Source organism: Variovorax sp. P1_H2 (assembly GCF_056405295.1).
In genome coordinates this window covers 1-54960 of the sequence record NZ_JBFUCJ010000028.1, presented here as the reverse complement: position 1 = coordinate 54960, position 54960 = coordinate 1, and the positions used below count along the sequence as shown (strand labels likewise).

General features: G+C 68.4%; 59 protein-coding genes (1 of these 59 only partly in view). 41 read left to right on the top strand and 18 right to left on the bottom strand.

Annotation, left to right across the window (positions count from 1 at the left end):
* From AC1D2E_RS12595 to AC1D2E_RS12545, 11 genes are all read left to right on the top strand, one after another.
* Window positions 1-604 carry the 3' portion of a Tim44 domain-containing protein gene (locus AC1D2E_RS12595; protein WP_478197711.1) on the top strand. The gene continues 443 nt to the left of window position 1, outside the view, so 604 of the gene's 1047 nt are visible here — the last part of the coding sequence; its start codon lies beyond the left edge, outside the window; it ends in the stop codon at window positions 602-604.
* Between the two features lie 289 nt (window positions 605-893).
* Window positions 894-1445, top strand: coding sequence for a ubiquinone biosynthesis accessory factor UbiJ (locus AC1D2E_RS12590; protein WP_478197710.1), 552 nt, complete (start codon window positions 894-896; stop codon window positions 1443-1445).
* Complete coding sequence (ubiB, locus tag AC1D2E_RS12585) at window positions 1442-3007, top strand: ubiquinone biosynthesis regulatory protein kinase UbiB (protein WP_478197709.1); 1566 nt, start codon at window positions 1442-1444, stop codon at window positions 3005-3007. The genes AC1D2E_RS12590 and ubiB overlap by 4 nt, the downstream gene beginning before the upstream one ends.
* Window positions 3008-3096: 89 nt before the next feature.
* Window positions 3097-3432, top strand: a complete 336-nt coding sequence (locus AC1D2E_RS12580) for an FmdB family zinc ribbon protein (protein WP_478197708.1) — start codon at window positions 3097-3099, stop codon at window positions 3430-3432.
* Window positions 3433-3441: 9 nt separating this feature from the next.
* Entirely contained in the window at window positions 3442-4062 is a 621-nt protein-coding gene (locus tag AC1D2E_RS12575; protein ID WP_478197707.1) for a DUF502 domain-containing protein, read from the top strand.
* Window positions 4063-4099: 37 nt separating this feature from the next.
* A complete protein-coding gene (aspS, locus tag AC1D2E_RS12570) occupies window positions 4100-5905 on the top strand; it encodes an aspartate--tRNA ligase (RefSeq protein WP_478197706.1) in 1806 nt (601 codons plus the stop codon).
* Between the two features lie 23 nt (window positions 5906-5928).
* Window positions 5929-6396, top strand: coding sequence for a dihydroneopterin triphosphate diphosphatase (gene nudB, locus AC1D2E_RS12565; RefSeq protein WP_478197705.1), 468 nt, complete (start codon window positions 5929-5931; stop codon window positions 6394-6396).
* Window positions 6393-7151, top strand: a complete 759-nt coding sequence (locus AC1D2E_RS12560; RefSeq protein WP_478197704.1) for an endonuclease/exonuclease/phosphatase family protein — start codon at window positions 6393-6395, stop codon at window positions 7149-7151. Before nudB ends, AC1D2E_RS12560 begins: the two co-directional genes overlap by 4 nt.
* 69 nt (window positions 7152-7220) lie before the next feature.
* On the top strand, window positions 7221-7952 hold the full coding sequence (folE, locus tag AC1D2E_RS12555; protein ID WP_478197703.1) for a GTP cyclohydrolase I: 732 nt from the start codon (window positions 7221-7223) through the stop codon (window positions 7950-7952).
* A 12-nt stretch (window positions 7953-7964) separates the two neighbouring features.
* Entirely contained in the window at window positions 7965-8387 is a 423-nt protein-coding gene (locus AC1D2E_RS12550; RefSeq protein WP_478172036.1) for a BLUF domain-containing protein, read from the top strand.
* Window positions 8388-8398: 11 nt separating this feature from the next.
* Window positions 8399-9229, top strand: a complete 831-nt coding sequence (locus tag AC1D2E_RS12545) for a DUF429 domain-containing protein (protein ID WP_478197702.1) — start codon at window positions 8399-8401, stop codon at window positions 9227-9229.
* A gap of 118 nt (window positions 9230-9347) precedes the next feature.
* Here AC1D2E_RS12545 and AC1D2E_RS12540 read toward each other — a convergent pair whose 3' ends face one another.
* The 5 genes from AC1D2E_RS12540 to AC1D2E_RS12520 all read right to left on the bottom strand — a co-directional run bounded on the left by AC1D2E_RS12540 (window position 9348) and on the right by AC1D2E_RS12520 (window position 12293).
* On the bottom strand, window positions 9348-9797 hold the full coding sequence (locus AC1D2E_RS12540; protein ID WP_478197701.1) for a hypothetical protein: 450 nt from the start codon (window positions 9795-9797) through the stop codon (window positions 9348-9350).
* Window positions 9787-10167: a hypothetical protein gene (locus tag AC1D2E_RS12535; RefSeq protein WP_478197700.1), complete on the bottom strand. Its 381-nt coding sequence runs from the start codon at window positions 10165-10167 to the stop codon at window positions 9787-9789. The genes AC1D2E_RS12540 and AC1D2E_RS12535 overlap by 11 nt, the downstream gene beginning before the upstream one ends.
* Window positions 10168-10192: 25 nt before the next feature.
* Complete coding sequence (locus AC1D2E_RS12530) at window positions 10193-10567, bottom strand: hypothetical protein (RefSeq protein ID WP_478172040.1); 375 nt, start codon at window positions 10565-10567, stop codon at window positions 10193-10195.
* 48 nt (window positions 10568-10615) lie between these two features.
* A complete protein-coding gene (locus tag AC1D2E_RS12525) occupies window positions 10616-10780 on the bottom strand; it encodes a DUF1328 domain-containing protein (protein WP_478172041.1) in 165 nt (54 codons plus the stop codon).
* 172 nt (window positions 10781-10952) lie between these two features.
* The gene (locus AC1D2E_RS12520; RefSeq protein ID WP_478197699.1) at window positions 10953-12293 is read right to left on the bottom strand and encodes a CHASE3 domain-containing protein; all 1341 of its coding nucleotides are present in this window, start codon (window positions 12291-12293) and stop codon (window positions 10953-10955) included.
* Window positions 12294-12400: 107 nt separating this feature from the next.
* On the opposite strand from AC1D2E_RS12520, the gene AC1D2E_RS12515 reads away from it, so the two are divergent.
* Window positions 12401-13033 carry a response regulator gene (locus AC1D2E_RS12515; protein WP_478172043.1) on the top strand — a complete coding sequence of 211 codons (633 nt, stop codon included), beginning with the start codon at window positions 12401-12403 and terminating at the stop codon, window positions 13031-13033.
* 17 nt (window positions 13034-13050) lie between these two features.
* Here the strand turns inward: AC1D2E_RS12515 and AC1D2E_RS12510 are convergent, their stop codons facing one another.
* Window positions 13051-13449, bottom strand: coding sequence for a response regulator (locus AC1D2E_RS12510; RefSeq protein WP_478197698.1), 399 nt, complete (start codon window positions 13447-13449; stop codon window positions 13051-13053).
* Between the two features lie 263 nt (window positions 13450-13712).
* Between AC1D2E_RS12510 and AC1D2E_RS12505 the strand changes: the two genes are divergently transcribed.
* Both AC1D2E_RS12505 and AC1D2E_RS12500 read left to right on the top strand, forming a co-directional pair.
* On the top strand, window positions 13713-13913 hold the full coding sequence (locus tag AC1D2E_RS12505) for a hypothetical protein (protein ID WP_478172045.1): 201 nt from the start codon (window positions 13713-13715) through the stop codon (window positions 13911-13913).
* A gap of 6 nt (window positions 13914-13919) precedes the next feature.
* Window positions 13920-15902: an AsmA family protein gene (locus tag AC1D2E_RS12500; protein WP_478197697.1), complete on the top strand. Its 1983-nt coding sequence runs from the start codon at window positions 13920-13922 to the stop codon at window positions 15900-15902.
* Here the strand turns inward: AC1D2E_RS12500 and AC1D2E_RS12495 are convergent.
* The 3 genes from AC1D2E_RS12495 to gpmA all read right to left on the bottom strand — a co-directional run bounded on the left by AC1D2E_RS12495 (window position 15899) and on the right by gpmA (window position 18991).
* Window positions 15899-16657: a HesA/MoeB/ThiF family protein gene (locus AC1D2E_RS12495; protein WP_478197696.1), complete on the bottom strand. Its 759-nt coding sequence runs from the start codon at window positions 16655-16657 to the stop codon at window positions 15899-15901. The genes AC1D2E_RS12500 and AC1D2E_RS12495 overlap by 4 nt on opposite strands.
* A gap of 48 nt (window positions 16658-16705) precedes the next feature.
* Window positions 16706-18148 (bottom strand): S41 family peptidase, encoded by a 1443-nt coding sequence (locus AC1D2E_RS12490; protein WP_478197695.1) that lies wholly within the window; start codon window positions 18146-18148, stop codon window positions 16706-16708.
* Window positions 18149-18247: 99 nt separating this feature from the next.
* Window positions 18248-18991 (bottom strand): 2,3-diphosphoglycerate-dependent phosphoglycerate mutase, encoded by a 744-nt coding sequence (gpmA, locus tag AC1D2E_RS12485; protein ID WP_478172049.1) that lies wholly within the window; start codon window positions 18989-18991, stop codon window positions 18248-18250.
* 72 nt (window positions 18992-19063) lie between these two features.
* On the opposite strand from gpmA, the gene AC1D2E_RS12480 reads away from it, so the two are divergent.
* From AC1D2E_RS12480 to AC1D2E_RS12465, 4 genes are all read left to right on the top strand, one after another.
* Window positions 19064-19471 (top strand): rhodanese-like domain-containing protein, encoded by a 408-nt coding sequence (locus tag AC1D2E_RS12480; protein WP_478172050.1) that lies wholly within the window; start codon window positions 19064-19066, stop codon window positions 19469-19471.
* Between the two features lie 20 nt (window positions 19472-19491).
* On the top strand, window positions 19492-19752 hold the full coding sequence (gene grxC / locus AC1D2E_RS12475) for a glutaredoxin 3 (protein ID WP_478197694.1): 261 nt from the start codon (window positions 19492-19494) through the stop codon (window positions 19750-19752).
* Window positions 19753-19924: 172 nt separating this feature from the next.
* The gene (gene secB, locus AC1D2E_RS12470; RefSeq protein ID WP_478090814.1) at window positions 19925-20389 is read left to right on the top strand and encodes a protein-export chaperone SecB; all 465 of its coding nucleotides are present in this window, start codon (window positions 19925-19927) and stop codon (window positions 20387-20389) included.
* Between the two features lie 26 nt (window positions 20390-20415).
* On the top strand, window positions 20416-21417 hold the full coding sequence (locus AC1D2E_RS12465) for an NAD(P)H-dependent glycerol-3-phosphate dehydrogenase (protein WP_478197693.1): 1002 nt from the start codon (window positions 20416-20418) through the stop codon (window positions 21415-21417).
* 37 nt (window positions 21418-21454) lie between these two features.
* Here AC1D2E_RS12465 and AC1D2E_RS12460 read toward each other — a convergent pair whose 3' ends face one another.
* The 4 genes from AC1D2E_RS12460 to AC1D2E_RS12445 all read right to left on the bottom strand — a co-directional run bounded on the left by AC1D2E_RS12460 (window position 21455) and on the right by AC1D2E_RS12445 (window position 23734).
* Window positions 21455-21853: a 6-pyruvoyl trahydropterin synthase family protein gene (locus AC1D2E_RS12460; RefSeq protein ID WP_478197692.1), complete on the bottom strand. Its 399-nt coding sequence runs from the start codon at window positions 21851-21853 to the stop codon at window positions 21455-21457.
* A gap of 9 nt (window positions 21854-21862) precedes the next feature.
* Window positions 21863-22501, bottom strand: coding sequence for a 7-carboxy-7-deazaguanine synthase (gene queE, locus AC1D2E_RS12455; RefSeq protein WP_478197691.1), 639 nt, complete (start codon window positions 22499-22501; stop codon window positions 21863-21865).
* Between the two features lie 102 nt (window positions 22502-22603).
* Window positions 22604-23401 (bottom strand): segregation and condensation protein A, encoded by a 798-nt coding sequence (locus AC1D2E_RS12450; RefSeq protein ID WP_478172242.1) that lies wholly within the window; start codon window positions 23399-23401, stop codon window positions 22604-22606.
* A gap of 126 nt (window positions 23402-23527) precedes the next feature.
* The gene (locus AC1D2E_RS12445) at window positions 23528-23734 is read right to left on the bottom strand and encodes a DUF3460 family protein (RefSeq protein ID WP_478197690.1); all 207 of its coding nucleotides are present in this window, start codon (window positions 23732-23734) and stop codon (window positions 23528-23530) included.
* A gap of 107 nt (window positions 23735-23841) precedes the next feature.
* On the opposite strand from AC1D2E_RS12445, the gene AC1D2E_RS12440 reads away from it, so the two are divergent.
* Window positions 23842-24510, top strand: a complete 669-nt coding sequence (locus AC1D2E_RS12440) for a hypothetical protein (protein WP_478197689.1) — start codon at window positions 23842-23844, stop codon at window positions 24508-24510.
* A gap of 20 nt (window positions 24511-24530) precedes the next feature.
* Here AC1D2E_RS12440 and AC1D2E_RS12435 read toward each other — a convergent pair whose 3' ends face one another.
* From AC1D2E_RS12435 to metG, 3 genes are read right to left on the bottom strand one after another with little or no spacing between them, the layout of a single operon-like run.
* Window positions 24531-26213: a SulP family inorganic anion transporter gene (locus tag AC1D2E_RS12435; protein ID WP_478197688.1), complete on the bottom strand. Its 1683-nt coding sequence runs from the start codon at window positions 26211-26213 to the stop codon at window positions 24531-24533.
* Between the two features lie 29 nt (window positions 26214-26242).
* Window positions 26243-26449: a hypothetical protein gene (locus tag AC1D2E_RS12430; protein WP_478197687.1), complete on the bottom strand. Its 207-nt coding sequence runs from the start codon at window positions 26447-26449 to the stop codon at window positions 26243-26245.
* Between the two features lie 11 nt (window positions 26450-26460).
* On the bottom strand, window positions 26461-28545 hold the full coding sequence (metG, locus tag AC1D2E_RS12425; RefSeq protein ID WP_478197686.1) for a methionine--tRNA ligase: 2085 nt from the start codon (window positions 28543-28545) through the stop codon (window positions 26461-26463).
* Between the two features lie 111 nt (window positions 28546-28656).
* Between metG and AC1D2E_RS12420 the strand changes: the two genes are divergently transcribed.
* Window positions 28657-29124 (top strand): GNAT family N-acetyltransferase, encoded by a 468-nt coding sequence (locus AC1D2E_RS12420; protein ID WP_478172060.1) that lies wholly within the window; start codon window positions 28657-28659, stop codon window positions 29122-29124.
* Between the two features lie 23 nt (window positions 29125-29147).
* On the opposite strand, the gene AC1D2E_RS12415 is transcribed toward AC1D2E_RS12420, so the two are convergent.
* Window positions 29148-30374: a patatin-like phospholipase family protein gene (locus tag AC1D2E_RS12415; RefSeq protein WP_478197685.1), complete on the bottom strand. Its 1227-nt coding sequence runs from the start codon at window positions 30372-30374 to the stop codon at window positions 29148-29150.
* A gap of 126 nt (window positions 30375-30500) precedes the next feature.
* Between AC1D2E_RS12415 and apbC the strand changes: the two genes are divergently transcribed.
* From apbC to AC1D2E_RS12385, 6 genes are all read left to right on the top strand, one after another.
* A complete protein-coding gene (gene apbC, locus AC1D2E_RS12410) occupies window positions 30501-31592 on the top strand; it encodes an iron-sulfur cluster carrier protein ApbC (protein WP_478197684.1) in 1092 nt (363 codons plus the stop codon).
* Window positions 31593-31774: 182 nt separating this feature from the next.
* Window positions 31775-32719, top strand: a complete 945-nt coding sequence (locus tag AC1D2E_RS12405; protein WP_478197683.1) for a LysR family transcriptional regulator — start codon at window positions 31775-31777, stop codon at window positions 32717-32719.
* Window positions 32720-32869: 150 nt separating this feature from the next.
* Window positions 32870-34684, top strand: a complete 1815-nt coding sequence (locus tag AC1D2E_RS12400) for an NADH-ubiquinone oxidoreductase-F iron-sulfur binding region domain-containing protein (RefSeq protein WP_478197682.1) — start codon at window positions 32870-32872, stop codon at window positions 34682-34684.
* 86 nt (window positions 34685-34770) lie between these two features.
* Complete coding sequence (locus tag AC1D2E_RS12395) at window positions 34771-37713, top strand: molybdopterin-dependent oxidoreductase (protein ID WP_478197716.1); 2943 nt, start codon at window positions 34771-34773, stop codon at window positions 37711-37713.
* The gene (locus AC1D2E_RS12390) at window positions 37695-38597 is read left to right on the top strand and encodes a LysR family transcriptional regulator (protein WP_478197681.1); all 903 of its coding nucleotides are present in this window, start codon (window positions 37695-37697) and stop codon (window positions 38595-38597) included. The genes AC1D2E_RS12395 and AC1D2E_RS12390 overlap by 19 nt, the downstream gene beginning before the upstream one ends.
* Window positions 38598-38748: 151 nt before the next feature.
* Complete coding sequence (locus AC1D2E_RS12385; RefSeq protein ID WP_478197680.1) at window positions 38749-39159, top strand: FHA domain-containing protein; 411 nt, start codon at window positions 38749-38751, stop codon at window positions 39157-39159.
* A 15-nt stretch (window positions 39160-39174) separates the two neighbouring features.
* Here AC1D2E_RS12385 and AC1D2E_RS12380 read toward each other — a convergent pair whose 3' ends face one another.
* Window positions 39175-39693: a hypothetical protein gene (locus AC1D2E_RS12380; protein WP_478197679.1), complete on the bottom strand. Its 519-nt coding sequence runs from the start codon at window positions 39691-39693 to the stop codon at window positions 39175-39177.
* A 185-nt stretch (window positions 39694-39878) separates the two neighbouring features.
* Between AC1D2E_RS12380 and AC1D2E_RS12375 the strand changes: the two genes are divergently transcribed.
* The 15 genes from AC1D2E_RS12375 to AC1D2E_RS12305 all read left to right on the top strand — a co-directional run.
* A complete protein-coding gene (locus tag AC1D2E_RS12375; protein ID WP_478197678.1) occupies window positions 39879-40463 on the top strand; it encodes a DUF3305 domain-containing protein in 585 nt (194 codons plus the stop codon).
* 202 nt (window positions 40464-40665) lie between these two features.
* The gene (locus tag AC1D2E_RS12370; protein ID WP_478197715.1) at window positions 40666-41301 is read left to right on the top strand and encodes a DUF3306 domain-containing protein; all 636 of its coding nucleotides are present in this window, start codon (window positions 40666-40668) and stop codon (window positions 41299-41301) included.
* Window positions 41225-43339, top strand: a complete 2115-nt coding sequence (locus AC1D2E_RS12365) for a 4Fe-4S dicluster domain-containing protein (protein ID WP_478197677.1) — start codon at window positions 41225-41227, stop codon at window positions 43337-43339. The genes AC1D2E_RS12370 and AC1D2E_RS12365 overlap by 77 nt, the downstream gene beginning before the upstream one ends.
* A 52-nt stretch (window positions 43340-43391) precedes the next feature.
* Window positions 43392-44009, top strand: coding sequence for a TorD/DmsD family molecular chaperone (locus AC1D2E_RS12360; protein ID WP_478197676.1), 618 nt, complete (start codon window positions 43392-43394; stop codon window positions 44007-44009).
* Between the two features lie 115 nt (window positions 44010-44124).
* Window positions 44125-44352 carry a formate dehydrogenase gene (locus tag AC1D2E_RS12355; protein ID WP_478172072.1) on the top strand — a complete coding sequence of 76 codons (228 nt, stop codon included), beginning with the start codon at window positions 44125-44127 and terminating at the stop codon, window positions 44350-44352.
* 15 nt (window positions 44353-44367) lie between these two features.
* The gene (locus tag AC1D2E_RS12350; protein WP_478197675.1) at window positions 44368-47346 is read left to right on the top strand and encodes a formate dehydrogenase subunit alpha; all 2979 of its coding nucleotides are present in this window, start codon (window positions 44368-44370) and stop codon (window positions 47344-47346) included.
* 74 nt (window positions 47347-47420) lie between these two features.
* Window positions 47421-48044 carry a formate dehydrogenase FDH3 subunit beta gene (gene fdh3B, locus AC1D2E_RS12345; RefSeq protein WP_478197674.1) on the top strand — a complete coding sequence of 208 codons (624 nt, stop codon included), beginning with the start codon at window positions 47421-47423 and terminating at the stop codon, window positions 48042-48044.
* Window positions 48041-48292 carry a hypothetical protein gene (locus AC1D2E_RS12340; protein WP_478197673.1) on the top strand — a complete coding sequence of 84 codons (252 nt, stop codon included), beginning with the start codon at window positions 48041-48043 and terminating at the stop codon, window positions 48290-48292. Before fdh3B ends, AC1D2E_RS12340 begins: the two co-directional genes overlap by 4 nt.
* 13 nt (window positions 48293-48305) lie before the next feature.
* Window positions 48306-49538, top strand: a complete 1233-nt coding sequence (locus AC1D2E_RS12335) for a formate dehydrogenase subunit gamma (protein ID WP_478197672.1) — start codon at window positions 48306-48308, stop codon at window positions 49536-49538.
* A complete protein-coding gene (locus AC1D2E_RS12330; protein WP_478197671.1) occupies window positions 49535-49954 on the top strand; it encodes a hypothetical protein in 420 nt (139 codons plus the stop codon). The genes AC1D2E_RS12335 and AC1D2E_RS12330 overlap by 4 nt, the downstream gene beginning before the upstream one ends.
* Window positions 49951-50817, top strand: a complete 867-nt coding sequence (locus tag AC1D2E_RS12325) for a formate dehydrogenase accessory sulfurtransferase FdhD (RefSeq protein WP_478197670.1) — start codon at window positions 49951-49953, stop codon at window positions 50815-50817. Before AC1D2E_RS12330 ends, AC1D2E_RS12325 begins: the two co-directional genes overlap by 4 nt.
* A 46-nt stretch (window positions 50818-50863) precedes the next feature.
* The gene (locus tag AC1D2E_RS12320; protein ID WP_478197669.1) at window positions 50864-53380 is read left to right on the top strand and encodes an ABC transporter permease; all 2517 of its coding nucleotides are present in this window, start codon (window positions 50864-50866) and stop codon (window positions 53378-53380) included.
* 13 nt (window positions 53381-53393) lie between these two features.
* The gene (locus tag AC1D2E_RS12315; protein ID WP_478197668.1) at window positions 53394-53957 is read left to right on the top strand and encodes a GNAT family N-acetyltransferase; all 564 of its coding nucleotides are present in this window, start codon (window positions 53394-53396) and stop codon (window positions 53955-53957) included.
* A gap of 93 nt (window positions 53958-54050) precedes the next feature.
* On the top strand, window positions 54051-54356 hold the full coding sequence (locus AC1D2E_RS12310; protein WP_478197667.1) for a hypothetical protein: 306 nt from the start codon (window positions 54051-54053) through the stop codon (window positions 54354-54356).
* Window positions 54357-54490: 134 nt separating this feature from the next.
* Window positions 54491-54960 (top strand): POTRA domain-containing protein (locus tag AC1D2E_RS12305; protein WP_478197666.1); only part of this gene is annotated, 470 nt, incomplete at its 3' end.

The window sequence follows — 54960 nt, the reverse complement described above, 5'->3', positions numbered from 1 at the left end:
CCCGGCGGATGCCACGGCGCCGCCGCAGTACAGCCCCCGCAACGTCGGCAACGATGCCTCGGCGCGGCCATGGGAGAGCAATGCCATCGCCTTCGAGCCCAGCGCGTCCCAGCCCGAGCATCCGGCCGACCGCACGGGCGGCTCGTCGATGGCCGGTGCCGCCGCTGCGGGCGGCAGCATGATCGGCTCGGCGCTGGCCGGATCGCAATCGTGGGGCATTCCCGCCGGCTTCGACACCGACGGCTTCCTGACGGCGGCCAAGCGCAACTTCGTGACCTTGCAGGATGCCTGGGACCGCGCCGACATCGGCACGCTGCGCTCGATGATGACCGACGGCATGGTCGGCGAGATCCGCCAGCAACTCGCCGAGCGCGAGACCCACACCGGTGGCCAGCCGAACAAGACCGAGGTCGTCATGCTCGATGCCAAGCTGCTCGGCATCGAAGAACTGCCCGATGCCTACCTGGCGAGCGTCGAGTTCTCCGGGATGATCCGCGAGGACGTGTCGGCCGGCCCGAGCCCGTTCCGCGAGGTCTGGAACATGACCAAGGACACCAAGGGCAGCAGCGGCTGGCTCGTGGCGGGCGTCCAGGCATTGCAATAAGCTCGCCCCCAGGTTGCCCGGCACTTCGTGTCCGGGCGCCCACCCCCTACCGGGGGCGCAGCCAGCGGCCCGGCGAAGCCGGTTCCGCGGCTGCCCACGAACAGGCGTGCGCTGCGCGCCGCCGGAGAACCAACAAACACGGCGCCTCTCTTCTATCGGCCGGCGCAGCCAGGCCCGTTGGTGGAACACCGCGGAACCGGCTTCGCCGGGCCGCTGGTGTTGCCCCCGGTAGGGGGTGGGCGCCCGACACGAAGTGCGGGCAACCTGGGGGCGAGTTGATAATACGGAGATGGTTACACCATCGTCCCCATTTGCCTTTCTGGAAGACCTCGCCAACCGCGTCGGCAGTCGCCTGCAGCCGCCCCCTTGGGCGGTCCACGAGATCCAGCACCGTGCGGTGCTTTTCCTCAATCACGTGCTCCAGCAGGAACCCGAAGCCCAGCAGCGCTTGTTGCGGCTGCAGGGCCGCGTGGTGAAGTTCGAGTGGCGCTTTGTGACGATGCAGTTCGTCCCGACGCCAGCCGGCCTGCTCGACCTCGCGCCTGAAGGCGCCGCTTCCGAACTCACGCTGGCTGTCACCGAGGCGTCGCCTTTCGGCCTCGCCCGTGCCGCCTTCAAGGGCGAGAAGCCCGCGGTTCGCATCGAGGGCGACGTGCAGCTGGCCGCCGAGGTCAACTGGCTGGTCGACCATGTGCGCTGGGATGTCGAGGACGATCTGGCGCGGGCCATCGGCGACGTGCCGGCGCACACCATCGCCAGCGGCGCCCGCCGCGTGGTGGAGGCGCTGAGGCAGTTCGTCGGCCAGCGTCCGGGCAAGTCCGGCGGGCCTGCAGCCGAATGAGGCGGATCTACCGCGGCGTCTTCATCGTCTGGGTCGCACTGCGCTACGGCCTCGACGAACTCGTCCTCACGAGCTTCCAGAAGCCCTGGCTGCGGGTGGTGGCCCGCATCGTCTCGGTCGGTCGCAATCTCGATGCGCCGCGCGGCCAGCGGTTGCGCGAGGCGCTCGAGCGGCTGGGCCCGATCTTCGTCAAGTTCGGCCAGGTGCTGTCGACCCGGCGCGACCTGCTGCCGCCCGACATCGCCGACGAACTGGCCTGGCTGCAGGACCGGGTGCCGCCGTTTCCTTCCAAGGTCGCGATCGCGACCATCGAGCGTGCGTTCCGGCGCCCGGTGAGCGACATCTTCGTGCAGTTCGACGAGACGCCGGTGGCCAGCGCGTCGATCGCGCAGGTGCATTTCGCCACGGTGCGCCTGGCCGACGGCTCGGTGCGCGAGGCGGCGGTCAAGGTGCTGCGCCCGGGCATGCGCGACGTGATCGAGAAGGACCTCGCGTTGATGGCGATGATGGCCGGCTGGGTCGAGGGCCTGTCGGCCGATGGCAAGCGCCTGAAGCCGCGCGAGGTCGTGGCCGAGTTCGACAAGTACCTGCACGACGAGCTCGACCTGGTGCGCGAGGCGGCCAATTCGGCCCAGCTCCGGCGCAACATGGAGAAGCTCAAGCTGGTGCTGATTCCCGAGATGTACTGGGACTTCTGCCATCCCGAGGTGATGGTGATGGAGCGCATGAAGGGCGTGCCGATCGCGCAGCTCGACCGTCTTCGCGCGGCCGGCGTCGACATCCCGAAGCTGGCGCGCGACGGCGTCACGATCTTCTTCACCCAGGTCTTCCGCGATGGCTTCTTCCACGCCGACATGCATCCCGGCAACATCCAGGTCAGCCTGGAGCCAGAAAGCTTCGGGCGCTATGTCTCGCTCGACTTCGGCATCATCGGCACGTTGACCGAGTCGGACAAGGAATACCTGGCGCAGAACTTCGTGGCTTTCTTCCGCCGCGACTACAAGCGCGTGGCCGAGTTGCACCTCGAGAGCGGCTGGGTGCCTCACGGCACCCGCATCGACGAACTCGAGGCGGCGATCCGCACCGTCTGCGAGCCCTACTTCGACCGCCCGCTGAAGGAGATCTCGCTCGGCATGGTGCTGATGCGCCTGTTCCAGACCTCGCGCCGCTTCCATGTCGAGATCCAGCCGCAGCTGGTGCTGCTGCAGAAGACCTTGCTCAACATCGAGGGGCTGGGCCGCCAGCTCGATCCCGAGCTGGACCTCTGGCACACGGCCAAGCCCTTCCTCGAGAAGTGGATGACCGACCAGATCGGCCCGCGCAAGCTGCTCGAGCAGCTGCGCGCCGAGGCGCCGCGCTACGCGAAGCTGTTGCCGCAGCTGCCTCGACTGATGCACGATTTCCTGGAAAATCGCCCGGCGGACCATCGCCGCGAGCTGCTGGAGCTGCTGGCCGCCCAGAAGCGCACCAACCGGTTGTTGCAGGCGATCATCTACGGGGGGCTGGGCTTCGTGCTGGGGCTGATCGCGATGCAGGTGCTGGTGCGCGTGCGTCTGTTCTGAGATCCGCGGCCGGCGCGCGGAGCAGGGGGCAGCCTTATAATCGAGGGCTTTGCGAGCGGCCGCCGGCCGCTCCTCTCGCTTCCAATCCCATGCCTATCTACGCCTACAAGTGCAGCGCCTGCGGCTTTGCCAAGGACGTGCTGCAGAAAATGTCCGATGCGCCGCTCTCGGAGTGCCCGGCTTGCGGCGCGAGTGCGTTCAGCAAGCAGCTCACGGCCGCCGGCTTCCAGCTCAAGGGCTCGGGCTGGTACGTGACCGATTTCCGCGATGGCGGCAAGAAGGCCGCCGACGGCGGCGACAAGACGGTCGCCAGCCCGGCGCCCGCGCCCGCGGACGGCGCCGCTGCCAAGCCCGCCGCAGCGCCCGCCAGTGCCCCGGCACCCGCGGCGGCGCCGGCACCGGCGCCTTCTGCAGGCAGCGACTGAGGGTCCGGGATGCTCGCGCTGCGCAAATGGCTGCTCTCCGGCTTGCTGGTCATCGTGCCGCTGGTCATCACGCTCGGCGTGCTGAACTGGATCATCGGCACGCTCGACCAGACGCTGTGGCTGCTGCCGGAGTCGTGGCAGCAGTACCTGAACGAGCACAAGGTGCGCGGCCTCGGCGTGCTGCTGACGCTGACCATCCTGCTGTCGGTCGGCGCCATCGCGAGCAACTTCGTCGGCAAGCGGCTGCTGGGCTGGGGCGATGCCGTGGTGCGCCGCATTCCCGTGGTGCGCTCCATCTATTCCAGCGTCAAGCAGGTCTCCGACACGCTGTTCTCCGAGAACGGCAATGCCTTCCGAACCGCGGTGCTGATCGAGTGGCCGCGACCCGGGGCCTGGACCATCGCCTTCGTGACCGGCACGCCGGGCCATGAGGTGGTCGGCCACCTGGGCGGCGGCGACTACCTGGGTGTCTACGTGCCGACCACGCCCAACCCGACGGGCGGCTATTTCGTGATGCTCAAGCGCAGCGACTGCATCGAACTCAAGATGAGCGTGGATGACGCGCTCAAGTACATCGTGTCGATGGGGGTGGTCGTTCCTGGCGGCCCCGCGACGATCGCGATCAAATAACGACAAAGACGCGCCTTCGCGGCGCCGGAATCCATCTATGGCCATGCGTTCAAACTACTGCGGTCTCGTGACCGAAGCTCTCCTCGGACAAACCGTCACCCTGTGCGGCTGGGTCAACCGCCGGCGCGACCATGGGGGCGTGATCTTCATCGACCTGCGCGACCGCGAAGGCTACGTGCAGGTGGTGTGCGATCCGGATCGCGCCTCCACCTTCGCCGCTGCCGAAGGCCTGCGCAACGAGTTCTGCGTGCAGGTCACGGGCCTGGTGCGCGCGCGCCCCGAAGGCACGATCAACGAGGCCCTCAAGAGCGGCAAGATCGAGGTGCTGTGCCACGAGATGAAGGTGCTGAACCCGTCGGTCACGCCGCCGTTCCTGCTCGACGACGACAACCTCTCGGAAACCACCCGCCTCACGCACCGCGTGCTCGACCTGCGCCGTCCGGCCATGCAGCGCAACATGATGCTGCGCTACAAGGTCACGATGGAGGCGCGCAAGTTCCTCGACGCCAACGGCTTCATCGACATCGAGACGCCGATGCTCGGCAAGTCGACGCCCGAGGGCGCGCGCGACTACTTGGTGCCGAGCCGCGTGCACGACGGCAGCTTCTTCGCGCTGCCGCAGTCGCCGCAGCTCTTCAAGCAGCTGCTGATGGTGGCCGGCTACGACCGCTACTACCAGATCGTCAAGTGCTTCCGCGACGAAGACCTGCGCGCCGACCGCCAGCCCGAGTTCACGCAGATCGACATCGAGACCTCCTTCATGGCCGAGGAGGAGATCCGCGAGATGTTCGAGGGCATGATCCGCAAGGTGTTCCGCGCCGCGGCCGAGGTCGAGCTGCCGCCGTTCCCGGTCATGAGCTACGGCGACGCGATGTTCAAGTACGGCTCCGACAAACCCGACCTGCGCGTCAAGCTCGAGTTCACCGAACTGACCGACGTGATGCGCAATGTCGAGTTCAAGGTGTTCGCCCAGGCCGCGAGCACGCCGGGCGGCCGCGTGGTCGCGCTGCGTGTACCGGGCGGCGGCGGCGAGGGCGGTCTCTCGCGCGGCGAGATCGACGGCTATACCGAGTTCGTCAAGATCTACGGTGCCAAGGGCCTGGCCTATATCAAGGTCAACGATGCGGCGCTGGGCCGCGAAGGCCTGCAGAGTCCGATCGTCAAGAACCTCAACGACGCTTCGCTGGCCGAGATCATCGCCCGCACGGGTGCCCGCAACGGCGACATCCTGTTCTTCGGCGCCGACAAGGAAAAGGTCGTCAACGACGCCATTGGCGCACTGCGCGTGAAGATCGGCCACAGCGCCTTCGGCAAGAAGAACGGCCTGTTCGACGACCGCTGGGCGCCGCTGTGGGTGGTGGACTTCCCGATGTTCGAGTTCGACGAGGAAGGCCAGCGCTGGTCCGCCGTGCACCACCCGTTCACCGCGCCCAAGGACGGCCATGAGGACCTGATGGACACGGCGCCCGAGAAGTGCATCGCCAAGGCCTACGACATGGTGCTCAACGGCATCGAGATGGGCGGCGGCTCGGTCCGTATCCATCGCGAGGAAGTGCAGAGCAAGGTGTTCCGCGCCCTCAAGATCAGCGCCGAGGACGCGCAGAACAAGTTCGGCTTCCTGCTGGACGCCTTGCAATACGGTGCACCCCCGCACGGCGGTATTGCGATCGGCCTCGACCGGCTGGTGATGCTGTTGACCGGGGCCGAGTCGATCCGCGACGTGATCGCCTTCCCGAAGACCCAGCGCGCCCAGGACCTGCTGACGCAGGCGCCGAGCCCGGTCGACGAGAAGCAGCTGCGCGAACTGCACATCAAGCTGCGCAACGCGCCACAGGCCGCCTGAGGGCGGGCGGAGGGGTCGCGAGCATGAGCGAGCGGCCCTGGAAGATCCCCGAGTCGGTGCTGGTCGTGATCTACACGCCGGCGCTCGATGTGCTGCTGATCCGCCGGGTCGGCGCGGACGGTCTCTGGCAATCGGTGACCGGCAGCAAGGACTTCGAGGACGAGCCGCTGGCGCGCACGGCGGCGCGCGAGGTCGAGGAAGAGACCGGCATTCTCTGCGGCCCGGGCAGTGCGCTGGCGTCCCGGCTGGTCGACTGGCAGCGCTGCAACGACTTCGAGATCCTGCCCCGCTGGCGGGCGCGCTACGCGCCTGGCGTCACCCGCAATACCGAGCACGTGTTCGGCCTCCGGGTGCCGGAGCGGTTCGCGCCACGGCTCGATCCTTGCGAGCACACCGACTGGCAGTGGCTGCCGTACCGGGATGCTGCCGCGCTGACTTTTTCGTCCACCAACGCCGCAGCCATCCTGCTCCTGCCACAATTTGCGCAATGAATTCTCCGGCGACCAGCTTCCGCGTAGCCACCTACAACATCCACAAGGGTGTGCAGGGCATCGGCCCCGCCAGGCGGCTGGAGATCCACAACCTCGGCCACGCGATCGAGCAGCTCGATGCCGACATCATCTGCCTGCAGGAAGTCCGCAAGATGAACCGGCAGGCCGCCGCGCGCTTCAACCGCTGGCCCGAAATGCCGCAAGCGGATTTCCTGGCGCCCGAGGGCTATACGGCGATCTACGAGACCAACGCCATCACCCGGCACGGCGAGCACGGCAACGCGCTGCTGACGCGCTGGCCGGTGCTGCGCAAGACCCACCAGGACATCTCGGACCACCGTTTCGAGCAACGCGGGCTGCTGCACGTGGCGATCGATCTCGACGGGCAGACGGTGCACACCATCGTGGTGCACCTGGGCCTGATCAAGGGCAGCCGGATTCGCCAGGTCGCGCAGTTGCGCGAGTTCATCGAGCGCGAGATTCCGCCCGACGACGTGCTGGTGGTGGCCGGCGACTTCAACGACTGGGGCGCCCGGATGCGCTACGCGATGAACGCGATGGCCATGCGCGATTCGAGCGACCTGCGCGGGCCCCGCACGCTGACCTACCCCTCGCGGTTGCCGGTCGCGCAGCTGGATTTCATTTATGGCCGCCAGGTCGTGCCGGTCGCCTCCGCGGTGCCGCGCGGGCCCGTCTGGGCCCGGATGTCCGACCACCTGCCGCTGGTGACCGATTTTTCGCTATCAAAACAATAGCTGCCCCGGTATGCGGGTAGGGCGCTGTAGGGTCATCGCCAGAAATCCATTCGCTGATAGGATGCGTGGATGCTAAGGACCATCGACGCCGTACCGCGCCCCGCCGCCAGGGATGAAGACGAGGGCACGCCCGTGTCCGTGAAGATACGCGAGCGTCTCGTCGCCGCCCGCAAGCGCTTCAACGCCAACGACAACATCGCCGAGTTCATCCAGCCCGGCGAACTCGAGCATCTGCTCGACGAGGTCGAGGGCAAGATGAAGCACGTGCTCGAGAGCCTGGTGATCGACCTCGACAACGACCACAACACCGGCAACACGGCCCGCCGCGTGGCGAAGATGTACCTCAACGAGGTGTTCAAGGGCCGCTATGTGCCGGCGCCCTCGCTGACCGAGTTCCCCAATGCGGAGCATCTCAACGAGCTGATGATCGTCGGCCCGATCACGGTGCGCAGCGCCTGCTCGCACCATTTCTGCCCGATCATCGGCAAGCTCTGGATCGGGGTCATGCCGAACGAGCAGACCAACGTGATCGGCCTCTCGAAGTACGCGCGCCTGGCCGAATGGGTCATGGGCCGGCCGCAGATCCAGGAAGAGGCGGTGGTGCAACTGGCCGACCTGATCCAGGAGAAGACCCAGCCCGACGGACTGGCGCTGGTGGTCGAGGCCGAGCACTTCTGCATGCAGTGGCGGGGCGTCAAGGAGATGGACAGCAAGATGATCAACTCGGTCATGCGCGGCGTCTTCCTCAAGGACCCCAATCTGCGACGCGAATTCCTATCCCTTCTTCCGCGCCAGCGCTAAGCAGGACACACCATGCTCGTACGCCTTCTCTACGCCAGCCGCGCCGTGGACACCAGCCAGGGCGCCATCGACGACATCCTCGCGCAAGCGCGTTCGCACAACACCTCCTGCGGCATCACCGGCATCCTCTGCTATGGCGCGGGCGTGTTCCTGCAGGCCATCGAGGGCGGCCGGATGCCGATCAGCGAGCTCTACGGCCACATCCAGCGGGATCCGCGCCACAAGGACGTGGTGCTGCTCCACTACGAGGAAATCTCCGAGCGCCGATTCGGCGGCTGGACCATGGGGCAGGTCAACCTGTCGAAGCTCAATGCTTCGACCCTGCTCAAGTACTCGGAGCGGCCCGAGCTCGATCCTTACTCGGTCTCGGGCAAGGTGTCGCTTGCGCTGCTGGAAGAACTGATGGCCACCGCGGCCATCGTCGGACGCCACTGAAGCGCCCTCCGTTGCTGTTGCTCGGCTGCGACTTCTCGAGCGCGCCGAGCGCGCGCAAGCCGATCATGGTCGCGCTCGGATCGGAACGCGACGGGCGCGTGGGGCTGTCGGGGTTCCAGGCCTTCGCCACCCTCGACCATTGGGCGCACTGGCTGCGTGCGACACCGGCCTGGGTGGGCGCCTTCGATCTGCCGTTCGGCCTGCCGCGCGAGCTGGTCGTCGAACTCGGTTGGCCCCGCGAATGGGAGCCCTTGATCGCGCACTATGCCGGTCTCGGGCGCGAGGAGATCCGGCGCACCTTCGCCGCCTTTTGTGCGGCGCGGCCCAGCGGCGGGAAGTTCGCGCATCGACAGACCGATGGCCCCGCCGGCTCCAGCCCGTCGATGAAATGGGTGAATCCGCCGGTCGCGTTCATGCTGCATGCCGGCGTGCCACGTCTGCTGGCGGCCGGAGCCGTCGTGCCGGGCCTGCACCCGCCGCACCGGACCGCAGGCGCCTCGCGCATCGCCCTGGAGGCCTACCCCGGCCTGCTGGCCTGCGAACTGATCGGCAGGCGCAGCTACAAGAGCGACGCGGCGGCTGGCCAGAATGCCGAACGCCGGGCGGCGCGGGCGGATCTCGTGGCCGCGCTGGAAACAGGCGCGGGGCGGCTCGGGCTGCGGCTCGCGCTCGACGACACGGTCCGCGGGCTGCTGCTGGATGACGCCAAGGGCGATTGCCTCGATGCGGCGCTGTGCCTGGTCCAGGCGGCCTGGGCCGCGGCGCGCAGCGACAGTCACGGTCACGGCTACGGGTTTCCCGCGGCGATCGATCCGATCGAGGGTTGGATCGTGACGGCCTGAGCTCCCGATGTCCTGCGGCGGCCGGCGTCGTGCGCCGCGCTGCAGTGCCCGAGCCCGTCCTTGGGTTCGATGGCGTGCTCTTCCTCGTCGGTCAAGATCTCCTCCGGCACAGCGGCCTTCATGGGAGCTTCTTGCGTGGGTCGGCTTTCTTCTGCATCAGCGTGGTGACCACGTCGGCGACGTCGGACGTCTTCATGACGGCGGTGAGCACGGCGGTGAGGGAGAGCAATCGCCACGGCTTGACCAGCACCAGCAAGGCGCCGGCCGCCGCCGCGGCGCCGACCAGCTTGGCCGGTTCCTCGCGCGCATAGCGCGCCAGCAGGGGCCGGGCGACCTGGCCGACCGCGTTCGCTGGATGCCGGCGCCACCATCGGCGCACCACGCCGCGGGCCACGGAACTCCATGCGAATGGCTCGAAGGCGCCGCCTGGTCGGACCGTGGGCGGCGGCACGGCGTACAGCGCGCCGTCCGGCGGCTCGCGGCGATCGCTCTGCAACTGGGCAATCAACGCCCTGCGCGACAGCGCCAGCCGCTGCTGGGGAGTGGGCTCCCGGCGCTCAGCGGCCATGACCTTCTCCGGCGGCGCGCAGCGCCTGCAAGTCGGCGTCGAGCTGTGTACGCAGGTCGGCGAATGCTGGGAAGGGCGGGGACCGCGCCGCAACCAGCGCCGCCAGCAGCGCGATAGCGATCGCGGCGGCGGGCACCGCGGCGAGCACCCAATGAAAGCTGCCGTGCAGCACGCCGAGCATCACGGCGACACCGATCAGCCCCAGGGCCATCAGGGCGCTGGCCGCCGCCAGAACACCGGCGATCGCCCGAGCCACGAACCCTTCGCCTGCTTCCCGGGCCTCCTGCCCGACCAGCGCGCCGTAGTTGGCGAGATGCTCGGCAACAAGCTCCGGATGACCGAGCACCGTGGAGTAGATGGGATGGATCATGGTGCTGCGGCGGCCGGTTCCCGGATCAGTCGTCGTTGCGGCGTCGGCTGGCCAGGACGATCAGCGCGGTGATGGCGGCGCCGGCTGCGGCCGCCACCAGCACCGAGCGAACGGGCTGGTCGGCAATGTACTTTCCGGTCACGTCGGCGGCGGCTTCGAGGCGCCGCTGGGCCCGGGCGCTGGTGGTCGAGGCGGCATCAATGCCGCGCTGAACGGCCTGCTGTACGCGGGCTGCCAATTGCTCGACCGCCGGTTCGGCATCGCGGCGCAGGTCGCGCACCTTTTCCCCGGCCGCGTTGACCGCGTTCTGCGCGTAGGCGCGCGTCGTGTCGATGGCATCGTTGGCGGTCTGGCGGGCATCCTCGGCGAGTTGCGAGGGAGTCTTGACGGTTGTGTTCATGAGATAGGTCCTTCTGGAAAATTGCGTTGCCTGTCCATCGTAACGACGCTAGCCGCGTCGTATCAAGCCCGCGATGAAGCTGGCGACCGCCAGAACAATGAAGATCACGAACAGAATCTTCGCAATGCCCACGGCACTGGCCGCGATACCGCCGAATCCGAACAGGGCGGCGATCAATGCAATAACGAGGAAGACGACTGCGTAGTGCAACATGCTGACTCCTTTTCGAGGGGGCCTCGATGATTTGAAAACCAGCGCACCCGGTACCCGGACGGCTTGGCATCCACGTTAAGTGCAGCGTTGCGAAGGCCCTGTCAGCAGCAGCTGCCTGGGGGCGTAGGAGAGAACCCGAAAGGGGCGGCCGACGGTGCGGCAGGACGCTGCGTCAGGCCGGCTTGGCAGGCAGGATCGCGCTCAGGTGCGTTCCCTTGCCCGGTGTCGACGAAATGCTCAGCTTGCCCTTGGCGGCTTCCACGCGATGCCGCATGCCGGCGAGACCGTGGGTCGACGGACGGGTGCGCAGGGTGTCGAAGCCCTTGCCGTTGTCGCTCACCTCGACGACCACATGGTTGCCGTAGTTCTTCATGACGATGCTGGCTTCGGTGGCCTGCGCATACTTGCCGATATTGGTCAGGCTTTCCTGCACCATCCGATAGACCGTGAGCTGGTTGTCCTCGTCGAGCTCGACCGGCTCGAGCACCATCTCGATCTCCATGCCCGATTGCTCGGCGAATTCGCGACCGAGGATCTCGAGCGAAGCGACCAGGCCCAGGTTGGACAGCGACGAAGGCCGGAGATCCTCGATGATGCGGCGCTTGAGCGCGATGCCGCTGTTGAGCAGCTCGTTCAGGTGCTGCAGCCGCTGCGTGGCGTCCGGCGCATCGTTGAGTCTGGACTTCAGGCGCGCGACATCGAGCTTGGCGGCCGTCAGCAGGGAGCCCAGCTCGTCGTGCAGCTCGCGCGCCAGGTAGCCGCGCTCGGCCTCCCGTACCTGCTGCAGGTGGGTGGCCAGTTCGGCCAGCGTCGCGGTGCGTTCGCGCACCTCGCCTTCGAGCGCGTTGCGCTCGCGCTGCAGCGCCTGCTGCTGGCGCTCGCCCGCCGAGCGCAGCGCGTGGGTCTCGCGCAGGTAAAGATAGAAGGCCAGCAGCCCGGCGAGCGTGACGAGGGCAATGCCGATACGGCTCAGGCGCAGCGACTTCGCGATCTGGAGCTGGCTGCGCGCCAGCTCGTCGTTGCTGATCGCGATCAGCGATCGGACCTGCTCGCGGATGGCCTCCATCTCCTCTCGGCCGACATCGGTCGTAATGACGAACTTCCAGGCCTCCTCGTTGCCGTCCCGGCGCAGGCGAACGCTCATTTCCATCTCGGCGAGCTTGCGCGCCACGTGCTTGGACAATTCGCCGAGCCGGGCGAGTTCGGCGGGCCGCCCGGCATAGAGCGCCTGCAGTGTCGCCAGATGGCCGTCGACCTGCTTCACTGCCTGATCGTACGGTTCGCGGTAGCGCGCCTCCCCTGTCAGCAGAAAGCCCCGCTGGCCCGTTTCGGCATCGAGGACGTTCTGCAGCATCAGGTTGAGCGCGCCGCGGGCCTTCTGCGCATCTCCGACGTCCTGCAGGGCGCGGTTCGATTGCTGGAAGCCGGCCTCGTTGATGCCGATCAAGGCCAGCGCCGCCAGGGCGGCGAGCGTGAGGCCGAGGGCCATGTTGGGAAAGGCGAACCAGCGCATGAGGTTTCCGAACAATGCCTGCAGATCAATTTCGGGAATAATCGGAGCCGATCAGGGGCCGGCATGTTGCGACGCACAAGGCCGCGATAGAAGGACGAAGGTAACAGATGATCAAGATCGGAATTGTGGACGACCACGCCATCGTGCGTTCCGGCTTGCGCCAGTTCTTTTCGGAGCATGTCGACCTTCGCGTGGTGGGTGAGGCGGCCAGCGGCCGCGAGGCGATCGAGCTTGTCCGGACCACGGAACTCGATGTACTGGTGATGGACCTCTCCATGCCCGGCCAGAGTGGCATCGACGCCCTGGCCATGATCCGCGCCAAGGCGCCGGACGTGGGCATCCTGATCCTGAGCGGCTATCCCGAAGAGCACTACGCGATGAACCTGATCCGCCAGGGGGCCAGCGGCTACCTCAACAAGGAGTGCGAGCCGATCGAGATCGTGAACGCGATCCGCACCATCTCGCTGGGCCGGCGCTATATTACGCCGGCAGTGGCCGAATTGCTGGCGCGCCAGCTCGATCGCAAGGACGACGCTGCGCCGCACGAACACCTGTCGGAGCGCGAGTTCCAGGTCTTCCTCAAACTGGCCAAGGGCGAGACCGCAGGGGACATCGCCAAGACGCTGTCGTTGTCGGTGAAGACGGTGAGCACCTACCGTACGCGCCTGATGGAGAAGATGAATCTCTCGTCCAACAGCGACCTGACCTACTACGCGCTGAAGAACAAGCTGATCGACTGAGCCCGCGTCGCGTGGGGTCAGTTCCGGGTGGCCTTGAGCAAGGCCGCCTGCGCAATGCAGAAATCGATCAGGCCGTCGATCTCGTTGGATTTGTCGAACACCGCGTCGACGCCGAACTGGGCGCAGCGCTTGCGGATGTCGGGCGTGGCGTAGTTGCTGAGCACCACCACCTTCTGGCTCGGACGCCGGTCCTTGCAGGTTTGCAGAACGCCCAGGCCGCTGCCCTGTTTGAGGAACAGGTCGACGATGGCCAGTTCCCAATCGTCGGTATGGTCGACCAGCCATTGACTCGCTTCAGCCTCGGTCTCCGCGTAACCGATCGCCGAGATGCACGTGAGTTCCTCCAAGGTGCCGACGAGATTCTCTCGGATCGTGATGTTGTCTTCGACGATGTAGGTTTTCAATCTTGCGTCCATGAGAACCGCTGCCCCCAGGCAAGCCTCGCCGGCCTGGCTTGCCCCAAAGGAAAGCTGGCAGTGTTACGGATTATCTGCCGGGAGGGTGAAGGCATGAAGGGCTTCAAGCTGTAGTCTTGTTCTTACGGCGGCCGGGGAAGGCGGCCGTAGGTTGCGCCCCACAACCAGTCCGGCCGGCCGCCGACCCAGGCCACGGCCCCGGCCGCGCATGCTCGAGTCCATCGCATGGCCGTCTTCACGAAACGAATCCTTGAGGTGCCGCAATGAACGTTGTCTGGAGTTTCATCGCCATGGGCCTCATCGCTCTCGCGGCAGGCGCTGCGGTCGCGGGCGGCGAGCCCGCCATGGCCGAGTTGCGCTTGGCCGAGGCGGCCACGAGCGCTGCTGTCTCGGGAATCGCTGTCGTCTGCCTCCTCGCGCCCGAAGCTGTCTCCTCCGAGCGGATGGCCGCGCCGATCGATTGACGCTCCATGCCCGACGCGCCTGCTGCTGTTGCGCACCGCCGCCTCTGGTTGGGGCTCCTTGGGTTCGTGCTCGGGCTGTTCGCGGCATGCCTGCTGGGGTTCGCCTTCTTTCCCTGGGACATGCTGCGCGAGCCGCTGAATCGCCATGTCAGCGAAAAGACCGGTCGCCGGTTCGAGGTCACGCGCCACCTGGATGTCGATCTGGGCTGGCGGCTGGCGACGGTCAAGTTCGACGGCATCGCGTTCGCGAACCCCTCCTGGGCCCGCGACCCCTACCTGCTGCGCGCCGAGCGGGCCGAGTTCGATATCAGCTTCTGGCAATTGCTGGCGCAGCGCGTCGTGCTGCCGCGTCTGCGCTTGAGCCAGCCTTCGGTCGGGCTGCAGATGGAGGCAGATGGCCGCAAGACCTGGGCCTTCGGCAAGGGTGAGGGCGAAGCGGGCACGGTACCGACCATCGGGCTGATCGAGGTCGACGGTGGCAGTGTGGATTTCCTGGCTCCGGCGCTGGAGTTGGACCTGCATGCCGATTTCAGCTTCGACAGCAGCCGTGGCGACATGCCGCTCAGCTACCAGGTCAAGGGCCGCTACCGCGCCCAGCCGTTGACCGCGGTCGGCCGCACGGGCAACGTGCTGCAGCTGACTTCCGCAGGTCGGCCGCCGTTTCCGATCGAGATCGATCTGAAGGCCGGTCAGACCCGCCTGAAGGCTGATGGCACGGTGGTCGAACTGGCCGACCTCGACGGACTCGACGCCCGCTTCGAGATGCGGGGCCCGGACCTGGGCCGGCTCTACCCGGCGCTGGGCATCGCCCTGCCGCAGACGCCGCCCTATGCGCTGAGCGGCAACCTGAGAAAGAACGCCGCGCTGTGGGAAGTGCGGGGGCTGAAGGGCCGGCTGGGCCTGTCCGACATCGCCGGCGACATGCAGTTCGACAAGGCGCAGAAGATCCCTCACCTGGCGGGCACCCTGCGCTCGCGGGTCATGGACATGGACGATCTCGGCCCGCTGATCGGCCTGCCGCCGACCGCGCGCTCGGCCAGCGCGGTCGAGGGTGTGGCGCCGCCGCCGACGATCACCCAGGTCAACAGGCGAAAGCAGAACGACCCCGCACGCAAGGTGCTGCCGGACGCCCCGCTGGACTTCGAGCGCCTGCGCGCGATGAACGCCGATGTCAGCTACACCGCGGAGCGGATCCAGAACGTGCGCGAGCTGCCACTCGACAATGGCAGCGTGCAGGTGAAGCTGAAGGACGGCGTGCTGGTCCTGGACCCGCTCCACCTCGGGGTGGCCAGCGGCAAGATCGGCGGCGCGATTCGGATCGACGCGACCCAGGATCCGGCCGACATCCGGGCCGCGCTCGACATCCGGGCCATGCAGCTCAGCAGGCTGATTCCGAAGATCGAGACGCTGAAGACCAGTTTCGGCCGGCTCGACGGAAGGATCAACCTGTCCGGCCGGGGCAATTCGATGGCGAGCTGGCTGGGCGCTGCCTCCGGCGATGTCGCGGCCATCACCGGAAAGGGCCAGTTCAGCAATCTGCTGCTCGAGTACCTGGGCCTCGACGGCGGCGAGATCATCAAGTTCCTGCTCGAGGGCGACCGCAACGTGGAACTGCGCTGCGCCGCGGTGGCCTTCGATGTCGACAAGGGGGTGATGAACGGCCGCAGCCTGGTCTTCGACACTAGCGACACCGTGTTCAATGCCACCGGCAACATCAACCTGGCCACCGAGCGGATGGACATCGTGGTCAGGCCGCAGCCCAAGGACATGAGCATCCTGGCGCTGCGCAGCCCGTTGCGGGTGCGCGGCAGCTTTGCGTCACCGAAGGCGGGCGTGGAGGCCGCGCCGCTGGCGACGCGCGGCGCGGCGGCGCTGGCGCTGGCCGCGATCAACCCCCTGCTGGCGCTGGCCGAGGCAAAGAAGCCGTCCTCGCGCGGCGCCGCCGCCGGTGCCGCGAAGGCGAGGCAGCATTCGGCGCCGGGCGGTTAGGGCAGCGGGCGGTGCCCGCACACCGTGCAGCTCGGGTCGCGCGCCACCCCCAGCGTGTCGAAGGCCGTGCGGCGGCCGTCGAACATCAGCAGGCGCCCGGCCAGCGAGGGGCCGATGCCGGCGAGCAGTTTAAGCGCCTCGTTGGCCTGCAGCGTGCCGATGGCACCGACCACCGGCGCAAAGACGCCCAGCACGGCGCAGCGCGTCTCCTCGAAGGCAGCATCCGGCGGGAACAGGCAGGCGTAGCAGGGCGAGGCAGCATCGCGCGTGTCGTAGACGCTGAGCTGGCCGTCGAAGCGGATCGCGGCCCCGGCCACCAGCGGCTTGGCTTGGGCGACGCAGGCGCGGTTCACGGCATGCCGGGTAGCGAAGTTGTCGCTGCAGTCGAGCACCACGTCGGCGCTCGCCACGAGCTCGGCCAGCAACGCGTCATCGGCGCGCAGGCAGTGGGTCTCGATCCGGATGTCGGGGTTGATCGCACGCATCGCCTCGGCCGCGGACTCGACCTTGGGCATGCCCACGCGGGCCGTGGTGTGCGCGATCTGGCGCTGGAGATTGGTGAGGTCGAGCGCGTCGTCGTCGACCAGCGAGATGCGCCCGACGCCGGCCGCGGCGAGATAGAGAAGGGCGGGCGAACCGAGCCCACCGGCGCCGATCACCAGGGCATGTCCGGCGCTCACGCGCGCCTGGCCCTCGATGCCGAATTCCTCCAGCAGGATGTGGCGCGAGTAGCGCAGCAGGTCGTGGTCTTCCATGCGCCGCGCGATCGCCGGGGCGACGGCTCCCGCTGGAGCCGCCCGGGATCAGTTGTCCTTCTTCTCTTCCTTGTTGTCGACGATGATCTGCGTCTTGCTGACCAGCACCGGCTGGCCTTTGAGGCTCTTGAGGGCCTGCGTCAGCGCGAAGTCGTCGGAGGCGCCGAATTCGGGCACCTTCCGGTCCTGCGGCGGCTTCTTGGCCTCTTCCTCGAGGCGCTTGCGGGCCTCGTCGCGGGCTTTCTCGCGCTCGGGGTCCTTGCTCTCGGGGCCCTGGCCGCTGGCCAGKTGCTTCTCGAGGTCGGCCTCGCGCATGCGCAGCGCCGCGAAGGGGCTGCCCTCGGCGCTCTCGTCGACCAGCACGTTGGGCACGATGCCCTTGGCCTGGATCGAGGTGCCGCTGGGCGTGTAGTAGCGTGCCGTGGTGATCTTCAGGCCGGTGTCGGGGCCGAGCGGACGCACCGTCTGCACCGAGCCCTTGCCGAAGGTCTGGCTGCCCATGACGGTGGCGCGCTTGTGGTCCTGCAGGGCGCCGGCGACGATCTCGCTGGCCGAGGCCGAGCCTTCGTTCACGAGCACCACCAGCGGCACGGTCTTCAGGGCCGCGGGCAGGTTGCGCAGCGGGTCGCTGCCGGCACGGCGCTGGTAGAACTCGGGCGCCGCCTTGTAGATCGACTTGCTCTCGGCCAGCTGGCCGTCGGTCGACACCACCGTGACGTTCTCGGGCAGGAACGCGGCCGAGATCGCGACCGCGGCGTCGAGCAGGCCTCCGGGGTCGTTGCGCAGGTCGAGCACAAGGCCCTTGAGGTTCGGGTCCTGCTTGTAGATCTCTTCGACCTTCTTGACGAAATCGTCGACCGTGCGTTCCTGGAACTGCGACAGGCGGATCCAGGCGTAGCCCGGCTCCATCACCTTGCCGCGAACCGATTGGGTGCGGATTTCCTCGCGCGTGATCGTGACCGGGAAGGTGCGGTTCTCGTCCTTGCGGAAGATGGTCAGCAGCACCTTGGTGTTGGCCTCGCCGCGCATGCGCTTGACGGCCTCGTTGAGCGACAGTCCGCGCACCGCGGTGTCGTCGATCTTGGTGATCAGGTCGTTGGGCTTGAGGCCGGCGCGGAAGGCCGGCGAGCCCTCGATCGGCGACACCACCTTGATCAGGCCGTCTTCCTGCGAGATCTCGATGCCGACGCCGACGAAGCGGCCGGTGGTGCCTTCGCGGAATTCCTTGAAGGACTTCTTGTCGAAGTACTGCGAATGCGGGTCGAGCCCGGCAACCATGCCCGAGATCGCATCCGAAATCAGCTTCTTCTCGTCGACCGGCTCGACATAGTCGCTCTTGACCATGCCGAAAACAGCAGCCAGCTGCTGCAGTTCCTCGAGGGGCAAGGGAGCCAGCGACCCGCGCGCAACGGTTTGTAACGAGACGGTGGTCAGCACGCCGGCAAAGGCGCCCGCGGCGACCCAGCCGGTGATCTTCATTTTCTGGCCCATGTGAAAGTGTCCTTGTCGCCTGTCAGCCCAATATACACAGCTTGGAAGCAAGTTGCCGGCCGCGGTTCCTCACCCAGCCGAACAAATTGAGAATTTCTGTTACGCCTTGCCCTGGGAAGCCACCGCGGCCACCGCCTTCTCGGCGGCGTCGGCGTCGCCGAGATAGTAGTGGCGCAGCGGCTTGAGCTCGTCGTCGAGCTCGTACACCAGTGGGATCCCGTTCGGAATGTTCAGGCCCACGATGGCGTCGTCGGAAATGCCGTCGAGGTACTTCACCAGCGCGCGGATGGAATTGCCGTGCGCGGCCACCAGCAGCCGGCGGCCGGCGCGGACCGCCGGCGCCATCGATTCGTTCCAGAACGGCAGCACCCGGGCGACCGTGTCCTTCAGGCATTCGGTCAGGGGCACCTGCTCGGGCGCCAGCTTGGCGTAGCGGACGTCGCCGCGCTCGCTGCGCGGATCGTTCGGCTCGAGCGGCGGCGGCGGCGTGCCGTAGCTGCGGCGCCAGACCAGCACCTGCTCGTCACCGTACTTCTTGGCCGTCTCGGCCTTGTTGAGACCCTGCAGGCCGCCGTAGTGCCGCTCGTTGAGGCGCCAGGAATGGACCACCGGCAGCCAGGTGCGGTCGAGTTCGTCGAGCGTGTGCCAGAGCGTGCGGGTGGCGCGCTTGAGCACGCTGGTGTAGGCGACGTCGAAGTCGTAGCCCTCGGCCCTCAGCAGCCGGCCGGCCTGCTTGGCCTGCTCGACGCCGGTCGGCGTCAGGTCGACATCGGTCCAGCCGGTGAAGCGGTTTTCGAGATTCCAGGTCGATTCGCCGTGGCGGATCAGTACCAGTTTGTGCATGGGAGAGGCCTTTGGGAACGCGTGCGGAAAGCCGACATTCTAAAATCCGGGGTTTGCCACTCAAGGAATACCGTGAAATTCATCATCGACAACTGGATGCTGATCCTGATTGCGCTCAGTTCGGGCGGCATGCTGGCATGGCCGATGGTGCGCGGCGCGAACGCCGGCTCGCTCTCGGCGCAGGGGGCGGTGCAACTGATCAACCGTGAGCGCGCGGTGGTGGTCGACGTCCGCGAGCCCGAGGAATTCGCCGCCGGTCACGTGACGGGCGCCAAGAACGTGCCGCTGGCCCAACTCGAGCAGAAGCTGCCGACCGCCGTGAAGAACAAGTCGTTGCCGTTGTTGCTTATCTGCGCCAGTGGGGCACGGGCACAGCGCGCGGTCGCCACGGCCAGGAAGCTCGGCTACGAGCAGGCCCAAGCAGTGGCCGGCGGACTCAAATCCTGGAAAGACGCTAATCTGCCGCTTGAAAAGGCCTGAAACCCCACGAAATAGTCGCGATGCAAGCCGTCAAGATGTACACCACCGCCGTTTGCCCCTACTGCATTCGCGCGAAGCAAATCCTCAAGTCCAAGGGCGTCGAACAGATCGAAGAGATCCGCATCGACAGCGACCCGCAGGCACGGGCCGCGATGATGGACCTCACGCGCCGTCGCACGGTGCCGCAGATCTTCATCGGCGAGACCCACGTCGGCGGCTGCGACGACCTGATCGCGCTCGACGGACGGGGTGGACTGACGTCGTTGCTGCACGGCGCCTGAGCCCGACGCCGGGCCGCCCCAAGGCCGACTGCGCCGCCCTCGGGGCGCAGCGACGACGCGAAGTGCACCGCGTGGGGGGTCTTCCGCCGGGCCATAATGGCCGGCTACCTCCAGCAGCCCGCTCCGGGAGCTCCCGGGCGGGCATTGTTTTGATTTCCCGAAAGTTAGAGCCATGGCCGACCAGCAAGCACAAGACCCCGTTTTCCAGATCCAGCGCGTCTACCTGAAGGATCTGTCGCTCGAGCAACCCAATTCGCCGGCCATCCTGCTCGAACAGGAACAGCCGACCGTCGACATCCAGCTCGGCGTCGACGCCCAGCCGGTGACCGACGGCATCTTCGAGATCACCGTGTCGGCCACCGTGCAGACCAAGATCAACGACAAGACCGTGTTCCTGGTCGAGGCCAAGCAGGCCGGCATCTTCGAGATCCGCAACCTGCCGGAAGACCAGATGGGCCCGATCCTCGGCATCGCCTGCCCGCAGATCGTCTACCCCTACCTGCGCGGCAACGTGGCCGACGTGATCCAGCGCGGCGGCTTCCCGCCGGTGCACCTGGCCGAGATCAACTTCCAGGCGATGTTCGAGCAGCAGCAAGCCCAGGCCGCCGGCCAGGCTTCGCCGATCGTCACGCAGTAAATCTGCCGAGAGCGGCCCTTTCGCCGATGAAGATCTGCGTGCTCGGCGCCGGTGCCTGGGGCACGGCGCTGGCGATCAATGCCGCCGGCCGCCATGCGGTGACGCTGTGGGCGCGCGATGCCGCCCAGGTCCAGGCCATGTCGTCGGCGCGCGAAAACGCGCGCTATCTCCCCGGCATCGGATTCCCCACGACGCTGAATGTGCGCGGCGGCGAGGCATCGTCCGCGTTCGCGGACGCCGAGCTCGTGATCGTGGCGACGCCGATGTCGGCGCTGCGCGAGCAACTCGGCCTGCTGCGCCATGTCGGCTGTCCGGTGGCATGGCTCTCCAAGGGTGTCGAGCCGGCGCAGGCCGGCTCCGCCGAGGTGGGGCTGCTGGCCCATGAGATCCAGGCGCGTGTGGCACCCGGCCTCACGGCCGGCGTACTGAGCGGCCCGAGTTTTGCGCAGGAAGTGGCACAGGGCCGGCCTACCGCGCTGGTTGCGGCCAGTCCCTCGGCCGCCGTGCGAGAGGCGCTGGTCGGGGCTTTCCATGGGCCGACCCTGCGTGTCTACGCGAACGAGGACATCGTCGGCGTCGAAGTCGGCGGCGCGGTCAAGAACGTGCTCGCGATCGCGACCGGACTGGCCGACGGGCTCGACCTCGGCCTCAATGCGCGGGCCGCGCTGATCACGCGCGGCCTGGCCGAGATGACGCGCTTCGGTGTCGCCCTCGGCGCCAGGGCCGAGACCTTCATGGGCCTGTCGGGGCTCGGCGACCTGGTGCTCACCGCGACCGGCGACCTGTCGCGCAACCGCAAGGTCGGATTGCTGCTGGCGCAGGGCCGGACGCTGTCGCAGGCGGTCGAGTCGCTCGGGCATGTGGCCGAAGGCGTCTACTGCGCGAGGGCGGTGGTGCAGCGTGCGCGCCATATGGGCGTCGAGATGCCGATTTCCGGCAGCGTGGTGGCCGTGCTGGACGGCCGCGTACAGGCTGCGCAGGCGGTCGCGGATTTGATGGGGCGGGAGCCCGGCGTCGAGTCGGCCTGAACCTGAACCGCCGGCTTCGGGACACCGGCCTTGGCGCTCAAGCGCGCGGCGCCAGATCCAGCACGCATTCGTCGCCCAGTGCCTCGCGCCAGACCCGCACGCGCGAGGGCGCCGGCTGCATGTCGGCGAGGGCGTCGGCGATGAACACGCAGAGGTTTTCCAGCGTCGGCGTGCCCAGTCCGGGCACTTCGTCGAGCAGGTGGTGGTCGAGCCGTTCGCGCAGCGCGTCCAGTCGCCGGCGCAGCAGGCCGAGGTCGACGACCATGCCGGTCCGGGCATCGCGCGGGCCGCTGACCGCGACTTCCGCGCGGTAGGTGTGGCCGTGGATGCGGCGGCTGGCTTCGGTCTCGATGGCACGCTCGAGCGTGTGGGCGGCGTCGAAGAAGAAGCGCTGGCTGACGGTGAATCGTCGAAGGTTCATCGCGAGGGTCGTCATGTTCCGAGGTCAGCGGATGCCGGTCAGCTTGTGAGTCTGCAGGCTCAGGCGCCAGCCGGGGCGGCGCATGCAGGTGTCGATACACAGCGCGATGTGGTCGGCCTGCGCGGGGCCGTCCATCGGCTGCAGAAAGTGGTGTGCGAAGTGGCTGCCGGCCTGCAGCGCGTCGAGGTCCAGGCCGGGCTGCGGCCATACCACCTTGAGTTCCTGGCCCGAGCGCTGCAGCCAGGGCGCGCCCGCCTTCGGGCTGATGCAAAGCCAGTCGATGCCCTCGGGTGCCGCCACGGTGCCGTTGCTTTCCACCGCGATGCGGAAGCTGCGCGCATGCAGTACGGCGATCAGTGCGGCATCGACCTGCAGCAGCGGCTCGCCGCCGGTCAGCACGACCAGCCGATGCGCGGTGTCATCGGCCGGCCATTGCGCGGCGATGGTGTCGGCCAGCGACTCGGCGCTCGCGAACTTGCCGCCCAGCGTGCCGTCGGTGCCGACGAAATCGGTGTCGCAGAAGCGGCAGACGGCGCTGGCGCGATCGCTCTCGCGGCCGCTCCACAGGTTGCAGCCGGCAAAGCGGCAGAACACGGCCGGCATGCCGGCCTGGCCGCCTTCGCCCTGCAGGGTGTAGAAGATTTCCTTGACGCTGTAGCTCATCGGGTTCAGGTGTCGATTTCGAGGTTGTCGATCGGCCGTGCTGCCGAGCCGGGAAGCTCATCGGAGTCCGGTCGCTCCGCGAGGCGGCGGGACACGCGGGGCTCAGGCCGGCGTGTACGCCAGCCGTACGTAGATAGGTGCGAAGGCTTCGGCCTGCGTGATGTCGATCAGGGTTTCCTTGGCCAGCTCGAGCATCGCGATGAAGGTGACGATCAGCACCGGTGCGCCGCGCGAGACGTCGAACAGCTTCTCGAACTCGACGAACTGACGTCCCTGCAGGTGCCGCAGCACGATGCTCATGTGCTCGCGCACGCTGAGCTCCTCGCGCGAGATCTTGTGGTGCTGCACGAGCTTGGCGCGCTTCAGGATGTCGGCCCAGGCTTCCCGCAGGTCGACCACGTTCATGTCCGGGAAGCGTGGCTTGAGCGACTGCTCGATGTAGACCTGGGCCTTCCAGAAATCGCGTCCGGCCTGCGGCATGGCGCTCAGCGTGGCGGCCTGCAGCTTGGTCTGCTCGTACTCGAGCAGGCGGCGCACGAGCTCGGCGCGCGGATCTTCGACTTCCTCGCCCTCGGCCGATTTTTTCGGCGGCAGCAGCATGCGCGACTTGATCTCGATCAGCATCGCGGCCATCAGCAGGTATTCGGCCGCCAGTTCGAGATTGGTCTGGCGGATCTCGTCGACGTAGCTCAGGTACTGCCGCGTCAGCCCCGCCATCGGGATGTCGAGGATGTTGAAGTTCTGCTTGCGGATCAGGTAGAGCAGCAGGTCCAGCGGGCCTTCGAAGGCTTCGAGGAAGACCTGCAGCGCCTCTGGCGGGATGTACAGGTCGTTCGGCAGCGCGAACAGCGGCTCGCCGTAGAGCCGGGCCAGCGCCACCTGGTCGATGACCTCGGGCATCGCGGCGACCACGGCCGCGCCGTCGTCCGCGATCACCTCGTCCGGCGCCGAGCGGACGGTGTCCTCCGATGCGCTGCCATCGCCCTGGCGACGGGCGCCGGAACCCGGAACGGCCCGGATGACCACTTACTTCACGCGGGTCTGGTAGACGTAGGGCTGCTGCGGGACCTTGGCTTCGCTGTATTCCTCGAGCAGGCTGCGGTCGAGGTGCTTGTCCCAGAGCAGGGCGCGGCCGGCGCGCTGCTCGGCCTCCAGCGTCGGCTTCTGCTCCTTCATCTGCTCGATGAAGCTGGTGATTTCGGACGTGTAGTGGGGGCGGGCGAAGATGGACATGGCAATAGGACCTTTGGTGGCGATTTTACCGGGTGGAATCCGCATTGAAGCCGGCCTCTGCATGCGCTAGCGTGGCAGCTCCCAATAACAACCCAGGAGACATGCCGATGACGCGTCGATACTCGATGGTCCTTGCCGCCACCGCAGCCGCCTTGATCGTGGCGGCCTGCACCGGCAGCGGGCCCTCCAAGCCGCAGAGCAAGATGAGCTTCTTCATCACCAGCGTGAATCCCGGCAAGGGCGCCGACTTCGGCGGCCTGGCGGGTGCCGACCGCCGCTGCCAGAGCCTGGCGGCCAGCGTCGGCGCCGGCGGCCGCACCTGGCGCGCCTACCTGAGCACCACCGCGACGGCCACCAGCCCGGCGGTGAATGCGCGCGACCGGATCGGCAGCGGGCCCTGGTACAACGTCAAGGGCGAGCTGATCGCCAGCAACGTCGAAGAACTGCACGGCGACAACAAGATCAACAAGCAGACGGCGCTGACCGAAAAGGGCGACGTCGTCCCTGCGACCGGCGATCCCGTCAACCAGCATGACATCCTGACCGGCTCGTCACCCGACGGCCGGGCCATGAGCGACGGCAAGGACACGACCTGCGGCAACTGGACCCAGAGCGGCGACGGCTCGGCGATCGTCGGCCATCACAACCGCATGGGCACCAACGCCCCGCCAGCGTCGATGTCCTGGAACTCCTCGCATGGCACCCCGGGCTGCAGCCCGGATGCGCTCAAGAAGGTCGGCGGCGCGGGCCTGCTCTACTGCTTCGCGCAGAACTGAAGGGTCGGCGCTCGGCAAGCTCAGTGGCCGTGCCCGGTGGGATCGGCGACGCCGCCCGCCATCTCGGCTGCGAATCCCGAGCGCTCGAAGGCCTCGCGCGGCTGGGCCTGCAGCGATTCGACCCGCAGCACCCCGCCGCGCTCGCGCACCGCCTTGTGCAGCTGGCGCAGCGCGTCCATGCCGGTGGCGTCGATCGAGAACAGCTGCATCGCGTCGAGCACCACCGTCATGCCGCGCGGTGCGCGCTCGACCGCCGCCACCACCGGATCGAGCTTGGCCGCGGCGCCGAAGAACAGCGCGCCCTGCAGCCTGTAGGTCAGCACCGGCGGCTCGAGCGACGCCAGCTCGACGCTGAAGAGTTGGCTCATGCGCCAGACGAAGAGCGTGCAGGCCCCCACGATCCCCACTTCGACCRCCACAGTAAGGTCGAACACCACCGTCAGGAAGAAGGTGCCCAGCATCAGCAGCCGATAGTGACGGCTGAAGCGACGCAGCATGCGCGGCGAGAACTGGCGCCATTCCCCCATGTTCCAGGCGACGAAGATGAGGATGCCCGCCAGCACCGCCAGCGGCACGTGCCGGGCCAGCGGTGCGGCCAGCAGCACCACCAGACCCAGCGTCAGCGCGTGGACGATGCCGGCGATCGGCGAACTGGCGCCGGCCCGCACGTTGGTCACGGTGCGGGCGATGGTGCCGGTGGCCGGCATGCCGGCGAAGAAGGGCGCCACCGTGTTGGCGATGCCCTGGGCCATCAGTTCCTGGTTCGGGTCGTGGCGCGGCAGGCCGCCGACCTGGTCGGCCACACGGGCGCACAGCAGCGACTCGATCGCGCCGAGCGCGGCGATCGTGAGGGTGGGCGTCACCAGCTGCTTGACCGTCTCCCACGAGAACGCGGGCAGCGCGAAGGCCGGCAGGCCCTCGGGGATACCGCCGAAACGGGTGCCGATGGTTTCCACCGGAAAGCTGAAGCCCCAGGACACCAGGGTGAGGGTGACCATCGCGACGATCGGCCCCGGCATTCGCGAACCGGCCCGCGCGGCGCGCGAGTGGGCCACGCGGCCCAGCACGCGGTGTACCGTGCGGCCGATCCAGCTGCCGGCCACCAGCAGTTGCGGCCAGGCGGCGAGGCCCAGCAGGCAGGCCATGCCGAGCGCGAAGGCGTGCGGGTTGAGGCTGCCGAGGTTCGTGGCCAGCGTGTGGAGCTGCGAGAACATGTCGGCCGGCATCTTCGGGATCGCGAGCCCGAGCCAGTCCTTCAGCTGCGAGATCAGGATCAGCGCCGCGATGCCGTTGGTGAAGCCGACCACGATCGACAGCGGCACGTAGCGCACCAGCGTGCCGAGGCGGAACAGGCCCATCAGGAACAGCAGCACGCCGGCGCAGGCGGTGGCGATCAGCAGGTTGGCGACGCCGTAGCGCTCGACGATGCCGTAGACGACCACGATGTAGGCCCCGGCCGGGCCGCCGATCTGCACCGCCGAACCGCCGAGGGCCGAGATCAGGAAGCCGGCGATGATGGCGGTCCAGATGCCGGCCTCGGGCTTGAGGCCGGAGGCGATCGCGAAGGCCATCGCCAGCGGCAGGGCGACGATGCCCACCGTGACGCCGGCGCCGACGTCCTTGAGGAAGCGCTCCTTGTCGTACCCGGCCAACGCGTCGATCAGTCGGGGTCGGAAGAGCGCGAGCTTCAGGTGCGAGGTCATGGCGTCATTGTGGGCGCCAGATCGGCCGGTCAGTCGGAGTCGCCGGGCAGCACCGCGTCGGCGGCGGCGCCGACCGCCTTGCCCGTGATGCGCACGGTCCCGATGGCGGCGTCGGCCGCGAGCCCTACCGCACCGGCGCCGACGCTGACCGCGGTGCTGGCGACGCTCACGACGGCGCAGCCGGGGAGCGCCGCGCAGAGGGCCAGTGCAAGAAGCAGGGCGAAGCGGGCTTTCATCGCATCCGCCCTCAGCGCACCCGCATTCCAGGGGTCGCCCCCGGCCACGGCTCCAGCACGTGGATGCCCGGGTTCGCCTTCTCGTCGGCATGGCTGGCGGCCAGCACCATGCCCTCGGAGATGCCGAACTTCATCTTGCGCGGCGCCAGGTTGGCGACCAGCACCGTGAGCTTGCCGACCAGCTGCTCGGGCTGGTAGGCCGAGGCGATGCCGGAGAAGACGTTGCGCGTGCGGCCTTCGCCGGCATCCAGCGTCAGGTGCAGCAGCTTGGTCGAGCCTTCGACTTTCTGGCAGGCGACGATCTTCGCGATCCGCAGGTCGATCTTCGCGAAGTCGTCGATGGTGATGGTCGGGGCGATGCCTTCGCCGCCGGGGAGCAGGCCGGTTTTCTCGGCCGGTGCCGCGGCTTCGGACACCGGGGCTTCGAACAGCTGGTCGAGCTGCTTGGCGTCGACCCGCTGCATCAGGTGCTTGTAGTCCTTGATGGCGTGGCCCGTGCCCAGCAGCTTGCCGGCGTCGGCGAACAGCAGCGGCCCGCTGGCGAGGAAGGCCTCGACCTCGGCCGCCAGCGCCGGCAGCACCGGCTTGAGGTAGATCGTGAGCAGGCGGAAAGCCTCGATGCACGTCGTGCAGACATCGTGCAGGCGGGCGTCCATGCCTTCTTTCTTGGCCAGTTCCCAGGGCTTGTTCTGGTCGACGTACTCGTTGACCTTGTCGGCCAGGCCCATGATCTCGCGCAGGGCGCGGGCGTAGTCGCGGCCGTCGTAGAGCGCCTGCATCGGCGCCGACGCGGCCTGCAGCGTGGCCAGCAGGGCCGCGCCGTCGGCCGACACCGTGCCCAGCTTGCCGCCGAAACGCTTGGCGACGAAGCCCGCGGCGCGGCTCGCGATGTTGATGTACTTGCCGATCAGGTCGGCGTTGACGCGGGCGATGAAGTCGTCGGGGTTGAAGTCGACGTCCTCCACCTTGGCGTTGAGCTTGGCCGCGATGTAGTAGCGCAGCCATTCGGGGTTCATGCCGATCGACAGGTACTTGAGCGGGTCGATGCCGGTGCCGCGGCTCTTGCTCATCTTCTCGCCCGAGACCGTGATGAAGCCGTGCACGTTGACCTGGCTCGGCGTCTTGCGGCCGCTGAACTGCAGCATCGCTGGCCAGAACAGCGTGTGGAAGTAGACGATGTCCTTGCCGATGAAATGCACCTGCTCCACGGTCGGGTCGGCGACGAAGTCATCGAAGCTTTGCGCGGTGCGCGAGGACTCGTGCCAGTGGTTCGCGGCCTGGCCTTTGTCGAAGTGGTTCTTCAGGCTCGCGAGGTAGCCCACCGGCGCGTCGAGCCACACATAGAAGTACTTGCCCGGCGCATCGGGGATCTCGATGCCGAAGTAGGGCGCCTCGCGCGAGATGTCCCAGTCGGCCATGCCGGCCTCGAACCATTCGCTGGCCTTCTTCGCCATCTCGGGCTGCAGCTTGCCGTCCTGCGTCCAGGCCTTGAGGAAGTCGACCACCTTGGGGTCGGACAGCTTGAAGAAGAAATGCTCGGAGCTGCGCAGCTCGGGCGTGGCCCCGGTGAGCGTCGAGTAAGGGTTGATCAGCTCGGTCGGCGAATAGACGCTGCTGCACACCTCGCAGGCGTCGCCGTACTGGTCCTTGGCGTGGCACACCGGGCATTCGCCCTTGATGTAGCGGTCGGGCAGGAACATGCCCTTGACCGGGTCGTAGAACTGCTCGATGGTGCGGCTGGCGATCATCCCGCCCGCCTTGAGCTTCCTGTAGATGCCCTGGGCGAGTTCGGTGTTTTCGGCGCTGTCGGTCGAGTGCCAGTTGTCGAATCGGATGTGGAAACCGTCGAGGTATTCCTTGCGGCCGGCGGCGATCTCGCCGACGAACTGCTGCGGTGTCTTGCCGGCCTTCTCGGCCGCGATCATGATCGGCGCGCCGTGCGCGTCGTCGGCACCCACGAAGTGCACCATGTGGCCCTGCATGCGCTGGAAGCGCACCCAGATGTCGGCCTGGATGTACTCCATGATGTGGCCGACGTGGAACTTGCCGTTGGCGTAGGGCAGGGCGGTGGTGACGAAGATCTTGCGCTGGGACATCGCGGGGTGCGCTTTCGGGGAGAGGAAACGGGCTGGAACCGAATGCGGCCAGCGGAAGGAGCCGCATTTTAGTTGGCAGGGCTATAGTCTCGCTGCCGCCCCGAGTTCCCAGTGATCACCGCGTACGAAATCACCCTTGCCCAGCCGTCCGATGCGCTGGAGATCGCGCAACTCTCGCGTGACTCGATCGAACGTGGTCTTTCGTGGCGCTGGACCGAGTGGCGCGTTCGTCGCAGCATCCGCGACGAGGCGACCAATGTCGTGGTCGCCCGAAGCCGGGGCGCCTTGCTGGGCTTTGCGATCATGCAGTACGGGGACAACGAGGCCCACATCGCGCTCTTCGCGGTTCGGGGAACCGAGCGGCGAAAAGGCGTGGGCTCCGCCTTGCTGGCGTGGCTGGAGGCGACGGCGGGCGTGGCCGGCATCCGGGCCGTGCGCCTGGAGGCCAGGGCCGGGAACGTGGCCGCGAAGTCCTTCTACCTGCGCCACGGCTTTGTCGAAGCGGGCACGAGTCCGGGCTACTACGAGGACGTGGAGGATGCCGTTCGCATGGTGAAGCGCTTCGATGGTGCGTCCTGAGCCGCCCGCGAAGACCTCCTGCCTCAGGCCCGACCCCGGCCGCCCCAGCCGAAGAACTGGCACACCGCCTCGCGCTGCTTCAGCGTGTCCGCACGCCCGAGCGCCATCAGCTCCCGCGTGAAGGCCGATTCGAAGAGCAGGTAGCTCGCCAGCGCGGCGCCCTTGATTTCGGCAGTTTCCGCGGGTACCGCGGGCTCGCCCAGCAGGCTGCGCACGGCCGCCGGCAGCGCGTGGGCGTGCCGCGCCGCGATCACGTCGATGCGCTCGGAGGGGGCGATCAGCAGCAGCTCCACGTGCCGCAGCGCAGTGGCATGGCGCGCCTGCGGCGGAACCAGGGCCAGCGTCGCGTTGATGCGGCGCAGGCGCTCCACGTCGGCGGTCAGCGCATCGAGGAAGATGCTCGACAGCGCATGGCCGGCGATCTGGGCCAGCGACGGGTAGCCGCTCAGGGCATTGGGCGCCACCGCGTGGGTCGGCTCCATGACGCGGCCGGCGCCGATCGCCAGGATGCGCTGCGCACCCAGGTGGATGGCCGCGGCCAGCGGTGCCGACTGGCGCATCGAGCCGTCGCCGAAGTATTCGATGTGGCCGTCGACGTCCAGTGCCTTGGCCGGGAAGATGAATGGAATCGCCGATGACGCGAGCAGATGGTCGTGCCCGATGCGTACCGCCGTGGCCAGTCGCCTGGACCGGACCCATGGCTGCTGCTGCGGGCCGGCCTGATAGAAGGTCACGTGCTCGCCCGAGCCGTAGCTCGATGCCGTGACCGCGAGCGCATCGAGATGGCCCTGCGACATCAGGCCGGCGAGCCGGTCCAGCGGCACCAGCTGTTCGAGCAGCTGGCGCAGCGGCGTGTTGTCGAGCAGGGAGCGCAGGCCGCTGCGCCGCCAGCGGGCGATCAGCCAGCCGGCCGACAGCAGGCGGGCCCAGGGCGCATCGCTGCGCAGCGCCGTCAAGGCGTCGGCGCGGTAGATCTGCCCCGGCTCGAGCCGGGACCACACCTGCGCGATCCTGCGAACCGTGGCGTCGAAGTCGTCGGTGCCGCAGGCCAGTGCGGCCGCGTTGATCGCCCCGGCCGAAGTGCCGGTGATGATCGGGAACGGATTTCGCCTTGCGGGTTCTCCGGCGGCGCGGCGAAGCTTGGCCAGGGCCTGGAGCACGCCGACCTGGTAGGCGGCGCGCGCACCGCCGCCGGTCAGCACGAGACCGGTGGCGGGGACGGGGGCAGGGGCGGGGTGCGGCGACGGCATGGGCGGTCGAGCGTACCCGTCTTGCGGCGCTGAGAGGCCGAACCGATCGCGCCGGTGGGGTCAAGGCTGCGCCGGCGTCGGTGTTTCGGGCGCCGCACTAGACTACCCGCCATTCAGGAGTGATCAATGGCAGTTACGCAAGAGGCGCTCGCGGAGGCGCTCAAGGCCGTCCTCGACCCCAATACCGGCAAGAATTTCGTCAGCACGAAGGCGTTGAAGAACCTGCAGATCCATGAGGGCGAGGTCTCGTTCGACATCGAGCTGGGCTATCCGGCGAAGAGCCAGCAGCCGGCCATGCGCCGCGCGCTGGTGGCGGCCGCCAGGACGGTGCCAGGGGTCGAGAACGTCTCGGTCAACATCGCGACCAAGGTCGTCAGCCACGCGGTGCAGCGCGGCGTGCAGCTGATGCCGAACGTCAGGAACATCATTGCCGTGGCCTCGGGCAAGGGCGGCGTCGGCAAGAGCACGACGGCGGCCAACCTGGCGCTGGCGCTGGCCGCCGAGGGCGCCAGCGTCGGCCTGCTCGACGCCGACATCTACGGTCCCAGCCAGCCCATGATGCTGGGCATCCAGGGTCGGCCCGAGAGCGAGGACGGCAAGACCATGGAGCCGCTGGAGAACCACGGCGTGCAGGTGATGTCGATCGGCTTCCTGGTCGATCAGGACGAAGCCATGATCTGGCGTGGCCCGATGGCGACCCAGGCGCTGGAGCAGCTGCTGCGCCAGACCAACTGGAAGGACCTGGACTACCTGATCGTCGACATGCCGCCCGGCACCGGCGACATCCAGCTGACCTTGTCGCAGCGGGTGCCGATGACCGGCGCGGTGATCGTCACCACGCCGCAGGACATCGCGCTGCTGGACGCCCGCAAGGGCATCAAGATGTTCGAGAAGGTCGGCGTGCCGATCCTCGGCATCGTCGAGAACATGGCGGTGCACGTGTGCTCGAACTGCGGCCACGTGGAGCACATCTTCGGCGCCGACGGCGGCCGCAAGTTGGCCGAGCAGTACGGGATGGACTACCTCGGCGCGCTGCCGCTGGACATCAACATCCGGCTCCAGGCCGACAGCGGCAAGCCCACCGTCGTGGCCGATCCCGATGGCGAGGTGGCCGGCATCTACAAGGCGGTCGCGCGGCGCGTGGCGGTGGGCATCGCCGAGAAGGCCAAGGACTTCTCGGCCAAGTTCCCGACCATCACGGTCAGCAAGAACACGTAGATGTCGGGAGCGACCAGGCCGGCGCCGGGCCGCCCCAAGGCGGCCTGCGGCCCCYTTGGGGGGCAGCGAGGACACGCAGTGCCGAGCGTGGGGGCGACCAGGCCGGCGCCGGGCCGCCCCAAGGCGGCCTGCGGCCCCCTTGGGGGGCAGCGAGGACACGCAGTGCCGAGCGTGGGGGCTCCATGAACCTGCTCGCCTCGATGCGCTACCTCGTCGCGCTCGAGGAGCACCGTCATTTCGGCCGCGCCGCGCAGGCCTGCCACATCACCCAGCCGGCCTTGTCGAATGCGCTGCGTGCGCTCGAGACCGAGTTCGGCGTGGTGGTGGTCAAGCGCGGCCGCACCTATGCCGGGCTCACGCACGAGGGCGAGGCCGTGCTGGCGGCGGCGCACCGGATGCTGCGCGAGAACGAATTGCTGCAGCAGCTGCTGAAGAGCGAGGAGGGGCATCCCCGCGGCAGCCTGCGCATGGCGGCCGTGCCTACCGCGATCCCGCTGCTGGCGCGCTTCGCAGGCCGGTTGCAGGGGCGCCATCCCGGCATCGTGCCGATCGTGCTGTCGATGAGTTCGCTCGAACTCGAAACGGGACTGGAGAACCTGTCGCTCGACATCGCCTTGGGCTACACCGAGCGCATGCATCCGCGCGAGGTCAAGCTCACGGCCTGGCCGCAGAGCGTCGAGCACTACTTCCTGTTGCGCCGCGCCGAGCGCGGCGACGCCGCAGCGCTGCGGATCGGCGAGCCGATCGGCTGGGCCCGGGCGGCCGAGCTGCCGCTCTGCCTGCTGACACCGGAAATGCACAACCGCTCGATCGTCGACCAGGCCTTCAAGGCGGCCGGCGCGGTCGTCTCACCCGCCATCGAGACCAACTCGGTGCTGACCCTGGCGCTCAGTGTCCTGTCCGGCCAGGTCTGCGCCGTGCTGCCGGGCGCGATGGTGGATGCGGTCCGCGGCCAGGGCCAGTTCGAGGCGCTGCCGCTGGTGGCGCCCGAGGTGCTGACGCCGATCGGCTTCATGACGCAGGCGGCGGTGCGGCCCTCGCGCGCGCTGGAGGCGGCCCTGGTGCTGCTCCAGAGCCCGGACTGGCAGCTCGAAGTCGCGGCCCACAGCGGCGCCTTGCGCGGCTGATCCCTCGGGGGGCGCGGGCTGCCCGGGGCGTCATTTCTTTATTGAATCACTCCATGTGCGGATTCAATTTGCCAAGCGCGCCCGGGCGGCCGACAGTCGGGGAGGCCGCCCGTTCGCGCGGCAACACAACCCCATGAGACAGCCGAGGCAATGAATCACCCAGGCACCCGGAACAAGATCGAGGCCATCCCCCTCGCCACGCCCGACCAGCTGCGCGAGCGCATTCGCCGCAAGAGCAAGCTCAAGGGGCGTCAACCCGAGGAGAACGCGCTGGCCGAGGTGCGTGCGCTGATCGGCGCGCGGCCGTTGGCCGGCTACCGGCGCGACCTGCTGATCGAGCAGTTGCACCTGATCAACGACGCCCACGGCTGCCTGCACGACCATCACCTGGTTGCGCTGGCCTCGCTGACCGGCATCCCGATGGCCGAGGTGTACGAGGTCGCGACCTTCTACCACCACTTCGAGATCGTGCGCGGCGACGCGCAGGCGCCCGGGCTCACGGTGCGCGTGTGCGACGGCCTGGCCTGCGAGCTGGCCGGCGCGCAATCGCTGATCGAGCGCCTGCCCGCCCTGCTGGGCGCGGCCGGCCGCGACGACGTCCGCGTGATCGCGGCGCCCTGCATCGGCCGCTGCGAGCAGGCGCCGGCGGTGGCGGTGCACCAGCGGGCGGTGCCGCTGGCGAGCGTCGAGAAGGTGCTGCAGGCGGTGGCCTCCGGGCCCCGGCAGGCGGTGGCGCGCCACACCAATTTCGTCCCCGCCGATCGGGCCGGGCAGAGCATTTCCGCGCCGTCCGATGCGGTCGAGGCCCGGCCGCCCTTCACCGACTACCGGACCTATCGTGCGCACGGCGGCTATGCGCTGGCGGCCGCGCTGGTCAACGGCGAGGAAGACGCCGAAGCCGTGCTCCGGGCGCTCGAGGATTCGGGCCTGCGCGGCCTCGGCGGCGCCGGCTTCCCGGCCGGACGCAAATGGCGCATCGTGCGCGACCAGCCGGCCCCCCGGCTCATGGCGGTGAACCTCGACGAGGGCGAGCCTGGCACCTTCAAGGACCGCAGCTACCTCGAACGCGATCCGCACCGCTTCCTCGAAGGACTGCTGGTGGCGGCGCAGATCGTCGGCATCGATGCCTGTTATGTCTACCTGCGGGACGAATACCACGACTGCCGCGCGCTGCTCGAGGCCGAGCTCGCCGCGCTTCGGGCCGATCCGCCCTGCGAGCTGCCGAGCATCGAACTGCGGCGCGGCGCCGGCGCCTACATCTGCGGCGAGGAGTCCGCGATGATCGAGAGCATCGAGGGCAAGCGCGGCGAACCGCGCATGCGGCCGCCCTACATCGCGCAGGTCGGCCTGTTCGGCCGGCCGACGCTGGAACACAACTTCGAGACGCTCTACTGGGTGCGCGACATCGTCGAGCGCGGTCCGCAATGGTGGACCGGCTTCGGCCGCCACGGGCGCCGCGGGCTGCGCAGCTTCAGCGTCAGCGGGCGCGTGAAGCATCCGGGCGTCAAGCTCGCCCCCGCGGGCATCACGGTGCGGGAGCTGATCGACGAATACTGCGGCGGCATGCTGGACGGCCACACGCTGCACGCTTACCTGCCGGGCGGCGCATCGGGCGGCATCCTGCCGGCGCGCATGGACGACATCCCGCTCGACTTCGACACCCTGCAGCCGCACGGCGCCTTCATCGGCTCGGCTGCCGTGATGGTGCTGAGCCAGCACGACCGGGCGCGCGACGCGGCGCTCAACGTGATGCGCTTCTTCGCCCACGAGAGCTGTGGCCAGTGCACGCCCTGCCGTGTCGGCACCGCCAAGGCGGCGGCGCTGATGCAGGCTGCCACCTGGGACAACGCCACCCTCGAAGACCTGGCGCAGGTGATGGGCGATGCGTCGATCTGCGGGCTGGGCCAGGCGGCGCCGAACCCGATTCGCAGCATCCAGAAGTACTTCCCGCAGGAGATCCTATGAGCCGCCCGGCCGTTCCGAAGGCGAATTCCGAAGCGCCGCTGCGCGGAGCTTTCTCTATTCCTGCTCCGGCCAAGATTGCCGAACGGATGCCGCAGACGGTGGCGTTCACGCTCGACGGCCGCGCCATCGAGGCCTTCGAGGGCGAGACCATCTTCAAGGCCGCCGAACGTCACGGCGTCGAGATTCCGCATCTCTGCCACACCGACGGCCTGCGCCCCGACGGCAACTGCCGCGCCTGCGTGGTCGAGGTCGAGGGCGAGCGCACGCTGGCGCCAAGCTGCTGCCGCGGCGTGACCGCCGGCATGAAGGTGCAGGCCACCAGCGAGCGGGCGCTGAAGAGTCAGAAGATGGTGGTCGAGATGCTGCTGTCCGACATGCCCGATGAAGGCTACAAGTGGATCGGCGACGACGCCACCCGCCCGCACGGCGAGCTGAGCGAGTGGGCCGCCCGGCTCGATGTCGCCGTGCGCCCCGAGCTCAGGGCCCTGCGCCGCGAGCAACCGGCGGCCGACGTCTCCCACCCGGCGATGGCGGTCAACCTCGACGCCTGCATCCAGTGCAACCGCTGCGTGCGCGCCTGTCGCGAGGAGMAGGTCAACGACGTCATCGGCTATGCGATGCGCGGCGAGCACTCGAAGATCGTCTTCGATCTCGACGATCCGATGGGCGACAGCACCTGCGTGGCCTGCGGCGAATGCGTGCAGGCCTGCCCGACCGGCGCCCTGATGCCCAAGAGCCTCATCGGCTCGCAGCAGGTCGACCGCAAGGTCGATTCGGTGTGCCCGTTCTGCGGCGTCGGCTGTCTGCTCACCTACAACGTCAAGGACGAGAAGATCGTCAGCGTCGACGGCCGCGATGGCCCCGCCAACCATGGCCGCCTGTGCGTCAAGGGCCGTTTCGGCTTCGACTACGCGCACCATCCGCAGCGCCTGACGAAGCCGCTGATCCGCAGGCCCGGCGTGCCCAAGCACTTCGACGAGGCACCGCGGCCCGGCGACTGGAGCGAGGCCTTCCGCGAGGCCAGCTGGGAGGAAGCGCTCGCCTTGACGGCCGGCAAGCTCAAGAGCCTGCGCGACACCCACGGCAAGAAGGCGCTGGCCGGTTTCGGCTCCGCCAAGGGCAGCAACGAGGAGGCCTACCTGTTCCAGAAGCTGGTGCGCACCGGATTCGGCAGCAACAACGTCGACCACTGCACGCGGCTGTGCCACGCGTCGAGCGTGGCGGCGCTGCTGGAAGGCGTGGGCTCCGGTGCGGTGAGCAACCCCGTCAACGACGTCGAGCATGCGGAGCTGATCTTCATCATCGGCTCCAACCCGAGCGCGAACCACCCGGTGGCCGCGACCTGGATGAAGAACGCCGCCAAGCGCGGGGCGAAGATCGTGCTGGCTGACCCGCGCCGCACCGACCTCAGCAAGCATGCCTGGCGCACGCTGCAGTTCAAGGCCGACACCGACGTCGCAATGCTCAATGCATTGATCCACACGGTGATCGACGAAGGCCTGGTGGACCGGGAATTCATCCGTACCCGCGTCAGCAATTTCGAGGCCCTGCGCGAGAACGTCAAGGGCTACAGCCCGGAGGCKATGGCGCCGATCTGCGGCGTGCCGGCCGAGACGCTGCGCGAAGTCGCGCGCGCCTTCGCCAGCGCCAAGGGCGCGATGGTGCTGTGGGGCATGGGGGTCAGCCAGCACGTGCATGGCACCGACAACGCGCGCTGCCTGATCGCGCTGGTCAGCGTCACCGGCCAGATCGGCAAGCCCGGCTCCGGCCTGCATCCGCTGCGCGGCCAGAACAACGTTCAGGGCGCGAGCGACGCGGGGCTGATCCCGATGATGTTCCCCAACTACCAGCGGGTCGACAACGCGGCCGCGCACGCGTGGTTCGAGGACTTCTGGGGCATGCCGCTCGATGCGGCGCCGGGCTACACGGTCGTCGAGATCATGCACAAGGCGCTGGCGCCCGACGACGACCCGCACAAGGTCCGCGGCATGTACATCATGGGCGAGAACCCGGCCATGAGCGACCCCGACCTGAACCACGCGCGGCATGCGCTGGCGAGCCTGGAGCACCTGGTGGTGCAGGACATCTTCATGACCGAGACCGCCTGGCTGGCCGATGTCGTGCTGCCGGCCAGCGCCTGGCCCGAGAAGACCGGCACCGTGAGCAACACCGACCGCATGGTGCAGCTCGGCCTGCGGGCACTGAACCCGCCCGGCGATGCGAAGCCCGACCTCTGGATCATCCAGCAGCTCGCAAAGAGGATAGGCCCCCACGCCCCGCACTTCGTGTCGTCGCTGCCCCCCGAGGGGGCCGTCCGCGCCTTGGGGCGGCCCGGCGCCGCGGAGGGCCTCGACTGGCACTACGAGGGCGAGGAATCCGGCGTCGCCGCGGTCTACGAGGAGATGCGCCAGGCCATGCACGCCGCGATCGGCGGCATCAGCTGGGAGCGGCTGCAGCGCGAATCGAGCGTGACCTATCCCTGCCTCGATGCCGACGACCCGGGCCAGCCGATCGTCTTCATCGACAGCTTCCCGACCGCCGACGGCCGCGTGAGGCTGGTGCCGGCCGACATCATCCCGGCGGCCGAGCGGCCCGATGCCGACTATCCCTTCGTGCTGATCACCGGACGCCAGCTCGAGCATTGGCATACCGGCAGCATGACGCGCCGCGCCAGCGTGCTCGACGCCATCGAGCCGATGGCCACGGCCTCGATGAACCAGGGCGACCTGCAGGCGCTGGGCCTGGCTGCGGGTGACGTGATCACAATCCGCTCGCGCCGCGGCGAGATCGCGATCCACGTGCGGCGCGACGACGGCACGCCGGCCGGCGCGGTGTTTGTGCCTTTCGCTTACTACGAGGCGGCGGCCAACCTGATGACCAACGCGGCGCTCGATCCCTTCGCCAAGATCCCGGAGTTCAAGTACTGCGCGGTGCAGGTCCGGCGCGGCGGCACGCCGATGGCGGCGGCCGGCTATGGCAGCGGTGCGACAGGCGACAATGCGCGCCTGCCATGGACAGTCTCGACCTGATCAGAACCTTCCGCGAAGTCGCCACGTACGGCAGCTTCTCGCGAGCCGCGACCAAGCTCGACGTCTCGAAGGCGACGGTGAGCAAGTACATCGCAGAACTCGAGACGCGGCTCGGCGTGCGGCTGCTCAACCGCTCCACGCGCGCGGTCAGCCTCACCGATGCCGGCGCGCTGCTGCTCGAACGCAGCAAGCCGATGATGGAAATGTTCGAGCTGACCCAGGCCGAGGTCCAGGAGCACGCGAACCATCCCACGGGGCGGCTGCGCATCTCGGCGCCGCTGGGCGCGGGGCAGGGCGACCTGCCCAAGCTGCTCGGCCAGTTCATGGGCCACTACCCCGACGTCAGCATCAGCCTGCAGTTGACCAATCGCGCGATCGACATGGCCGAGGACGCGATCGACCTGGCGCTGCACTTCGGCCCGATCGAGGACGAGAACCTGATCGTGCGCAAGCTGGCGCGCCGCGACCTGGTGGTGTGCGCCTCGCCGCTCTACTGGAAGAAGCACGGCAAGCCGACCCACCCGCGCGAGCTGGCCGGCCACGATGCGCTGACCCAGTCGCGCCTGGGCGCCCATCCGGCGTGGCGATTCGAGGTCGACGGCCAGCCCTTCGATGTCGAGGTCAGGAGCCGCATGGATGCGACCGAGGCGGCGCCGCTGATCGAGATCGCGATGCAGGGCTTCGGCGTGATCTACATGCCCGAGATGCTGGTGCAGCCGCACGTCGACCATGGCGAGCTGGTGCCGGTGCTGCAGGACTATGTGCGCAGCGACATGTGGCTGTCGGCGGCCTACCTGCAGCGGCGCCACAACAGCGCCGCGCTGCGCGCCTTGCTCGACTTCCTCGAGTCGCGCTTCGGCGGGCGGAACAAGCCCAGGGGCTGAGGACGGCCGCGCGGCCCGGTTCCTTGGCCGGATGCCAAAACTTCCCGCCCGTGAAACGAACAGGAATGGATTAAGCCTTCTGTTTCCTACTTTCGAAACGGGCCTCGGATCCTAAGCTTGGACCCAGTCCAATGAACGACAGGAACGAGGTATGGCAAGACTGATCATCCTGGCCCGGCACAGCAGCGTGCGGCAGGTCAACATCGCGGGTCCGCTCACCACCATCGGGCGCTCCGGCAGCAACAGCGTGTGCATCGACAGCCAACGCGTGAGCCGGCATCACGCCGCCATCGAATGGACCGGCGACGGCTTCATGCTCACCGACATGGGCAGCCGCAACGGCACCTACGTCAACAACGAGAAGGTGAGGGCGCATGCCCTGTGCAATGGCGATGCGATCATCGTCGGCGACTGCCAGCTGCGCTTTCTCTACAGCCGGGCCCTGCCGCCGGCCGATGCGCTGCGGCTCATGACCCTGCCGGGCCACCTTGTGGAGGCCGACGCGCAGATGGCACGCAGTGTCAACCGGCGCCTGCCCGAACGCCGCGTCTTCGCCCGCTGACGCGCGGGACCGGACTCAGGCGTATTGCGCTGCCGCCGGCCGGCTCTGCTGCGGCATCTGCGTCGGTGCCGCGGGGCGCTGGCGGCGCTCGGTGATCAGCCGGGCGGCCAGCTGCGCAGCCATCTCGAGTTTCTTGAGGTCGCGCGCCTCCAGGGCCGGATCGGGCGTGAAGCTGTAGGAATAGAAAGTGCCGTAGATCGCGCCGTTGGCGAACACCACCGGTGCGCTCAGGTAGCAGCCCGCGGGCACCTTGGCCCGGAGCACCTGCTTGCAGAAAGCCAGTTCGAGCGGCTCGGCCTGCTCGTCGATGAATTGCGCGCGCTCCGAGGGCTGCCGGCGGTGCGAGACCTGCCGCCCGTCGACGAACTCGCAGGCGAACGCGGCCTCCATCCCGTGCTGGTCGCGCAACAGCCTCAGCACCTGATGGACCGACGGGTCGAGCAGCGGGTCGCTCATGTCCGGGGTGGCCATCAGGAGCTCGGACACGGTCACCTCGAGGGCTTCGAGTTCGTCGCGGTGTTCGTAGTAGCTCATGCGGGTCTCCGGTGGAATGGGTCCGATTGGAGCGCAGAAACCCGCCGTTCTTTAGAAATGAGAACTATGGTTTCCTTTTTGTGCGGACCTTTGTCACGAAAACCGGTAACAGCATGCTTCAGGGTGTGAATGCGCATACACGTGGCGGCGCCGTGGATGCTCCGGCTTCGGCTATCGTCACCTGCATGGCGATCCCTGAAACCTCTTCTGCCGCGCCCCGGCCGACGCTCGACGTCGCGGTCGTGATGAGGCGCGAACGGCTTCACGGCCCTTCGAGCCACTGGCAGCCCTGGCGCTGGACGCTGGATGCGGTGGTGCCGGACGAGCCCGGCTTCGGCACCGGGCCTCGCCTGCTGCGCGACGACCAGGGCGAGCAGTCCTGGCTGCATCCCGGATTCAAGGTCGAGTTGTACCGCGACGAGGCCGAGGGCTACCACCTCAATGCCAGCGCGCCGGCGCCCTGCTGGTTCGTGCTCTGGCGCATGGACGAGGAAGCGACCCTGGGTCCGGAGCCGATCCCCCGTCCGGTGGTCGTGACCCTGAGCTACAACGAGGCCGGCCGCTGGCTGGACGCACAGGAAACCGTCGAGCAGGTGCCGGCGCCCGCCGAGGTGCTCGAATGGCTGCGCGCCTTCATCCAGGCGCACTATGTGGTCGAGCCCAAGAAGCGCAAGCGGCCCGAGAGCTTCCGGCCGCTGGTGGATCGCTTCGGCAACGCGGCGAGCGTCTCGACCGAGAAGAAGCGGGGCAGGGGAGCCGGCGATGTCTGAAGTGCCCCCACGCTCCCCCACTTCGTGTGGGTCGCTGCCCCCCGAGGGGGCCCAGGCCGGCTTGGGGCGGCCCGGCGTCGGCCTGGAGCCCCCAAGCTCCCCCACTTCGAGTGGGTCGCTGCCCCCCGAGGGGGCCCAGGCCGGCTTGGGGCGGCCCGGCGTCGGCCTGGAGCCCCCAAGCTCCCCCACTTCGTGTGGGTCGCTGCCCCCCGAGCGGGCCGCAGGCCGGCTTGGGGCGGCCCGGCGCGAGCCTGAAGGCTTCTTCGATCGCTGGTCGCGCCGCAAGCAGCAGGTGCGCGCGGGCCAGGTGCCCGCCGAGCCGGCGCCCGGGGCCGACGATGAGGCCCGCGGCATCGCTGCGGCGCCCGAGCCGGCGCCACCGGCGATGCCGCCCGCGGAGGCGCCACCGCCGCTCACGCTGGCCGACGCCCAGGCGCTCGGCATCGATTCGGATTTCAAGCCCTTCATCGCCGAAGGCGTGGCGCCGGAAGTCAAGAACGCCGCCTTGCGGAAACTGTTCGCCGATCCGCACTTCAACGTGATGGACGGACTCGACATCTACATCGACGACTACGCCAAGCCCTCGCCCCTGCCCGACAGCGTGTTGCGCCAGATGGCGAGCGCGAAGTTTCTGAACCTGTTCGAGGAAGAGCCTCAAGAAACTCCAGCGAACGATGGATTGGCCGACGTGGCACAGTCCGATCCCGGAGATCCCCCCAGCCCGCCGGTTGCCGATGCGCAACCAGCCAGCCAACCGACCGATGACCACCACGCTGATCTGCGACTGCAACCAGACGATGCCCCTCGAGCCGAAGACGCTCGGGACCGCACTGGCTGAAACCCTGCCCCTCCATTCCGCGCTGTGCCGCCGCGAGGCGGCCTCTTTCCAGCGTGCCATCCAGTCCGGCGACGAGGTGGTGGTCGCCTGCACGCAGGAGAAGCGCCTGTTCGGCGAACTGGCCGAGCAGACGCCCGCTGCCACTTCGCCGATCCGTTTCGTCAACATCCGCGAGACCGGCGGCTGGAGCCGCGACGCCCGCAGCGCGATGCCCAAGATCGCTGCACTGCTGGCTGCCGCCAGCCTGCCCGAACCGGACCCGGTGGCAACGGTCAGCTATGCGAGCCAGGGCCGCTTGCTGGTCATCGGCGCGCTGGACGAGGCCGAGCAGGCGGCGGCGCTGGTCGGCGACAGCCTCGAGGTCACGATCTTCTCCCAGGGGCCCGGCGCGCTCGGCGGTGCCCAGGAGCGGCGCTGGCCGGTGCTGGCCGGCCGCCTCGAATCGCTGGCCGGCTGGCTCGGCGCCTTCCAGCTGCAATGGACGCGCGACAACCCGATCGACCTCGACCTGTGCACCCGCTGCAATGCCTGCGTCGCGGCCTGCCCCGAGCAGGCCATCGGCCTGGACTACCAGATCGACCTGGCCAAATGCACCTCGCACCGCGACTGCGAACGCGCCTGCAGCGTGGCCGGTGCGATCCGCTTCGATCGCGCACCGGAGCGCCTCGAGGGCGCCTTCGACCTGGTGCTCGATCTCGGCGCCGCGCCGGTCATCGACTGGCATGCGCCGCCGCAAGGCTACTTCCATGTACCGGGTGGGCTTGCGCAGGCGCGCGGCCTGCAGACGCTGATGCGGTTGCGCGAACTGGTCGGCGAATTCGAGAAGCCCAAGTTCTTCGACTACCGGCAGAAGCTCTGCGCCCACAGCCGCAACGAGGTGGTCGGCTGCAACGCCTGCATCGAGGTCTGCTCGGCCCATGCGGTCACGAGCGACAAGGAGCACCAGCGCATCGTCGTCAATCCGAATCTCTGCGTCGGCTGCGGCGCCTGCACCACCGTGTGCCCGACCGGTGCGCTGGGCTACACCTATCCGCGCGCCCCCCACCAGGGCCTGAAGCTGCGCACGCTGCTGTCCACCTACTTCGGCGCGGGCGGACGCGAAGCCACGCTGCTGCTGCACGGCCAGGAAGGCGGCCAGGCACTGGTCGAGCAACTGGGCCGCAAGGCCCAGCTCGGAAAGGCCCGCGGCGTGCCGGCGAACGTGATCCCGGTCGGCCTGTTCCATGCGGCCAGCACCGGGGTCGACCTGTGGTTGTCGGCCGTGGCCTTCGGCGCATCGCAGGTGCTGGTGCTGGCGACCGGCGAAGAGGCACCGAGCTACCTCGCGGCGCTCGGCAGGCAAATGGAGATCGCGCAGGCGCTGCTGCGCGGGCTGGGCTATGGCGGCACGCATTTCCGCTTGATCGAGGCGAATTCGCCGGAAACGCTCGACGCGGCACTCGCAGGTCTGCGCGAGACCCGCCAGCAGCTGCCAGGGAAGCCGGCCCGATTCGCGGTGGGTGCCGAAAAGCGCGGCACGCTCGAACTCGCCCTCGACCACCTGATGGACGAGGCGCCGGCCCTGCGCACGCCGGCCGATGCGCCGCTGGCGATTCCGTTGCCGTCGGGCGCGCCATTCGGCGCCATCGCCATCGACAAGGACCGCTGCACCCTGTGCCTGGCCTGCGTCAGCGCCTGCCCCGCCAGCGCGCTGCAGGACAACCCGAACGCGCCGCAGCTGCGCTTCATCGAGAAGAACTGCGTGCAGTGCGGCCTTTGCGAGACCACCTGTCCGGAGAACGCGATTTCGCTCGTGCCGCGCCTGCTGGCGGCGCCCGAGCGCAAGCAGCCGGTGGTGCTGAACGAGGCCAGGCCCTGGGCCTGCATTCGCTGCGGCAAGCCATTCGGCACCCAGAAGGCGATCGAGGCGATGCTCGGCAAGCTGGCCGGGCACGCGATGTTCCAGGGCGAGGCGCTGGAGCGCCTCAAGATGTGCAGCGACTGCCGGGTCATCGACCTGTACAGCGCATCGAACGAAATGAAGATCACACCGCTATGAGTCGCCCGGCCATTCCGAGAACGGATACCGCAATGCCGCGCCGAGGTTCCCAATGAGCCTTCGCATCCCCGTCACTTCCGCGCTGGACGAAGAGGTCGCTCGCGCCGAGCTCTACGGCCTGCTGGCCCGCCTCTGGTATGCGGCCCCCGATGCCGGCTTGCTCGAGGCTTTCCAGGTGGCGCCGACCGAGGCGCCGGCGGCCGGCGCCTTTCTCGAGGAACCGTGGCGGCAGCTCGTCGGTGCCGCACGCGGCACCGGCCTGGCCGAAGTGCGCGACGAATACGACGCCCTGTTCGGCGGCATCGGCAAGCCCGAGGTCTACCTGTTCGGCTCGCACTACCTGAGCGGCTTCCTGAACGACAAGCCGCTGGCGCAGCTGCGCAACGACCTCGACCGCCTCGGCCTGGCGCGAGACGAGTCGGTCTCCGAATCCGAAGACCACGTGGCCTGCCTGTTCGAGGTCATGCGCTACCTGATTGCGGGCGAAGACGTCGAAATCGCCAATTTAAAGCAACAAAAAGTATTCTTTGCTACCCATTTGCAGCCTTGGCTGCCGGCGATGTGCGATGCGGTCTCGGCGCATCCCCGGGCTGGCTTCTACGCCGCGCTGGCCGGGCTGACCCGGGCCTTTTCGGAAGTGGAGACGCAGGGCTTCGACATGTCGCACTGAGTGTCGCACCGAGATCGAGGGATATTTCCGATTCCCTCGCTCGGGGTCTCGACTACTATCCCAAGATATGTAACTGGTTTCATATCTCGCTTAGCCAGCCACTCCTGGAGATGTTATGCAGGACAGCCAAGATACCGGCCCCCGGCCGGCCTCCCGCCGGGGATTCTTTTTCGGCGCAGCCACCGTCGGCGCCGCCGCAGCCGCCGTCACGGTGCTGCCCAAGGTCGTCGAGGCGCCTGCCGCCTCGGCCGCCGCTTCCTCGCTTCCGCCACCGCCCGAGAAAGGCGGCGGCTATTCGCTTAGCGAACACGTCAAGCGCTACTACAAGACCACGTCTGCCTGAGGACGAAAGCCCACGATGCTACTGACCAAGAAAGCGCCCGGCGCGGCGCGTGACGGCGCCTCCCCATCCTCGTCGCCCCTTGTGAACAGCCTGCGGCGCGGCCTGTCGAATGCGCTGCCGACCATGGACCGGCGCGCCTTCCTGCGCCGCTCCGGCCTCGGCGTGGGCGTCGGCCTGGCGGCCGGCCAGCTCACGCTGATCAAGAAGGCCGACGCCATGCCGGGCCAGGCGGCGGCGATCGGCGCCGGCAAGATCGAGGTCCGGCGCACGGTGTGTTCGCACTGCTCGGTCGGTTGCGCCTCCGACGCCGTGGTCGAGAACGGTGTCTGGGTGCGTCAGGAGCCGGTGTTCGACTCGCCGATCAATCTCGGCGCGCACTGCGCGAAGGGCGCCGCGTTGCGTGAGCACGGCCATGGCGAATACCGTCTGCGCTACCCGATGAAGCTGGTCAACGGCAAATACGAGCGCATCAGCTGGGACACTGCCCTGACCGAGATCACGGCCAGGCTGGTCGATCTGCGGAAAGCCAGCGGACCCGACTCGGTCTACTGGATCGGCTCCAGCAAGCACAGCAACGAGCAGGCCTACCTGCTGCGCAAGTTCGTCAGCTTCTTCGGCAGCAACAACTGCGACCACCAGGCGCGCATCTGCCACTCGACCACGGTCGCGGGCGTGGCGAACACATGGGGCTACGGCGCCATGACCAATTCGTACAACGACATGCGCAATGCCAAGGTGGCGATGTACATCGGCTCGAACGCGGCCGAGGCCCACCCGGTGAGCATGCTGCACATGCTGCATTCGAAGGAGAACGGCTGCAAGATGATCGTGGTCGACCCGCGGTTCACGCGCACCGCGGCCAAGGCCGACGAGTACGTGCGCATCCGCTCGGGCTCCGACATCCCCTTCCTCTTCGGCATCCTGCACCACATCTTCAAGAACGGCTGGGAAGACAAGCGCTACATCAACGACCGCGTCTTCGGCATGGACGAAGTGCGCGCCGAAGTGATGGCCAAGTGGACGCCCGACAAGGTCGAGGAGGCCTGCGGCGTGAAGGAAGCGCAGGTCCTCAAGGTCGCGACCTGGCTCAACGAGAACCGTCCCGGCACCATCGTCTGGTGCATGGGCCAGACGCAGCACACGATCGGCAATGCGATCGTGCGTGCCTCCTGCATCCTGCAGCTGGCGCTCGGCAATGTCGGCACCTCGGGCGGCGGCACCAACATCTTCCGCGGCCACGACAACGTGCAGGGTGCCACCGACGTCGGCCCCAACCCCGATTCGCTGCCGAGCTACTACGGCCTGGTCGAGGGCTCCTGGAAGCATTTCGCCGCCACCTGGGGCGTCGACTTCGAATGGATCAAGGGCCGCTTCGCGTCGCCCGCGATGATGAGCAAGCCCGGCATCACGGTGTCGCGCTGGATCGACGGCGTGCTCGAGAAGAACGAGCTGATCGACCAGGACTCGAACCTGCGCGGCGTCTTTTACTGGGGCCATGCGCCGAACTCCCAGACCCGCGGCCTCGAGATGAAGCGGGCGATGGACAAGCTCGACCTGCTGGTGGTGGTCGACCCGTATCCGTCGGCCACCGCGGCGATGGCCGCGATGCCGGGGCGGTCCGAGGACCAGAATCCGAATCGTGCGGTCTACCTGCTGCCGGCCTGCACCCAGTTCGAGACCAGCGGCTCGGTCACGGCATCGAACCGCTCGCTCCAGTGGCGCGAGAAGGTGATCGAGCCGCTGTGGGAGAGCCGCAGCGACCACATGATCATGCAGCAGTTCGCCGACCGGCTCGGCTTCGGCAAGGAACTGAGCAAGAACTTCAAGATGCAGCAGGTCAAGGGCATGGACGAGCCCGTGCCCGACGACATCCTGCGCGAGATCAACAAGTGCTGCTGGGCCGCCGGCTACACCGGCCAGAGCCCCGAGCGCCTGCAGGCCCACATGCGCAACATGGCGGCCTTCGACGTCCGCACGCTGCGCGCCAAGGGATCGGTCAAGGACAAGGTCAACGGCTACGACATCGCCGGCGACTACTTCGGCCTGCCGTGGCCCTGCTACGGCACGCCCGAACTCAAGCACCCGGGCTCGCCGAACCTCTACGACACCTCGAAGCACGTGATGGACGGCGGCGGTAACTTCCGCGCCAACTTCGGCGTCGAACGCAACGGCAAGAACCTGCTGGCCGAGGACGGCTCGCACTCGCTGGGCGCCGCGATCACTACCGGCTACCCCGAGCTCGACCACCTGCTGCTCAAGAAGCTGGGCTGGTGGGACGAGCTCACCGAGGCCGAGAAGGCCAAGGCCGACGGCAAGAACTGGAAGACCGATCCCTCGGGCGGCATGATCCGCGTGTTCATGAAGAACCACGGCTGCCACCCCTTCGGCAATGCCAAGGCGCGCGCCGTGGTCTGGAACTTCCCGGATGCGATTCCGCAGCACCGCGAGCCGCTCTACGGCAATCGGCCGGACCTGATGGTCAAGTACCCGACGCACGACGACAAGATGGCGTTCTGGCGCCTGCCCACGCTCTACAAGACGATCCAGCAGAAGAACATCGCCGACAAGATCGCCGAGAAGTTCCCCTACGTGATGACCTCCGGCCGGCTGGTCGAGTACGAGGGCGGCGGCGAGGAAACGCGTTCCAACCCCTGGCTGGCCGAACTGCAGCAGGAGATGTTCATCGAGATCAATCCCAAGGTGGCGGCCGAGAAGGGCATCCGCAACGGCGAGCGGGCCTGGGTCCACACGCCGACCGGCGCCCGGCTCAACGTGCAGGCCCTGGTGACCGAGCGGGTCGGGCCCGACACGGTGTTCATGCCCTTCCACTTCTCGGGCCGCTGGCAGGGCCAGGACATGCTGCCCTACTACCCGGCGGGTGCGCATCCGATCGTGCGCGGCGAGGCGATCAACACCGGCACCACCTATGGCTACGACAGCGTGACCATGATGCAAGAGACCAAGACGACGGTCTGCAACGTCGAGCGGGCATGAAAGACTTTGCGGGACAGACCAAGAAACTGCACCGCAGTTTTTGCTCTGTCCTCAACTGATTAGAGGGAATCCCCATGGCAAGAATGAAGTTCGTCTGCGATTCCGAGCGCTGCATCGAATGCAACGGCTGCGTCACGGCCTGCAAGAACGAGAACGAGGTGCCCTGGGGCGTGAACCGCCGCCGGGTGGTCACGCTCAATGACGGCGTGCCGGGCGAGAAATCGATCTCGGTGGCCTGCATGCACTGCTCCGACGCGCCCTGCATGGCGGTCTGCCCGGTGCAATGCTTCTACCGCACCGAAGAAGGCGTGGTGCTGCACGACAAGGACATCTGCATCGGCTGCGGCTACTGCTCCTACGCCTGCCCCTTCGGCGCGCCGCAGTTCCCGGCCCAGGGCACCTTCGGCGCCCGCGGCAAGATGGACAAGTGCACCTTCTGCGCCGGCGGCCCCGAAGCCAACGGGTCGGAAGCCGAATTCGAGAAGTACGGCCGCAACCGCCTGGCCGAAGGCAAGCTTCCGGCCTGCGCCGAGATGTGTTCGACCAAGGCCCTGCTGGCCGGCGACGGCGACGTCGTGGCCGACATCTTCCGCACCCGCGTGGTGGCACGCGGCAAGGGTGCCGAAGTCTGGGGCTGGGGCACCGCCTACGGCTCGCAGCAGGCCGGCACGCCGTCGCCCAACGGGGGCACGAAATGAGGCGCCTCGGGTCCGCCGCGGCGCTGCTCGCCGCCGCGCTGCTGCTGGGGGCTTGCAGCGAGAAGCCGCAGACCAACGCGCATGGCGTGCGCGTCGACGCGGCACCGTGGACCGGCACCGGCACGCGGCCGAACACCGGCACCGCCTTCACTGCCCCCGGCTGGCAGGTGGGCGACCCGAACGCCTGGCAGCAGCACCTCAAGACGCGGGCGCAGAACGGCCAGAACGAATACAACAGGATCAACTGAGTCTGGAGGCCGCATGAGACATCTGCTGAATGCGCTGCTGATGACCGCTGCGGCGCTCGGCTGCGGCATGGCCGTGGGCCAGACCGCCAACCCGGTTGCCGCCGGCCCGGTCGCCGAAGCGCCGGCCGCGGCCGCTGCGCCGGCGCCTGCCGCGCCGGTGCAGGCCACCGGCGGCATCCGCAGCCAGAACATCTTCGAGGTCAAACCCGAGGCCAGCGCCGATCCGAACTACCTCAACCAGACCAACGGCGAGCGCAACCGGGTGCAACCGGGCAACAACGCGCCGATGTGGCGTCAGGTCAGCGGCGGCGTGACCGGCTTCAGCAGCCTGCCGCCGCACGAGGCGCCCGAGGCCGGCAACCTGATCCAGGGCTTCGTGAAGTACCCCGGCTCGCTCTACACCAACGCCGGCGAGGCCTGGCGCCAGGTGCGCAACAACTGGATCATTCCGTACGGTGCTGCGCTGCTCTTCATCACGCTGCTGGCGCTGGCCATCTTCTATTTCACGCGCGGTCCGATCGGCCTGCACGGCCAGGAGACCGGCCGCAAGATCGAGCGCTTCACGCCCTTCGAGCGGGCCACCCACTGGTCGAACGCGATTGCCTTCGTGACGCTCGCCATCTCCGGCATCGTGATGGCCTTCGGCAAGTTCTTCCTGCTGCCGGTGCTGGGCGGCTCGCTGTTCGGCTACCTGGGCTACGTGCTCAAGACCGTGCACAACTTCGTCGGCCCACTGTTCGTGCTGACCACGCTGTTCATGGTCTTCACCTTCTTCCGCAGCAACCTGCCGCGCAAGAACGACCTGGCCTGGCTCAAGAAGGGGGGCGGACTGTTCGGCGGCGAGGAGCCGCCCTCGGACCGCTTCAATGCCGGCGAGAAGGCGGTGTTCTGGGGCGGCGTGCTGTTCCTCGGCGTGCTGGTCATCGGCTCGGGGCTGTTCCTCGACAAGCTGCTGCCAGGCTTTGTCTACACGCGGGCCCAGATGCAGGTCGCCCACATGATCCATGCGGTCGCGACGCTGTGCATGATGGCGCTGATCATGGGCCACATCTACATCGGAACGATCGGCATGAAGGGCGCCTACAAGGCGATGCGCACGGGCTATGTGGACGAGACCTGGGCCCGGGAGCACCACGCCTATTGGTACAACGACATCGCGGCGGGCAAGATCCCGGCCGAGCGCAGCGCCGAGGCGCGTGCCGCCGCGCCGGCATCCGGCATCCGGATCGAAGGAAGTCCCTCATGAAGCTGCTGCTGCCCCACTGCGCGCTGGCTGCTGGCCTGGTCGCCGCCCTGGCGGGCGCACCGACTGCTTTCGCCAAGCTGCAGGTGCCTACCCCGACACCCGAGGCCCGGGCCAAGGCGGCCGAAGCCGCCGCCAAGGCCGCCTGGAGCGCCAAGGTCGATAGCTACCAGCTGTGCCAGGCACAGACCCGTGTCGCGGCCCGCTACCGCGACGCGGCGGCCGCGGCCGGCCGGCAACTTGCGCCACCCACGCCGACGCCGCCTTGCGCCGACCCGGGCCCGTTCGCCTATGCGCCGCCGGCGGAGCAGGCGAAGCCGATCGAGGCTGCGGGTGCCCCATCGCCGGCGACCACGGCGGCCTCTCCGCCGAGCTCGAACCCGACCTCGGCCGAGACCAACCCCGCGCCGAAGAAGTGACGCTGCCGCGGCTGACCCAGGCCCGGGCAGCGCTCACGCGCGAGGTCGAGGTCGTCGACGAGCACGGCGAGTCGGGCCGGGTCTTCATTCCTGCCGAGCGCGACCTGACGATCTACGTCGACCGCCGCGAACTGGTCACGCTGATGACCCTGGGCGCGCAGCCCGAGTTGCTGGTGCTGGGCTACCTGCTGAACCAGCGCCTGATCGAATCGGCAGCCGACGTCGAGTCGATCACGGTCGACTGGGAGGTCGGCGCCGCGGCTGTCAAGACGCATGCCGGCATCGACCGCATCGAGGAACGCACCGCGAAGAAGGTGGTCACCACCGGTTGCGGGCAGGGCAGCGTGTTCGGCGAACTGATGGCCGGCATCGACAGTCTGCAGCTGCCGGACACGCGCATGACTCAGGCACAGCTCTATGCGCTGGTCAACGCGATCCGCCTGCAGGAGAGCACCTACAAGTCGGCCGGCTCGGTGCACGGCTGCGCGCTGTTCACGCTCGAGGCCGGCGACCAGGCGCGCATGCAGTGCTTCGTCGAGGATGTGGGCCGCCACAACGCGATCGACACCATTGCCGGCTGGATCGCGATGCAGCCGCAGCTCGCCGGGGGGCGCGTGTTCTATACCACCGGTCGCCTGACCAGCGAGATGGTGATCAAGTCGGCGCAGATGGGCGTGGCGATTGTCGTTTCGCGCAGCGGCATCACGCAGATGGGCCACGAGGTCGCGCTCCGGGTCGGTCTGTGCGCGATCGGGCGGGCGACGAATCGTCGCTTCCTCTGTTTCGCGGGTGCCGAGCGGCTGCTGCTGCAGCCGGCTCTGGCCGGCGCAAAGGCCGTCGGCGCGGTCCAGGCCGAGCCCTAAATCCTTCCATTTCGCAGACGCGGCCGGCTCGGCTATCGTCGGGCCTATGACTGCTTTTCTTCGCCTCGGCTGGCGCACGCTCTGGCGCGACCTGCGCGCCGGTGAACTCCGACTCCTGATCGTGGCCGTGCTGCTGGCGGTGGCGGCGCTGACAGCGGTCGGCTTCTTCGCCGACCGGCTCAAGGGCGGGCTGCAGCGCGATGCGCGCCAGCTGCTGGGCGGCGACGCGGTGCTGGCGAGCGACAACCCGACGCCGCAGGCCTTTGTCGAACGCGCCCGGGCGCTGGGCCTGCAGGGCGCGAGCACCTACGGCTTCCCGACCATGGCGCGAGCCAGCGAGGCACGGGGCGGTGCCACCAAGCTGGTGGCGCTGAAGGCCGTGGCGGCCGGCTATCCGCTGCGCGGCGCGGTCCAGGTCGCGGTCAACGCCGACGGTCCGGGACAACCCACGCGCGAAGTGCCGGCACCGGGCGAGGCCTGGGTCGACGGGCCGCTGCTGGAATCGCTCGCGCTCCAGGTCGGCGACACGCTGCTGCTCGGCGATGCCGGGCTGCGCATCGCGCGCGTGATCACGCTGGAACCCGACCGCGGCGCCGGCTTCATGAGCTTCGCGCCGCGCGTCATGCTCAACCAGGCCGACATCGCCCGCACCGGACTTGTGCAGCCGGCCAGCCGCGTCAGCTATCGCTTCGCGGTGGCGGGGGACACGGCCGCGGTCAAGCGCTTCAGCGACGAGGTCGATGCGACGATCAAGAAGGGCGAGCTGCGCGGTGCCCGCCTCGAATCCTTCGAGAGCGGGCGGCCCGAGATGCGCCAGACGCTGGACCGGGCCGAGAAATTCCTGAACCTGGTGGCGCTGCTGGCCGCGCTGCTGTCGGCCGTGGCGGTGGCGCTGGCGGCGCGCGGCTTCGCGGCCAGCCACCTCGACGACTGCGCGATGCTGCGCGTACTGGGCCAGAGCCAGCGCACCATCGCCGCCGCCTATGCCTTCGAGTTCGCAGTGATCGGCCTGATCGCCAGCGCGATCGGCGTCGCCATCGGCTATGGCGTGCACTACGTCTTCGTGCTGCTGCTCGCCGGACTGGTCGAGAGCGCGCTGCCGCCACCGACCCTGTGGCCGGTGGCCTTCGGCCTGGGCGTCGGGCTCACGCTGCTGCTCGCCTTCGGGCTGCCGCCGGTGCTGCAGCTGGCGCGAGTGCCGCCGCTGCGCGTCATCCGGCGCGATGTCGGCAACCTGAAGCCGGCCTCGATCGCGGTGCTCGGGCTCGGCGTCGCCGGCTTCGCGGCCTTGCTGGTCGCGGCCAGCAGCGACCTCAAGCTGGGACTGATCGCGGTCGGCGGCTTCGCGGGGGCGGTGGCGGTGTTCGCGCTCTTGAGCTGGCTTGCGGTGTGGGTGCTGCGGCGCAGCGTCAACGAGAGCACGGCGCCGCGCTGGCTGGTGCTGGCGACGCGGCAGATCTCGGCCCGGCCGGCCTACGCCGTGGTGCAGGTGAGCGCGCTCGCGGTCGGGTTGCTGGCGCTGATCCTGCTGGTCCTGCTGCGTACCGACCTGGTCGCGAGTTGGCGCAAGGCCACGCCGCCCGATGCGCCGAACCGCTTCGTGATCAACGTGATGCCCGACCAGAGCGATGCCTTCCAGAAGACCTTGCGCGCCAACGGGGTGCAGAAGTTCGACTGGTACCCGATGATCCGCGGCCGGCTGGTCGCGATCAACGACAAGCCGGTCTCGCCCGACGACTACAGCGAGGATCGCGCCAAGCGGCTGGTCGACCGCGAGTTCAACCTCAGCAACAGCGCCGAGGCGCCGCCGCACAACCAGATCACCGCCGGCACCTGGAAGCCGGATGCCGCGGGCGAACTCAGCGTCGAGGCGGGGCTGGCCGAGACCCTCGGGCTGAAGCTCGGCGACAGCCTGCGCTTCGACATCGGCGGGCAGCAGAGCGAGGCCCGCATCACTTCGCTGCGCAAGGTCGACTGGGGCTCGATGCACGCCAACTTCTTCGTCATGTACACGGTGGCGGCGCTGGCCGACGTGCCGGTCACCTACATGGGCGCCTTTCGCGCGCCCGAGGTCAAGGGTTTCGACAATGCGCTGGTCCGCAGCTACCCGAACGTCACCAACGTCGACATGAGCGCCACCCTCGGCCAGGTGCAGCGCGTGCTCGACCAGGTGATCCGGGCGGTCGAGTTCCTGTTCGGCTTCACGCTGGCGGCCGGCCTGGTGGTGCTGTTCGCGGCCGTGACCGCGACGCGCGAGGAGCGGGCGCGCGAGTTCGCCGTGATGCGGGCGGTGGGCGCGCGGGCCAGCCTGTTGCGGCAGGTGCAGCGGGCGGAACTCGCCGGCGTCGGCCTGCTGGCCGGCTTCCTCGCGAGCATCGTCGCCTCGGTGATCGGCTGGGCACTGGCGCGCTTCGTGTTCGAATTCACCTGGACCGCGTCGCCGCTGGTGCCGATCGCGGGCGCGTTGGCCGGTGCGGTGCTGGCCCTCGCGGCCGGCTGGTGGGGCCTGCGCGAGGTGCTGCGGCGGCCGGTGGTGGCCACCTTGCGGCAGGCGGCGGAATAGGGCGCCCTGCGGCATGGCCGAATGCATCGAGTGCGACACCGCGCGGCTGCGCCTGCGGCAATGGCGAGCGGCCGACCGCGAAGCCTTCGCGGCCCTCAATGCCGATCCGCGCGTGATGCGCTTCTTTCCCGCGCCGCTCGCGCGCGCGGAGAGCGACGCGATGGCCGATCGCTGCGCCGAAGACATCGCGCAAAGAGGTTGGGGCTTCTGGGCCGCCGAGGAGCGCGCGGGCGGGGCGCTGATCGGCTGCGTCGGCCTGAATGTGCCGAGGCCCGACCTGCCCTTCTCGCCCTGCGTCGAGATTGGCTGGCGGCTGGCGCATGACTTCTGGAGCCGGGGCTATGCGACGGAGGCGGCGCGCGCGGCGCTGCGCGTGGGCTTCGAGCGCCTCGACCTGCCTGAGATCGTGGCTTTCACCGCGGTCCCGAACCTGCCTTCGGAGGCTGTCATGCAGCGCCTCGGCATGCGCAGCGATGGGGTCTTCGAGCACCCGGCATTGCCCGTGGGCCATGCGTTGCGCTTGCACAAGCTCTATCGGCTGCAGCGCTCCGACGGGCTGCGGCAACTCGCCGCCTAGCCCGTCCGCCTCCGGCTGGAATTCGGCATCTACCAGCTTCCTCCGAATTTGACGAGCACATTCGGTGTTCGATCTCTTTGTTCGGATGATTTGATGCCCAATTTGTTGGATTCATGCAACTTCTCGCCCCTGTTGCGCCGCGTTGCGGCCGGGGCCGCCGCCAGCCTGGCCGCTTTGGTTCTCACCGCCTGCGAGCATCGGGACGATGCGCGGACCGTCGCGGCGGACTGCGTCCGCAGCCTCTCCACGCTGGCGCCGATCATGGGCGGCAGCGGCAGCGGCAGCGGCAGCACGCTGTGCGCGGCAGCGCCTGACGCCGTGGCGCCGGAAGCGCCCATCGTGGGCACGGCGACGGCTCCGGCGGGCCCCGAGCGGGCACTGATCGCTTCGGCACATTGACGCGTCGCCACGCCGCCGGCTGACGCTGCAGGCCGGCTCCGGCCCGAGCCATCGCGGTTCCCGACCCACGCGGGTCATTTCTTCTCCTGCTGAAACCCCCCGCCGGCCTCGCTGCCGTGCGGGCTGCCCTGTCCATGACTACTTTTCCCATCGGCTTGCGCGCGCGAAGCCTGATCGTTCTCGCGGCGAGCGCGTTGTCGGTCACCGCCGCGTGGGCGGTCGAGCCTTTCACCGTACGCGACATTCGTGTCGAAGGCCTGCAGCGGGTCGAGCCGGGAACGATCTTCGCTTCGATTCCGATGCGCGTGGGCGAGACCTACGATGACGAGCGCGGCGCGGCCGCGATTCGCGCACTGTTCGAGCTCGGCCTGTTCAAGGACGTGCGCATCGACGTCAGCGGCAACGTGCTGGTGGTGATCGTCGAGGAGCGGCCGACCATTGCCGATGTCGACTTCGTCGGCACCAAGGAATTCGAGAAGGCGGCGCTGCAGAAGGCTTTGCGCGAGGTCGGCCTGGCCGACGGGCGCCCCTACGACAAGGCGCTGACCGACCGTGCCGAGCAGGAGCTCAAGCGCCAGTACGTGAGCCGCAGCCTCTACAACGC

Coding starts and splice junctions, on each gene's coding strand:
- AC1D2E_RS12575 (WP_478197707.1), top strand. CDS start 3,442: ATGCTCGCGCTGCGCAAATGGCTGCTCTCCGGCTTGCTGGTCATCGTG.
- AC1D2E_RS12340 (WP_478197673.1), top strand. CDS start 48,041: ATGAGGCGCCTCGGGTCCGCCGCGGCGCTGCTCGCCGCCGCGCTGCTG.
- AC1D2E_RS12540 (WP_478197701.1), bottom strand. CDS start 9,797: ATGGCCGCTGAGCGCCGGGAGCCCACTCCCCAGCAGCGGCTGGCGCTG.
- AC1D2E_RS12335 (WP_478197672.1), top strand. CDS start 48,306: ATGAGACATCTGCTGAATGCGCTGCTGATGACCGCTGCGGCGCTCGGC.
- AC1D2E_RS12560 (WP_478197704.1), top strand. CDS start 6,393: ATGAATTCTCCGGCGACCAGCTTCCGCGTAGCCACCTACAACATCCAC.
- AC1D2E_RS12445 (WP_478197690.1), bottom strand. CDS start 23,734: ATGTCCATCTTCGCCCGCCCCCACTACACGTCCGAAATCACCAGCTTC.
- AC1D2E_RS12460 (WP_478197692.1), bottom strand. CDS start 21,853: ATGACGACCCTCGCGATGAACCTTCGACGATTCACCGTCAGCCAGCGC.
- AC1D2E_RS12320 (WP_478197669.1), top strand. CDS start 50,864: ATGACTGCTTTTCTTCGCCTCGGCTGGCGCACGCTCTGGCGCGACCTG.
- AC1D2E_RS12495 (WP_478197696.1), bottom strand. CDS start 16,657: ATGGAAGACCACGACCTGCTGCGCTACTCGCGCCACATCCTGCTGGAG.
- AC1D2E_RS12450 (WP_478172242.1), bottom strand. CDS start 23,401: ATGCCCGAGGTCATCGACCAGGTGGCGCTGGCCCGGCTCTACGGCGAG.
- AC1D2E_RS12330 (WP_478197671.1), top strand. CDS start 49,535: ATGAAGCTGCTGCTGCCCCACTGCGCGCTGGCTGCTGGCCTGGTCGCC.
- metG (WP_478197686.1), bottom strand. CDS start 28,545: ATGTCCCAGCGCAAGATCTTCGTCACCACCGCCCTGCCCTACGCCAAC.
- AC1D2E_RS12365 (WP_478197677.1), top strand. CDS start 41,225: ATGACCACCACGCTGATCTGCGACTGCAACCAGACGATGCCCCTCGAG.
- AC1D2E_RS12355 (WP_478172072.1), top strand. CDS start 44,125: ATGCAGGACAGCCAAGATACCGGCCCCCGGCCGGCCTCCCGCCGGGGA.
- AC1D2E_RS12500 (WP_478197697.1), top strand. CDS start 13,920: ATGCCCGACGCGCCTGCTGCTGTTGCGCACCGCCGCCTCTGGTTGGGG.
- AC1D2E_RS12580 (WP_478197708.1), top strand. CDS start 3,097: ATGCCTATCTACGCCTACAAGTGCAGCGCCTGCGGCTTTGCCAAGGAC.
- AC1D2E_RS12380 (WP_478197679.1), bottom strand. CDS start 39,693: ATGAGCTACTACGAACACCGCGACGAACTCGAAGCCCTCGAGGTGACC.
- AC1D2E_RS12430 (WP_478197687.1), bottom strand. CDS start 26,449: ATGAAAGCCCGCTTCGCCCTGCTTCTTGCACTGGCCCTCTGCGCGGCG.
- AC1D2E_RS12350 (WP_478197675.1), top strand. CDS start 44,368: ATGCTACTGACCAAGAAAGCGCCCGGCGCGGCGCGTGACGGCGCCTCC.
- AC1D2E_RS12375 (WP_478197678.1), top strand. CDS start 39,879: ATGGCGATCCCTGAAACCTCTTCTGCCGCGCCCCGGCCGACGCTCGAC.
- fdh3B (WP_478197674.1), top strand. CDS start 47,421: ATGGCAAGAATGAAGTTCGTCTGCGATTCCGAGCGCTGCATCGAATGC.
- AC1D2E_RS12385 (WP_478197680.1), top strand. CDS start 38,749: ATGGCAAGACTGATCATCCTGGCCCGGCACAGCAGCGTGCGGCAGGTC.
- AC1D2E_RS12550 (WP_478172036.1), top strand. CDS start 7,965: ATGCTCGTACGCCTTCTCTACGCCAGCCGCGCCGTGGACACCAGCCAG.
- AC1D2E_RS12530 (WP_478172040.1), bottom strand. CDS start 10,567: ATGAACACAACCGTCAAGACTCCCTCGCAACTCGCCGAGGATGCCCGC.
- folE (WP_478197703.1), top strand. CDS start 7,221: ATGCTAAGGACCATCGACGCCGTACCGCGCCCCGCCGCCAGGGATGAA.
- AC1D2E_RS12505 (WP_478172045.1), top strand. CDS start 13,713: ATGAACGTTGTCTGGAGTTTCATCGCCATGGGCCTCATCGCTCTCGCG.
- aspS (WP_478197706.1), top strand. CDS start 4,100: ATGGCCATGCGTTCAAACTACTGCGGTCTCGTGACCGAAGCTCTCCTC.
- AC1D2E_RS12390 (WP_478197681.1), top strand. CDS start 37,695: ATGGACAGTCTCGACCTGATCAGAACCTTCCGCGAAGTCGCCACGTAC.
- AC1D2E_RS12520 (WP_478197699.1), bottom strand. CDS start 12,293: ATGCGCTGGTTCGCCTTTCCCAACATGGCCCTCGGCCTCACGCTCGCC.
- apbC (WP_478197684.1), top strand. CDS start 30,501: ATGGCAGTTACGCAAGAGGCGCTCGCGGAGGCGCTCAAGGCCGTCCTC.
- AC1D2E_RS12440 (WP_478197689.1), top strand. CDS start 23,842: ATGACGCGTCGATACTCGATGGTCCTTGCCGCCACCGCAGCCGCCTTG.
- AC1D2E_RS12515 (WP_478172043.1), top strand. CDS start 12,401: ATGATCAAGATCGGAATTGTGGACGACCACGCCATCGTGCGTTCCGGC.
- gpmA (WP_478172049.1), bottom strand. CDS start 18,991: ATGCACAAACTGGTACTGATCCGCCACGGCGAATCGACCTGGAATCTC.
- secB (WP_478090814.1), top strand. CDS start 19,925: ATGGCCGACCAGCAAGCACAAGACCCCGTTTTCCAGATCCAGCGCGTC.
- AC1D2E_RS12310 (WP_478197667.1), top strand. CDS start 54,051: ATGCCCAATTTGTTGGATTCATGCAACTTCTCGCCCCTGTTGCGCCGC.
- AC1D2E_RS12360 (WP_478197676.1), top strand. CDS start 43,392: ATGAGCCTTCGCATCCCCGTCACTTCCGCGCTGGACGAAGAGGTCGCT.
- queE (WP_478197691.1), bottom strand. CDS start 22,501: ATGAGCTACAGCGTCAAGGAAATCTTCTACACCCTGCAGGGCGAAGGC.
- grxC (WP_478197694.1), top strand. CDS start 19,492: ATGCAAGCCGTCAAGATGTACACCACCGCCGTTTGCCCCTACTGCATT.
- AC1D2E_RS12315 (WP_478197668.1), top strand. CDS start 53,394: ATGGCCGAATGCATCGAGTGCGACACCGCGCGGCTGCGCCTGCGGCAA.
- nudB (WP_478197705.1), top strand. CDS start 5,929: ATGAGCGAGCGGCCCTGGAAGATCCCCGAGTCGGTGCTGGTCGTGATC.
- AC1D2E_RS12535 (WP_478197700.1), bottom strand. CDS start 10,167: ATGATCCATCCCATCTACTCCACGGTGCTCGGTCATCCGGAGCTTGTT.
- AC1D2E_RS12465 (WP_478197693.1), top strand. CDS start 20,416: ATGAAGATCTGCGTGCTCGGCGCCGGTGCCTGGGGCACGGCGCTGGCG.
- AC1D2E_RS12510 (WP_478197698.1), bottom strand. CDS start 13,449: ATGGACGCAAGATTGAAAACCTACATCGTCGAAGACAACATCACGATC.
- AC1D2E_RS12400 (WP_478197682.1), top strand. CDS start 32,870: ATGAATCACCCAGGCACCCGGAACAAGATCGAGGCCATCCCCCTCGCC.
- AC1D2E_RS12525 (WP_478172041.1), bottom strand. CDS start 10,780: ATGTTGCACTACGCAGTCGTCTTCCTCGTTATTGCATTGATCGCCGCC.
- AC1D2E_RS12415 (WP_478197685.1), bottom strand. CDS start 30,374: ATGCCGTCGCCGCACCCCGCCCCTGCCCCCGTCCCCGCCACCGGTCTC.
- AC1D2E_RS12405 (WP_478197683.1), top strand. CDS start 31,775: ATGAACCTGCTCGCCTCGATGCGCTACCTCGTCGCGCTCGAGGAGCAC.
- ubiB (WP_478197709.1), top strand. CDS start 1,442: ATGAGGCGGATCTACCGCGGCGTCTTCATCGTCTGGGTCGCACTGCGC.
- AC1D2E_RS12590 (WP_478197710.1), top strand. CDS start 894: ATGGTTACACCATCGTCCCCATTTGCCTTTCTGGAAGACCTCGCCAAC.